Source organism: Collinsella aerofaciens, from assembly GCF_901212495.1.
In the GTDB taxonomy this organism is placed as follows: domain Bacteria; phylum Actinomycetota; class Coriobacteriia; order Coriobacteriales; family Coriobacteriaceae; genus Collinsella; species Collinsella aerofaciens_H.
In genome coordinates this window covers 33,404-91,074 of the sequence record NZ_CAAKNY010000020.1, presented here as the reverse complement: position 1 = coordinate 91,074, position 57,671 = coordinate 33,404, and the positions used below count along the sequence as shown (strand labels likewise).

Genomic DNA, 57,671 nt, shown 5'->3' with positions numbered 1-57,671 from the left:
GGCTGCCGCCAAGATCGCCGAGCTCGCCGGCATCGAGGTTCCCGCCAAGACCAAGATCCTGATCGCCGAGGTCACCTCCACCGACCCCGCCAAGGAGGAGTTCTCCCACGAGAAGCTCTCCCCGGTCCTGGCCATGTACCACGCCAAGGACTTCCAGGAGGCCGTCGACAAGGCCGAGCACCTGGTGCTCGCCGGTGGCCCGGGCCACACCGCCTCTCTGTACGTGCATCCCGCCCAGGCCGAGAAGATCAGCCTGTTCGAGCACGTCATGAAGGCCTGCCGTATCGTCATCAACACCCCGTCCTCGCACGGCGGCATCGGTGACCTGTACAACTTTGGCATGAAGCCGTCTCTGACCCTGGGCTGCGGTTCCTGGGGCGGCAACTCCGTCTCCGAGAACGTTGGGGTGAAGCACTTGATCAACGTTAAGACTGTGGCCGAGCGCCGTGAGAACATGCTGTGGTTCCGCGCTCCCGAGAAGGTCTACTTCAAGAAGGGTTCCACGCCCGTCGCCCTCGACGAGCTCGGTACCGTCATGGGCAAGAAGCGCGCCTTCATCGTCACCGACCAGTTCCTCTTCAAGAATGGCAACACCCGCGCCATCGAGGCCAAGCTCGACGAGATGGGCATCGCCCACGACTGCTTCTACGACGTCGAGCCCGATCCGTCGCTGCAGTGCGCACGTCGCGGCGCCAAGCAGATGGCCCTCTTTGAGCCTGACGTGATCATCGCCGTCGGCGGTGGCTCCGCTATGGACGCCGGCAAGATCATGTGGATGATGTACGAGCACCCCGAGTGCAAGTTTGAGGACATGGCCATGGACTTCATGGACATCCGCAAGCGTATCTTCACCTTCCCCGAGATGGGCAAGAAGGCCTACTTCGTCGCCGTCCCGACCTCTTCGGGTACCGGCTCCGAGTGCACGCCGTTCGCCATCATCACCGACAAGGAAACCGGCATCAAGTGGCCGCTCGCCGACTACGCGCTGCTCCCCAACATGGCTATCGTCGACGCCGACAACTGCATGACCGCCCCGCGCGGCCTGACCGCTGCCTCCGGCATCGACGTCATGACCCACGCCATCGAGTCCTACGTCTCCATCATGGCTTCCGACTACACCAAGGGCCTCTCCGAGCGCGCTGCCAAGCTCGTCTTCGAGAACCTGCCCTCCAGCTTCGAGAACGGCGCCAAGGACCCGCACGCCCGCGAGGAGATGCACAACGCCTCCTGCATGGCCGGTATGGCCTTCGCCAACGCCTTCCTGGGCCTCAACCACTCCATGGCTCACAAGCTCGGTGCCTTCCATCACCTGCCGCACGGCCTCGCCAACGCCGTCATCCTGACTCGCGTCATGCGCTACAACGCCGCCGAGGCTCCCGTCAAGATGGGCACGTTCTCCCAGTATCCTTACCCCAACGCGCTGCACAACTACGCCGAGATGGCCAAGTACTGCGGCATCGAGGGCAAGGACGACAAGGAGGTCTTCGAGAACTTCATCACGAAGCTCGAGGAGCTCAAGGACTTCATCGGTGTCAAGAAGACCATCGCCGACTACGGTGTCGACGAGCAGTACTTCCTCGACACCCTCGACGAGATGACCGAGCAGGCATTCAACGACCAGTGCACCGGCGCTAACCCGCGCTACCCGCTCATGAGCGAGATCAAGGAGCTCTACCTGGACGCCTACTACGGCCGCGAGCCCCAGGATTACGCCGTCTGCTAGTTCTAGCACGGTTTTAACGGCGGGGGTGCACGGGTGTTTCACGCACCCCCGCCGTAGCTTCTATCGCATCGTTGAAAGGATGCAACCATGCTGCTACCCGATTCCAAGACCGAGCTCGTCCGCCGTGGCAACAAGGTCGTTTACGACCTGGGCGATAAGATCGTCAAGGTCTTTAACGAGACCAAGCCCGTCTCCGACGTGTTCAACGAGGCTTTGAATCTTGCCCGCATCAATGAGTGCGGCATCCGCAGCCCCAAGGCGCTCGAGGTTTCTCAGCTCGAGAACGCCAACGGCTGGGCGCTCGTGACCGAGAAGGTCCCGGGTACCACCCTTGCCGAGAAGATGACTGCCGAGCCCCAGCGCTTCGGTGAGTACCTCGAGATGTTCGTCGACCTCCAGATCGAGATCCATGGCTACACCTCCCCGCTGCTCAACCGTCAGCGCGACAAGTTCGCCCGTATGATCGACAGTCTGGATCAACTCAATGCCACCACGCGCTACAACCTTCAGGAGCGCTTGGACGGCATGACCAAGGAGTTCAAGGTCTGCCACGGCGACTTCAACCCCTCCAACGTCATCGTTGGCGATGACGGCCAGCTGTACGTCTGCGACTGGGCTCACGCCACCCAGGGCTCCCCTGCTGCCGACGTTGCCACCACCTACCTGCTCTTTGCCCTCAACAGCAAGGACCAGGCCGAGGCCTACCTGGAGCTCTACTGCGACCGCGCCGACATGCCCATGCAGGTCGTGCGTCAGTGGACGAGCATCGTCGCCGCTTCCGAGCTCGCTCGCAAGCGCAACGTGAACGATGAGTTCCTTAAGAACTGGATCGACGTCGTCGATTATCAGTAGTATCTGAGCGATTTATTTCGCATCGGAGGCACAAAGGAAACCCCGCAGCTCACATGGGCTGTGGGGTTTCCTTTTAGCGATTGAGTACGCCGGTAAGATAAAAGGACGGCCCCGCATCTCCCCGATCTGGAGAAATGCGGGGCCGTCCCGTATATCGAACTGCAAGCGAAATCGCCGATTAACGGCGTGCCGCCTTCACAAGCTCGGAAACCTTGGCGACCACCTCGTCGATCGCCACGTCCTCGCGCTCGCCTGTGGCACGGTCCTTGAGCTCGACGGTGCCGTTCTTAAGCCCACGCTTGCCGAGCACCACCTGATACGGGAAGCCCATAAGGTCGTTGTCGGCAAACTTAAAGCCGGGACGCTCGTCACGGTCGTCGACGACGACCTCGATACCCTCGGCACACAGGCCATCAACGATTTGCTCGCAGACGGAAGCGCACTCTTCCTTCTTGGGGTCGAGCGGAATCACCGCAACCTCGTACGGGGCAACGGAGACCGGCCAGACGATACCGTGCTCGTCGTTGTGCTGCTCCACGACGGCAGCAAGCGAGCGGGACACGCCCACGCCGTAGCAACCCATGATAAGCGGCTTCTCCTTGCCGTCTTCGTCCATAAAGGTGGCACCCATGGCCTCGGAGTACTTGGTGCCCAGCTGGAAGACCTGGGAAACCTCGATACCGCGAGCAGCAGAGAGCGGCTTGCCGCAGTGCGGGCAGGGATCGCCGGCGATAACGGTGACCAGGTCGGCCCACTCGTCGACGGTAAAGTCGCGCTCGGGGCAAGCACCGGTAAAGTGATAATCGACCTCGTTGGCACCACAGGCCCACTGCTTGGACTCGCGCAGGCTCTCGTCGCACACCAGACGGATGCCCTCGGACAAATTGACCGGTCCAATAAAGCCCTTATGCAGCCCGTAGGTCTGGAGCTCCTCGTCGGTCATCATGCGATAGCCCTTGCCAAAGACATGCTCGGCCTTGCAGTCGTTGAGCTCATGATCGCCCGGAACGATGGCCACGACCGGCTTGCCCTCCGCGTCGATGAGAGCCAGCGACTTGCGCGTGCCGTTCTCGGGGAAGCCAAAGGACTTGGCGACAGCCTCGATGGTGCCCATGCCCGGAGTCTCGACCTTGGTGAGCGTGCCGTCGCCGGGGCCCTCGGTCACAGCGACCTTGGTGCTTGCAGCCTCGTCATCGGCAGCGAAGCCGCAATCGTCGCAGTAGACGAGCGAGGCCTCGCCGGCGTCGGCCAGAGCCATGTACTCGACGGAGGTGTCGCCGCCGATCTCGCCGGAGTCGGCGACAACGGGCAAAGCCTTGATGTAGCAGCGCTCGCAGATGTTGGCGTAGGCCTGCTTCATCTTGTCGTACTCCTCCTGCAGGCTCTCCTGCGTGGCAGAGAAGCTGTAGGCGTCCTTCATGATGAACTCGCGGCCGCGCATCAGGCCAAAGCGGGGACGGAACTCATCGCGGAACTTGTCCTGAATGTGATACAGGTTGACGGGCAGCTGCTTATAGGAGCGCAGCTCATTGCGCACCAGAGCCGTGACGGTCTCCTCGTGCGTGGGGCCCAGCACAAACTCGCGACCATGACGGTCGTCAAAGCGCACGAGCTCCTTGCCATAGGCATCGATACGGCCGGACTCACGCCACAGCTCGGCATCGACCATAATGGGCATCATGAGCTCCTGGGCGCCGGCGGCGTCCATCTCGTCGCGCACGATGTTCTCGATCTTACGAATCGAGCGCCAAGCGAGCGGCAGATAGGAATACAGACCGGCGGCCTCCTTGCGAATCATACCGGCACGAAGCAGCAGACGATGGCTTGCAAGCTCGGCGTCGGCCGGATCCTCTTTGAGCGTCGGCGCATAGAGCTTAGACATATACATTGCTCGAGTCATTTATTTCTCCTCAATAAGCTTGTCGACCTCGGTCATAAGCGCATCGACAATTTGATCCTCAGCTACTTTACCAATGATCTGGCCATGCGAAAAGAGCAGGGCCTGACCACGTCCGCAAGCAACGCCCAGGTCGGCATCAGAAGCCTCACCGGGGCCATTAACGGCACATCCCATGACGGCAATCGAAAGCGGCGCGGTATAGTTCTTAAGCCGCTCGGTTACTTCCTCAGCGATAGGAATCAGGTTAACCTGACAGCGGGCGCACGTGGGGCACGAGACAATCTCGGGACCGCGGCGACGCAGGCCCAACGACTGCAAAATTCCCCAGGCGACCGGCGGCTCCTCAACCGGATCGGCCGTGAGCGAGACGCGCATGGTGTCACCGATACCCTCAGACAGCAGGATACCCAGGCCCACCGAGCTCTTGATGGTGCCCTGTAGTTTGGTACCCGCCTCGGTTACGCCCAGGTGAAGCGGAACGTGGGGAATCTCACGAGACAGGGCTCGATAGGTATCGAGCGTCGTTTGCACGCTATGGGCCTTGGCCGAAAGCACAATGTTCGTAAAGCCGCGGTCTTCAAAATGTTTGACGAAACGCTCGCTCGACATCACGAGCTTTTCGGGCTGCGCGAGGTCGTCGCGCTCGGCGATATCCTGCTCAAGCGAACCGGCATTGACGCCGATACGAATCGCACAGCCCGCGGCGCCCGCGGCATCGATCACCGCATCGACCTTGGCCCAATCGCCGATATTGCCGGGATTGATGCGCAGCTTGGCAGCACCGGCCTCAACGGCACCAATGGCGAGCTTATGGTTAAAGTGGATATCGGCGACAATCGGCACCGGGGATTCGGCACAGATGGTGCGGAAACCCTCAAGCGCGGCCTCGGTGGGCACGCTCACGCGCACGATATCGCAGCCAGCCTGCGCCAACGCGCACACTTGCGCAAGCGTTGCCTGGGCATCGGCGGTATCGGTGCAGGTCATGGATTGAACCACCACCGGCGCGCCGCCACCGATCTGCACGCTGCCCACATGCACGGGGCGCGTCAGCTCGCGAGGCAAAGGATGGGATAAAGACAATCCAAACACTCCCCTATAGAATAAATCGAAGGATGTCGGAACGAAGCATATAGACAAACAGCAGCGCAAAGAGCGCGATGCCCACATAGCTCACAATCGTCTGGACCTTGAGCGGAAGCTCGCGACCCGCAACCTTTTGAATGATCTCGATGACCAGCTTACCGCCATCGAGTGGCGGGATGGGCAGCAGGTTCATAAAGCCAAGCGAGAACGAAATGAGGGCGGCAAACGAAAGGAACGTGGCAGGGCCGGCAGCAGCAGCCTGTGAGGACATAACGCTAATACCCACGATCGAAGAGGACTGATCGAGAATCTCCATCGTATGCTGCGGCTGGAGCAAGCGCATCACGCCCTCCGCTGTCTGCACGACATAGGAGAACGACAGGCGAGCCGACGTGATAGGGTCTAAGCGGACCACCTGCGTAGAGGCATACACACCTAGGCGCTCGTCCTTTTTGAGCGCAACTGTGGTCGAATGCTGCTTGCCGTCACGCTCGTACTCAATGGCGATATCGTCCTTACCGGCAGCCTTGCCGATGGCATCGTAAACGTCCATCCAAGTAGAGCACGATACTCCGTCGACCGAAAGGATCGCGTCGCCGCCCTCGATTCCCGCCGCGGCGGCAATCGAGCCTTCGTCAACCTGGCCGATCACATTGGTATCCACCGGCATGGTGACGCCCGCGATGGAATAGATGCTCATAAGGAGCAAAAAGCCCGTCAGGATATTGACGATAATGCCCGCAAGCAGCATAAAGGCACGCTTACCAAAGCCCTGGCCCAAAAAGGTGTGCGAGCGCTCGCGTGCAAGGAATTCGGCCTCGCCGCACGGCAGTTCCCATACATCGCCCTCGGCAGTCGCGTGCTCGCGATCGAACCGACGGCCGTCAAAGGTGGTATAACCCGCCGCGTCACGAGGCAGGGTCTGGTATTTGGTGGGATAGTAACTGGGCGAAGGCTTTTCCCCTTCTTCATACCAGGGAGCGATGGAGCCCCAGCCCAACAGCAAAGCACAGGCCTCGAGCACATCATCCTCGGACAGCTCGAGCTCGACGGCAAGATCGGCCACCGTCACCCTGCCGTGGCGATAGATGAACGCGAGCACGCGGCCGGCACACGAGACGTCGGTCGGGTCCATGCCGCAAATGGCAGCATACCCACCCAGCAACAGCGGGGTCACACCAAACTTGGTGCCGATACGGCGAGACGTGTGGTGGATATCAAAGCGGCACGGCAGGCCCAAAAAGAACTCAGTCACCCGGACGCCACAGGCACGCGCCGCCAAAAAGTGGCCGCCCTCGTGCAAAAACACGAGGACGGAAAGCATCAACAGGCCCCAAAAGACCGATGAGAAAACGCTCAGAACAGTATCCATAAAACGAAAAAGCAATCCTTATGGGTTAAGAACGGGTTGCGGCGAGCACCTGCGCGGCCTTTTCACGCGCCCAGCCATCGATGTCGCGAAGCTGTTCAAACGAATCGACCGTCTGCGCATCGTGAGCATCCATGCAGGATTCCACAATGCGGTCGATATCGGTAAAACTGCAGCCATCATGCAGGAAGGCATCGACGGCGACCTCGTTGGCGGCATTGAGCACGCACGGCATGGTGCCGCCCGTCTTGCCGGCACGTTCGGCCAGCGCAAGGCAGCGGAAGGTATCCATATCGGCCGCGTCAAAGGTAAGCTGCCCCAACTCGCGGAAATCGATACGCGGAGCCGGCGTATCCCAACGCTCAGGATACGAGAAGGCAAACTGGATGGGAATGCGCATGTCGGAGGCACCGAGATGAGCCATCACAGAGCCGTCGGCAAACTCGACCATGGAGTGAATCTTAGACTGGCGCTGCACGACCACGTTAATGAAATCGAGATCGCAGCCAAACAGATGCATGGCCTCGATACGCTCCAGGCCTTTGTTCATGAGGGTGGCGGAGTCAATCGTGATCTTGGCACCCATAGCCCACGTAGGATGCGCCAGGGCATCGGCGCGCGTCACGCGATCGAGCTCGTCACGCGTACGGCCAAAGAACGGACCGCCCGAGCAGGTAAGCCAAATGCAGTGAGCCTCGCGCGGATTCTCGCCCAGATAGCACTGGTAGATGGCAGAATGCTCGGAGTCGACCGGGATGAGCTGACCCGGCTGTGCCAACGGCATCAGCAGGTCGCCACCGACGACGAGCGACTCCTTGTTGGCCAGGGCAAGACGCTTGTTCGAGGTCAGGGCAGCATGGCTCGCCTCGAGACCGGCAGCGCCCACGATGGCCACGAGCACGCAGTCGACATCATCGCGGCATGCGAGCTCGCACACGGCCTGCGCGCCAACGCCGAGCTCCGTGCCCTCGGGCAGTTCCTGCAGTACCGCGTCGACGCCATGGGAGGCGTCCGCCACGGCAACCGCCGAAACCGAGAACTCACGGGCAGCGGCAACGAGCTCGGGGGTGCTGGAGTTAACGGACAGCGCCGTCACCTGCAGGCGATCGGCATGCTGGCGGCACACGTCGAGCGCCTGAGTACCGATAGAACCCGTACAGCCCAGAATGGCAACGCGAAGACGCCCATCGGGACCGTAGGTGGTCTGAAACGCCATTACAGCACGCCTCCGATCATCAGCAGCAGCTGCGCGGTAATGCAGCCAAAGATAAGCGAATCGCTTCGGTCGAGCATGCCGCCGTGGCCCGGGATGAGATTGCCGGAATCTTTGACACCCACACCGCGCTTGATACGCGACTCGATAAGGTCGCCGATAACGCCCAGGATGGAGACAACCACGCCACACAGCAGTGCATAGGGCAGGCTCAGCTTATAGAAGTGCGTTGCCCACAGGATGAGCCAGATCAAGACAGAGCCCAAAATGCCGCCGACAAAGCCTTCCCAGCTCTTTTTGGGAGAGATCTTGGGGACCATCTTATGTTTGCCGATGCGGCTGCCCACGATGTAGGCAAACGAGTCGGAGACCCAAAGGGACGCGCAAACGCCCACCGAAAGCAGGGCGCCGGCAAAACCGGGCACGGCATCGCGCAGCAGCACGATAGCCGACAGCATAAAGCCAGTGTAGATAGGGCCCATGAGCGTCACGGCAACGTCAGAGATGCGAGTACGCGGAGACCAGACATACCAGATACCAACCGCAAGCATCAAAGCGAACAGCAGGGCGTTCAACAGCAGCGAATCGCCCAGTGCCGAGAGCGGAAAGAGTACGGCGGCAGCGATTCCAAGGCGCTCGTTGGCAACCTTGCCGTCGAGCCTCGTCATGCGGAAGAACTCATAGCAGCACAGACCGCTCATGACGGACACGAAGATGGCCGTGGGAACAATACCCAAAACCAAGCACAGGATAAAGACAACGGCATAGACGATACCGGCGGCGGCACGGGTGATGAAGCCCGCCAGCCACGAACCGGAGCCGCTCTTCGCTGCAGGCGCTCCCGCAGTGGCAGCCTTACGCGCGGGTGTCGCGGAAGTAGGCGCCTTGGGACGTTCGGACACGATTAAGCCTCCTCGGTCTTACTCAGTCCACCAAACCTACGGTCGCGACCCTGGAAGGCCAAAATGGCGTCGACAAGACCCCAACGATCAAAGTCGGGCCAATAGGTATCGGTGACATAGAACTCGGAATAGGCAACCTGCCACAGCAGATAGTTCGAAAGACGCAACTCGCCAGAAGTGCGAATCACGAGCTCCGGATCGGGAAGACCGGCGGTGTACAGGTGCGAAGCCATCATGTCGTCATCAATTGCGGCAGGATCGATCTTACCGGCGGCGGCATCGAGCGCGATCTGACGGACAGCGCGGGTGATCTCGGCACGGGCACCGTAGTTAACGGCCAGCGCCAGCGTCATACCGGAATGGTCGGCGCACTCGGCAAGGCCGCGCTCAAAGACGTCGCGGGTCTTCTTGGGCAGCGCGGAAATATCGCCCAAAAAGACAACGCGAACATTCTCGCGCTTAAGCAGCGGCAGCTCATCGATAAACGTCTTGGCAAACAGGTGCATCAGAACGTTGACTTCGTGCTGCGGGCGATTCCAGTTTTCGGTCGAAAACGCATAGGCCGAAAGAACGTCGACGCCCAGGCGCACGCAGGCGGTAATGATCTCGCGCAGCGAGACGATGCCGGCCTTGTGGCCTTCGGTACGGGCAAGACCGCGCGCCGTAGCCCAACGGCCGTTGCCGTCCATGATGCACGAAATATGGTGCGGAATGTTATTGAGGTCAAGGTCGGAAAAACCGACGCCCGCAGGGGCGTCGGCAAAGTACTCGACCAGTTTATGCTCGTCGTATTGCACCTTAGATCTCCATGACCTCGGCTTCTTTTTCCTTCAGAAGCTCCTCGACCTTAGCAACATACTCATCGGTATGCTTCTGAACCTTGGCCTGCTCGCGGCGGACATCGTCCTCGGTGAGCTCCTCGTCGCGCTCGAGCTTGTTGTTAAAGTCGCGGCGGATGTTGCGGATGGAGACCTTGGCCTGCTCGGCGTACTCGCGGCACTCCTTAACGAGCTCGCGACGACGCTCCTCGGTGGGAGCCGGGAACGGCAGACGCACGACGGTACCATCGGAATTGGGGGTAATGCCAAGGTCGGAGGCACCGATGGCCTTGACGATGGCATTGATGAGTGCTTTGTCCCACGGCTCGATAAGCAGCATGTGGGCCTCGGGGGTCTTAACGGCGGCAACCTGCGTGACGGGCGTGGGAACACCGTAGTAGTCGACGGTGATGTCGGACAGGATGTTGGCGTTAGCGCGGCCAGTGCGGACCTTGGAGAAGTTGTGCTTGAGGGACTCGAGTGACTTGTCCATGTGGGCGGTGATATTCTCTGCCATGCTTAATCCTCCTGATAGACGAGCGTGCCGACGGGCTCACCCGCGAGCGCGCGCTTGACGGTGTCCTCGCCATCGATGTTGAGGACCAAAATGGGCATACGGTTGTCCTGGCAAAGAGCCGTAGCCGTGGAATCCATAACCTGCAGGCCGCGAACGAGCACCTCGTGATAGGTGATCTTGTCAAATCGGACGGCGTCGGCGCACTTGACGGGATCCTTGTCGTAGATGCCATCAACCTTGGTGGCTTTAATCAGAATCTCGGCACCGATCTCGCAGGCGCGAAGGGACGCAGCGGTGTCAGTCGTAAAGTACGGATTACCCGATCCGGCGGCGAAGATAACGACGTTGCCCTTGGACAGATGGTTGATGGCACGGCGGCGAATATAGGGCTCGCAGATCTCGTTCATCTGGATAGCGCTCATCACGCGGCAGGGAACATCGTTGTGCTCGAAAGCATCCTGCAGGGCAAGCGCATTCATAACGGTAGCGAGCATGCCCATGTAATCGGCCTGGGCGCGCTCCATACCACCGGCAGCACCGGCCATGCCGCGGAAAATGTTGCCGCCGCCGACAACGACGCCGACCTCATGACCAAAGGCGAGCAGCTCCTTGACCTGCTTGGCAAGATGATCGGTAACCTTGGGGTCGATGCCGTAGTTGCCATCGCCCATCAGCGCTTCGCCGGAGAGCTTCAGAAGCACGCGTTTATATCGGATGTCGGACAAAGCGATCCTCCTTTAATTAGACTCACAACATAATATCAAAGGCTCAACGGGGAGCCATGAAAAAGCAGGCTGTGAGTAAAACCCACAGCCTGCTCATTACCAGCTACAAGAGCTTATTTACTCGCCACGGACCAGACGGTCAAAGGCAACGACGGTAATGGTGTCGCCGAGCTCCTTGGAGACCTGCTCAGCGTACTTCTTGATGGTGAGGGAGCTGTCCTTGATGAACTCCTGCTCGGTGAGCACGGACTGCTTGTAGAACTTCTCCAGACGGCCAACAGCCATCTTCTCCTGGATAGCCTCGGGCTTGCCAGACTCGGCAGCCTGAGCCATGTAGATCTGCTTCTCGTGCTCGACGGTCTCGGCCGGAACCTGATCGCGGGTAGCGCAGATCGGGGCGACGGCGGCAACCTGAAGGGCAACGTCATGAGCAAAGGTCTTGAAGGACTCAGCCTGAGCGGTCTCGGCCTTCTCGAAAGCGAACTCGACGAGAACGCCGATCTTACCACCCATGTGGATGTAAGAAGCGAGAGCGCCGTTCTCGGCCTTGCGGGCGGCGAAACGGGAGATCTTCATATTCTCGCCCATGATATGAATCATCTCGGTGAGCTCGGAGGAAACGGTCTCCTCGCCCATCGGCTTCTCGAGCAGAGCGTCGACGTCAGCGGGCTCGGTGGTAGCGACAACCTCAGCGACCTTGGAAGCAAAGCCGGTGAACTTGGCGTTGGAGCCGACGAAGTCGGTCTCGCAGGAGAGCTCGAGCAGAGCGCCGGTCTTGCCGTCCTCGGAGACGAACGCGGCGACAGCGCCCTCGTTGGTCTCACGGCCAGCCTTCTTGGCAGCCTTGGCGAGGCCGTTCTTGCGCAGGACGTCGACAGCGGCGTCCATGTCGCCGTCAGCCTCGACGAGAGCCTTCTTGCACTCCATCATCGGGGAGTCGGTCATCTCGCGGAGCTGCTTGACCATAGCGGCGGTAATCTGGGCCATTGTGGTTCCTTTCAAAGAGATGAAAAAGAATGAACTAAGACTGATTTACTCGGCCTTGGGCTCAGCGGCCATCTCGGCCTCGGAGACCTGCTCCTTGCCGGAGCCAGCGAGGCAGGCGTCAGCCATGAGCTCGCACATAAGGGTGACAGCGGAGATAGCGTCATCGTTGCAGGGGATGCCGTACTCGACCTCGTCGGGATCGGAGTTGGTGTCGATCAGGGCGACGACGGGGATGTTCAGGCGCTGAGCCTCCTTGATGGCGTTCTCCTCGCGCTTGGTGTCGATGACGAAGAGAGCCTGGGGCAGACCCTTCATGTCGCGGGCGCCACCGAGGTTGGTCTGAAGCTTGGTGAGCTCCTTACCGAGCACGGCCTGCTCCTTCTTGGGGAGCACTGCCATGCGGCCGTCCTCGACCATGGCCTCGAGCTCCTCCATGCGGTTGATGCGGGAGCGGATGGTGACGAAGTTAGTCAGCATGCCGCCGAGCCAACGCTGGTTGATGTAAGGCATGTTGGCGCGCTCAGCGGCGTTCTTAACGGCCTCCTGAGCCTGCTTCTTGGTGCCGACGAACAGCACGTTGCCACCCTTGGCGACGTTCTTGACGAAGGTGTAGGCCTGGTCGGCGTCGAGGATGGTCTGCTTGAGGTCGAGGATGTAGATGCCGTTGCGCTCACCGAAGATGAACGGCTTCATCTTGGGGTTCCAGCGACGGGTCTGGTGACCGAAGTGGCAGCCGGCCTCGAGCAGGGTGCGGATATTAATCTTGGTAGCCATGTTAAACCTCCTGTGGTTTGCCTCCGCGCGGGGTCATCCTCCAAAACCAACCCGGACATGTGCTACCAAAGCCCGGGCACCACGGTATGAAGTAGCCGCGCGTGCGTGATAAAAACATGTTGCCGTGAAGCAACCCGATGAATGATAGCAGGATTACCTCTTCCTGCCAACCCGCAATCAAAACCACACACCTAAGCGCAATGCGAGCCGCCCAGCTTACTCGCCCCGGGGATGGGCCTGGGCCACGGCGCGCTTAAGCCGGTCGGGCGTGAGATGCGTGTAGATCTGCGTCGTGGACAGGCTCGCATGTCCCAGCAGCTCTTGAACCGAACGCAGGTCCGCGCCGCCCTCAAGCAGATCGGTCGCAAACGTATGACGCATCGCATGCGGCGCGATGTCGGCCGGAATGCCGGCGAGCGTCGCCAACATATGGAACCGTCGCCTGAGCATGGCGGCACTCATGCGGTTGCCGCGCACAGATATCAACAGCGGATGGGGACCGTTTACGGCATCGCGACGCTTTGCCTGCGCAAGCAGCGCCGGTCTCCCCTCCTCGACATAGGTGCGCGTCGCCTCGAGTGCGCGACGATACAGAGGAACGATACGCTCCTTGCTCCCCTTGCCCCATAGCCGCAGCGTGCGCTCGGACCATGAGATGGATTCAACATTGAGCGCCGCAAGCTCTGAGATGCGCGCGCCGGATGCATAAAGAAGCTCGAGCATCGTCGCATCGCGCAATCCAGCGGGCGTTGCGGTGTCGGGGGCTTGGAGCAGTGCCTCGACCTGCTGGGTCGTCAGCACACCAGGCAGGTCGCGCGGCAGCTTGGGCGAGGAAATCGCCGAGACCGCATCACCCTCCACGATTCCCTCGGCAGCCATCCAACGATAGAGCGACCGAATAGCCGACAAATGTGCCGCAAGGGTGCGAGGCGCCACCTGCTCGCGCGAAAGCTCGGCCAAATACGCGCGGACGGTACGCACGTCGGCTATACGCGCATCGACACCCGTACGCTCGCACCAGGCAGCAAAGCGCTCCAACCGCGATCCATAGGCAGTCACCGTATTGGAAGAGAGCCCCTCGACACGGGCGATGTAGGCGATAAACGAGTCGACGGTATCGTACAGGTCAAAGGCTATGACCGGTCGCCTCCAAACAAGTCGGAACGCGTGGCCAAGTAGGCATCGAGAGCCTCGAGGGCGCGATCCGCATAAGCCTGGTAGCGGTCGCGTTTACTGCGACGCTTGCCGTCCTCGAGCGGCGGCACCAGGCCAAAATTGACATGCATGGGCTGGTAGCCCACGGTTGCCGGATCGGTCGCATAGCCCACGAGCGCACCCAAGGCGCCCACGCGAGGCAGTTCGACGGGAGCGACCTCGATAGCCTCGGCATAGGTATTGAGCGCGGCGAGCAGACCCGTCGCCACGGCCTCCATGTACCCCTCGGTGCCGGTGATCTGACCGGCGAGGCGCACGCCCGTGCCAGGCACGGCAAAGGAGCCGTCAAGAACGTGCGGCGCATCGACAAAGGTATTGCGGTGCATGACGCCATAACGGAAGAACTCGGCATTCTCCAAACCGGGAACCATATGGAAGACACGCTTTTGCTCGCCAAAGGTCAGATTAGTCTGGAAGCCCACCAGGTTATAGGCGGTTTTCTCCTTGTTCTCGGCTCGAAGCTGAATCGCCGCCCAAGGGCGACGTCCGGTTCGCGGGTCGGTGAGGCCGACGGGCTTCATGGCGCCAAAGCGAATAGCGTCCTTGCCGGTGCGGGCGACCTCCTCGGCGGGCTGACAGGCCTGGAAGAGGTCGCCGCCCTCAAAATCCTTGAGCACCACGCGGTCGGCGGTCGTGAGTGCCCCGATAAAGGCCTCGTACTCCTCCTTGTTGAGCGGAGCGTTGAGATAGTCGCCGCTCCCCTGCTCCTCGTAGCGCGACTGCGAGAACAGCACGTCCATATCGAGTGTGGAGGCATCGACGATTGGCGCGGCAGCGTCAAAGAACGCCAAGGCGTCGCCACCGACGAGCTTCATGACCTCTTCGCTCAATGCCGGTGAACACAGCGGGCCCGCGGCAATGACCACGTGGCCCTCGGGAATCTGCGTGACCTCGCCGTGCACGACCTCGATATTGGGTCGGGCGGCAACCTCGGCCTCGACAAGCTCGGAAAACGTAACGCGGTCGACCGCCAGGGCACCGCCAGCGGGAACGGCCGCACGATGGGCGCAATCGAGCAGCACCGAACCCATGCGCTCGAGCTCGGCCTTTAGCAGGCCAGCAGCGGAATCCGGACGGGTTGACTTAAACGAATTTGAGCAGACGAGCTCGGCCAAGTGATCGGTATGGTGGGCCGGAGAGCTCACCTGGGGGCGCATCTCGCACAGCTTTACGGCAAACCCGCGATCTGCCAGCTGGATCGCACATTCCGAACCCGCCAGACCGCCGCCGATAACCGTCACCTGATCGAACTGCATCTGCAAACACCTTTCTAATTGACACGCTTTCCATTGTGACCGAAGGGCGTCTGGGCGTGAAGCGCAAACTTTGAGGGCGCATACCTTCCATCCATCATGCGCTCGATAAGGCCCTCGAGCTCGAGCGAGCCCAAGAGCTTGAGCACGCCGACAGCATCAAGCGAGATGAGCGCGGCAATGTCGTCAACCTTGAGCGGCGAGGCGATAAGCGCGTGCATCACGGTCTGCTGCGTGGGGTCCAGATCGGCAATGCCGGGTGCATCGGGACGCGAGTAGCGCAGCGTGCCGTAGATGCGCGAGATGGCCATCTCGATTGATTCCTCGTCGATGATGCAGCAGGCACCATTCGCAATGAGGTAATTCGTGCCACGCGACTCGGGCGATAGGATGGAGCCCGGCACTGCAAGGAGCTCTCGACCCAAGTCCATAGCGGCTTCCGCCGTGGAGAACGTACCCGAGGGCATGCCCGCCTCGGAAACAAAGAGTGCCTGCGACAAGGCGGCAATAACGCGATTGCGCCGCGGAAAGGCGAACTTACGCGGTCCCATACCCCACGGCGAAATCGAAACGACCGCGCCGCCCGTATAGAGTGTGCGCGTGATGAGGCCGGCGCTCGAGCGCGGATAGACAACATCGGCGCCGGTCCCCAGTACCACGACGTGTTTGCCCCCGGCGTTGACCGCAGCCCAACCCGACGCCTGGTCGCAGCCGACCGCACCGCCCGAGACCACCGTCACTCCCGCCTCAACCGCCACCTTGGCCGCAAGTTCTGCCACGGCGAGACCATACGGCGATGCCTTGCGTGCACCGATGATGGAGAGCGCAGGCGTCGATAACACGGCGGGGTCGCCACGCACATAGAGGGTCCGGGGCACATCCGGGAGCTCCAAGACGGTCTTGGGATACAGCGCATCACCGGGATGCAACTGATAAGTCTCCTCGCCCATTATTGGTCCCTCCTTCCCTGGTACATCGCCGCCTCGAGCACGTGATCCTGCATCACCCGTTCGCTTTCGGCAACATCGGCGATCGTGCGCGCGATGCGTACCAAGCGCACGATGCCGCGACCCGTGAGATGCGTGCGCTTCGACAGGCCGAGCACGCATTTCTCGGCGGCCTCATCAAGCCCAAAGGTCGAGACGACGCCGTCAATGGACCGCGACTCGTCTTCCTCGGCCTCGGTGTCCGCATCGTCCATACGGGATTCACGCCAGGCGCGAAAGGCGCGCCCCCGCACGACGTAATCGCGCAGTTCAGCCGATGACATACCCTCCGCGCCCTCAATGATCACCTGAGGATCGGGGCGGGTCACGTCGATCATCATGTCGATACGATCAGCCAAAGGACCGCGCAACTTGCCCCGGTAGCGCTCGACCATCGACGCGGAACAGCGACACGGCACTTCGCGGTCGCCCAAAAACCCGCAGGGGCAGGGATTGCTCGCGGCTAGCAGCTGAAAGCGCGACGGGAACGTAAAGGCCCCGTCAACGCGAACGATCCTCACGTACCCACGCTCGATGGGCTGACGCAGCGTCTGCAGCACGCCGGTGGGAAACTCGGCGAGCTCGTCCAAAAAGAGCACGCCGCCATGAGCCAGGCTAATTTCGCCCGGATGCACCGGACGTCCGCCGCCGATGAGTCCCGCGGTCGAAATGCTGTGATGCGGACTGCGGAAGGGCCGATGCCCTGCAAGCAGGCCATCGATGTTCTCGCCCAAGACCGAATGGATGCACAGCGCCTCTTGCTGATCCTCGAGAGAAAGCTCGGGCAGAATGCCCGTCATGCGCCGCGCGAGCATGGTCTTGCCCGAACCGGGCGAGCCGATCATGAGCAGGCCGAGCTCGCCGGCGGCCGCAAGCGCCATGCCGCGCTTGGCGACCTCCTGCCCCAGCACGTCGGCATAATCGAGCGCGGGCTCAAAGGTCACCTCGAGCACTTCAGAATCCAGGTAATGTCGCGCGGCATCCCCCATGCCATGGGCAAGCTGAGATAGATGGTCGATAAACCCGCAGTCAACGCCCGCAAGCGGGACATGCTGATCGGACCTGCCGGCGATAAAGGAAAGCCCCATATCGCGCGCCAACAGCTGGAACGCCACCTCGCCCTTGACGGGCAGCACGGTGCCGTCCAGACCAAGCTCACCTGCGATAAGGCAGCGATCGAGGTTGTCACGGGGAATCTGCTCATCGGCCGCCAGAACCGCGATGGCAATCGGCAGGTCAAAACCGCTGCCAGTTTTACGGATATCGCCGGGTGCCAGGTTGACGGTAATGCCAGACCGAGGGATCTCGAAGCCGGCCGAGCGCATGGCGCATCGGATACGCCCGCGCGACTCCATCACCTCCATACTCGGAATGCCGAGCATCTGGATACCCGGAACGCCACCGGCAAGCGAGACCTCGACGGTGACGGGAATTGCCTCGACGCCGCGGATGCAGGCCGCGTGTACGGCAAACGTCTCGAACGCCATCACGACACCTGCCAATCGAACGCATTGTACTGGTGCTCGATCTCGGCGATATGCCCGCCGCGGATGGTGACGCCCACGGCGTCGAAGCGAATCGACCTGAGCGGATAGTGATCCATGAGATAGCAGCTTGCGATACGCCGATACCGACGCTGCTTTTGGGCGTCCACGGCCTCCTCGGGAAAGACCCGCGTGGTGCAATCCAGGGCGACGCGCCTCGTCTTGACCTCGGCCATCACCACGACATCATCGAGCTCATCGAGCAGCACAAGATCGGCTTCGCCCTCAATGCAACGATAGCCCTGCTCCAACAAGGTGTATCCACGCTCGTTAAAGTAATCGATGGTGATCAGCTCGCCCAGCATGCCGAGCTCGCGGGGACTGAGCCCCTTGATAAACTCGGGCGTCATCGCCCCGCAGTCGAGCTCGCCGTCTTCCCAGCGCTCCTTGAGTTGCTGCGTCTTGCTCTTTTTGCTTGCGGCACACATGGGGTCTCCTTTCCCGCACGCTGCATTGGCCCGATGATGAGGGCACCTTTCATGCGGGTAAGTACCGGAAACAAACCAAAAGCTGACCAAATGCCGACAAAAAACGGGCCGCACGCAACAATCACGTTGCACACGGCCCGCTACCAGCAGGTTTAAAAAACGCCAGAGATCCCTGTCTCCACAATTGACCTAGAAAAGGCGCTCAGTCTGCAGAAAGTTTCCGCAAAAGCTCACACGATGCAGCGGACAAAGTCCATGTTTGCGAATCGCCTCGATGTGCTCGGGGCTTGCGTAGCCCTTCGATTCGGCCAAATGATACTCGGGGTACTCGGCGTCGTACTCGACCATCATCTCGTCACGCGTGACCTTGGCCATGATGGACGCCGCGGCGATGCAGGCGATTTTGGCATCGCCCTTCACCACGTCGCGCTCGTTGGGAACGGCGCCCAAGGGGTTACCGTCCATAAGCACGCAATCGGGCTCGAGCCCCGTATCGGCCACGGCACCCGCGACGGCAGCGCGGATGGCACGGGCCATGCCCATATCATCGATATCCGCAGGCGCGATATGGCAAAAACCAATCGCCGTCGCGACCTCGGCAATCTTCACCGAGAGCAGCTCGCGGCGCGCCGGCGTGAGCTTTTTGGAATCGTTGATGCCCCAGACGCGCGGCTCCATGGGAAGGCACACGGCGCACACCGTCAAAGGACCGGCCACCGAACCGCGGCCCACCTCGTCGACACCCACGACCACGCCATCCCCGCCGAGCTCGTGCATCAGCTCGTACATACCGTTGACGCGCTCGCGCTCGGCAAGTTCTTTGGCATGGCGCTTAAGAGCACGCTCGCAAGCCTTGATCACTTGCTGGCGCGGATCCTCACGATAATGCTCCACGAGGGCGGGGATCTCCTCAAACGTGGCGCTCGCCAGCTCGCCGGCAACCTGCGATGCCGAAACCGAGCTCGTCATGTTGGCCATATCGGGGCCTCCTTGCATGCAAATCAGATAAAAAGAAGGGCCACCCGAAGGTGACCCTTTTGTCCAAGCGAGTGGACAGACGCTGCGATCTTCCTAGCGCTTCTCGGGGATGCGAGCAGCCTTGCCCACCTTGTCGCGGAGGTAGTACAGCTTGGCGCGACGGACGCGACCATGACGGACGACCTCGAGCTTGGCGATCTTGGGGCTGTGAAGCGGGAAGGTACGCTCAACACCGACACCGAAGGAAATCTTGCGGACGGTGAAGGTCTCACGGGCACCGGCGCCGGCCATGCGGATGACGTCACCCTGGAAAACCTGGATGCGCTCGCGGTCGCCTTCCTTAATGCGGTAGTGAACCTTGACGTTGTCGGCAACGCGGACCTGCGGGATGTCCTCGCGGATCTGCTGACGCTCGATTGCGCGGATGTAATCCATGTGCAATTCCTTACTCTTCTAGAGGTGCCGTACCACCTTGGCCGGCACGTAGTTGAACAAACGTATTCGAGTATACACGCGCTGGTTTCTGCCGCAAGAACAATTTTGAACGCAGAAAAAAAGACAAAACCCGCGCATGATAACCGCCCGCCTCACGAACGAGACGAGTGGCATGAGGGGGCCTACGCTAGGCGCCTAAACTCAAAACGTTAGGCGTTACGCTTGGCCTCGAGCTTGGCCTGAGCGGCAGCCAGACGCGCCAGGGGCACGCGGTAAGGCGAGCAGGACACATAGTCCACATCGGCCACGTTAAACAGGGCCTTGATGGACTTGGGGTCGCCGCCGTGCTCGCCGCACACGCCAAAGTGCATGCCAGGGTTGGTGGCGCGACCCTTCTCGACGGCCATGCGCACGAGCTCCAGCACCGCCGTGTCAATGGTCTCGAAGGGGTTGTCCTTCAAGATCTTCTTATGCATGTACAGCGGGATGAACTTGGCCTCGGCGTCGTCACGCGAGAAACCGAAAGTCGTCTGGGTGAGGTCGTTGGTGCCAAAGCAGAAGAAGTCGGCGTGCTGCGCGATCTCGTCGGCGACCATGCAGGCGCGCGGCAGCTCGAGCATCGTGCCCACGGGAATGTTGAGCTCGACACCTTCCTCGGAGGAAACCTCGGCAATCACGCGCTCGATGACCTCGCGGGTCTGAACGTGCTCGGCCGTAATGGAAACGAGCGGAACCATAATCTCGGGACGCGGGTCGACGCCTTCCTTGATAAGGCGAGCGGCAGCCGTTGCCACGGCACGAACCTGCATGAGCGGCAGGTCACCGAAGACGACGGACAGGCGCACGCCGCGCAGGCCGAGCATCGGGTTGGACTCGACCATGCCGTCGATACGACGCAGGCGGGCACGCAGGCCGGCGAGCTCTTCCTCGCTGGCGCCGGCGGCTTCCTTCTTGGTGATGGCGACCTCAAGCTCGCGAGGATCATCAAGGAACTCGTGCAGCGGCGGATCGAGCAGGCGAACGACCACATCGCGACCGGACATGGTCTTGAACATCGCCAAGAAGTCCTCGGTCTGAACCTTGAGCAGATCGGCCAGGGCCTGCTGTTTCACGGTCTCATCGTCAGAAAGGATAAAGCTCTGGATGATGTTCTTACGATCGCCCAGGAACATGTGCTCGGTGCGGCACAGGCCGATGGCCTCGGCGCCAAACTCGAGCGCAAGCTCGGCATCCTCGGGGTTGTCGGCGTTGACGCGCACATGGTTGGCGTGACCGGCGGTCTCGTCCAAGCGAATCTCGTCGGCCCAAGACAGGATGGTGTCCAGGTCGCCGGTGAGCTCAGCGGAGACCAAATCGACAGCGCCATCAACGACGATGCCTTGGGTTCCGTCGATGGAGATGATGTCGCCCTCGTGCAGCACGTGATCGCTGCCCTCGATACGCACGACCTTCTCGGCCACGTCGATATGGAAACGCTCGACACCGCAGACGCAGGGGGTGCCCATGCCACGGGCGATAACGGCGGCATGGCTCGTCTTACCACCGTGGCTCGTCAAGATACCCTCGGCGGCGACCATACCCTTCAGGTCGTCGGGGTTGGTCTCCCAGCGGACCAGAATGACCTTATGGCCCTCGGCAGAACGCGCGACGGCGTCGTCACTCGAGAACACGACCTCGCCCACGGCGGCACCGGGGCTGGCATTAAGGCCGCGTGCGAGCGCCTCGTACTTCTTGGAGGAGTCGAACTGCGGGTGCAGGAGCTGGTCGAGCTGCGCGGGGTCAATGCGGCTCACGGCCTCCTCGCGGGTGATCAGACCCTCTTCGACCATTTCGATGGCGATGCGCAGGGCGGCGGTTGCGGTACGCTTGCCCACGCGGGTCTGGAGCATCCAGAGCTTGCCCTGCTCGATAGTGAACTCGATATCGCACATATCGCGGTAATGATCCTCGAGCGTCAGGAACACACGCTCGAGCTCCTCACCTGAGGACTCGAGGCCCGGGGTGGTCTTGAGGTCGGCGATGGGCTCGGTGTTGCGGATGCCGGCGACAACATCCTCGCCCTGGGCGTTGACCAGAAAGTCACCGTAGAACTCCTTAGTCCCGTCGGCCGGATTACGCGTAAAGGCGACGCCGGTCGCCGAGGTCTCGCCCTTATTGCCAAAGGCCATAGCCTGGACGTTGACGGCGGTGCCAAGGTCATCGGAAATGCCGTGCTGTCTGCGGTAGATGCAGGCGCGCTCATTCATCCAACTGCCAAAGACGGCCTGGATAGCGAGGCGCAGCTGGAGCTCCGGATCGTGTGGGAAGACGGGCTTGCCGTCCGCGACCTCGAGCTCGGGGTACAGGGCGGCCTCGACGTTGTCGGAGAAAATGCCCTTGAACGTCTCGACGAGCTCCTGCAGGTCCTCGGCCGATAGCTCGGAGTCGACGCGAACGCCGGCGACCAGGCGGGCCTGGGTCAGGGCATTCTCAAACAGGTCGGCGTCAACACCCATGACGACGTTGGAGAACATCTGGATAAAGCGACGATAGCTGTCCCAGGCAAAGCGCGGGTTCTGCGTCTGGGCGATAAGGCCCTGGACGGAATCGTCGTTGAGGCCCAGGTTGAGGACCGTGTCCATCATGCCGGGCATGGAAAACGGAGCACCCGAGCGCACCGAGACGAGCAGCGGGTCACGGGCGTCGCCAAGCTTCTTGCCGCAGCGGGCCTCGAGGTCGACCTCGGCGGCAACGATTTCGTCGAGCGCGCCCTCCGGCCACACGTTGCCGGCGCCAGAGTACTCAACGCAGGTCTGGCAGGTAATGGTAAAACCACCGGGAACCGGCAGGCCGATACGGCTCATCTCGGCAAGGTTCGCGCCTTTGCCGCCAAGCACGAAGTTCATGGACTTGTCGCCCTCGGTGACACAAGTGCCCTGGTCATCGGTTCCAAAACGGTAAACCCTCTTGCAATCGCTCACGATACTTCCCCTTCCATGCGCTCTCGCGCACGACCGTGGTAACGAATCGACCCGCCGGATGCGGGCCGTGAGGGAACTATACGGCGGGACTAAGGCAAGCTTGAGCAGAGGATGGGCGGTTTGGTAAACGTGCTAAAACTGGCGGTAAACGGTAGGTAAAGGTGGTTACCTTATGAAGATACCACTATATTATAATTGCAGGTCAAACCGATAAAAACTGCTAAATCGCTTTACCATTATCATGTATTATTATCAAGCAGTCTCTTTGGGTAGCTAATTTGGGACGGGGCTATTTTAGCTACCCCAGATGATTTTTCTGGGACGGGGATTAAAAAATCATCATGTACCGGATGATTTTTTAATCCCCGTCCCAGAAAAATCATCCCAGAAAGGACTACTGCTGTTGAGCGCGGCAGGCGGCACGGCGGGCCCTTGCTTCTTGGATCTCTTCGAGGTGGGCGATGATCTCGGCAGCGCTCTCCTCAATTGCCTTACCGTCGGTGCGCACCACAAAGCAGCCCAAGCGCTTCATGAGGGTACGCGCCTCAGCAAGCTCGTTGCGTACGCTCTCGGGCTCGGCATACGAGCCGGCAACGGCACGGGCGTAATCATCGCCTAGGCGGCTATCACGAATCTCGGAGATTACGTCGACCGTCGAAATCAGGCCGAACAGGCGCATCGGGTCGACCTCATAGATCGATTTGGGAGGCTCCATACCGTGGGCCAGCGGAACGTTGGCGACCTTATAGCCCTGATAGGCCAGATACATCGACAGCGGTGTCTTGGAAGTGCGAGAAACACCCAGCAGCACGATATCGGCACCAGACAGGTCATCGCAGCCGCGCCCGTCATCGTGCTCCACAAAGTACTCCATGGCCTCGATGCGGTGGAAATACCTGTCATCAGTCTTATGGATCACACCCGCCACTCCTTTTGGCGGCACGCCAATAAGCGACGACAGCACCGCGAGCGACGGGCCGATCAGGTCGACCGAGCGAATGTGCAGCATGCCCAAGTAGTCGAGCACGCGAGCACGAAGTGCCGGGTCGACGATGGTATGGAACACGGCGATATCGCGATGGTCGGCATCGATTCGCGGGCCCACAAACGACTTGACCTGCTCCATCGAGCTCACCTTAGGCAGACGTAAAACGTGAAAAGCCCCTTCATCAAATTGCCCGGACGCCGCAAGCACCACCTCACAAGCGGTATCACCGAGCGAGTCGGAGATAACGATAACGGTGGGACAAGCGGTGACCGGGCAATCCATGCGGGGCTCCTTTTGCGCTTATGCGCAGGCTAGCTTACTTTTTGCGGGCAAGCTCACCGATGTTGGCGATGCCGGAGAAAACGGCCTCGAAGCGGTTGAGCAGCTTAAGGCGATTATCGCGGAGCTGCTCGTCCTTGTCCATGACCATAACCTCGTCGAAGAAGCGGTCGATGGGCGCGCGAAGGGCGGCCAGAGCGGCAAATGCAGCCGGGTAATCCTCGGCGGCGAGAGCGACATCGACGGCGGTCTGAGCAGCCTCGGAGGCGTCGGCAAGCGCAAGCTCGACCTCGCCCATCAGGGCGCGGTCGTACTCCGCGCCCAGCTCGGGCTTGGAAATATGCGCGGCACGGGCGTAGGCGGTCGCCAGGTTGTCGAAGGTCTCGGCGTCATTCTTGCGGGCCTCGTCGAGGGCGGCGCAGCGGGCGAAGAAGACCGACGGGGCAATAATGTGCACCGCGGAGACGGCAGCGACGGTATCGGCCGGGATCTTCTCGTCGCGGGCCATGCTCACCAGGCGGCCATGGAAGAAGTCACGGACCTGTTGGGCGACCTCGGCGGCGTCGAACTCAATGCCCTGCTCACTGTAGAGCTCGAGCGCAAAGTCGATGAGCGACGTGGGGTCGATCGGCAGACGGTCGCGCAGGATGTTGATGATGCCGATGGCGGCACGACGCAGCGCGTACGGGTCGGAAGAGCCGGTCGGGGGCTCGCCGATGGCAAAGATGCCGGCAATGGTATCGAGCTTGTCGGCGCAGGCCACGATGCAGCCAGCGGTGCCCTCGGGCAGCTCGTCGCCGGCAAAGCGGGGACGATAGTGATCGCGGATAGCGTGGGCGACCTCGTCGTTCTCCCCCATCGCGCAGGCGTAGTAACCGCCCATCACGCCCTGCTGGCTCGTGAACTCGACGACGGCGTTGGACACCAGGTCGGCCTTGCACAGGTGAGCGGCGCGAGCAGCGTCGGCGGCAAGATGGGCACCCAGGTGAGCCTCGCGGGCAATAGCGAGCGCGAGCTGCTCAATACGCTCGGACTTGGCGAGCACGCTACCGAGCTTCTCCTGAAAGGCGACCTTGGCCAGGCGCTCACGGAACTCGTCAAGGGAGATCTTCAGATCCTCCTCGTAGAAGAACTTGGCGTCGTCCAGGCGGGCGCGCACGACGCGCTCGTTGCCGTCGATCACGCGCTCGGCATTCTCGGGCTTGCTGTTGGAAACGACCACGAACTCACGCGTCAGCTTGCCCTCGCCGTCATAAATCGGGAAGTAGCGCTGGTTGGTGAGCATAGACTCGCAGATGATCTCGTGCGGGACCTTGAGGAACTCCTCGTCGAAGGTACCGATGAGCACCGTCGGCCACTCGCAGAGGTTGATGACCTCCTCAAAGACCTTCTTGGGCGTATCGACGTGGCAGCCAGGACGGGCAGCCTCGACCTCGGCGATGCCGGCAAGGATGGCCTCGCGACGGCGCTCGGCGGAGAGCACGCCGGCATCCTCGAGCACCTGCTCGTAGACGTCGGGGCTGGCGACCACATGGTCACCGGGGCCCAGGACGCGATGACCACGCGTGGTGTTGCCGCTCGTCACGTCGGCAAACGACACGGGTACAACGTCCTCGCCCAAAAGGCAGCAGATCCAGCGGACCGGACGCACGAACGTGGCGTGCTCGTGGCCCCAGCGCTGGCTGCGGTAGTTGGGCCACTGCAGGCCGGCGATGGTCTTCTCGCACAGGGCCGTCAGGATCGGGGTGGCCGGAGCGGAAGGAATGTTCTTCTCGGTGAACACATACTCGCGACCGTCGGTGTCCTCGCGACGAACCAGGTCCTCGGCAGCCACACCGCACTTGCGGGCGAAGCCCTGGGCGGCCTTGGTGGCATTACCGTCAGCGTCAAAGGCGATGTTGGCCGCGGGGCCGCGCTTGACCTCGTGAACCTCATCGGTCGCGGTGGCGACGTCGGCAACGAGCGCAGCCAGGCGACGCGGGCTCGAGATCACGCGGACCTCGCCGTGGGCCAGACCGGCCTCGTCGAGACCCTTGGCGATCATGGTGCCAAGCTGCTTGACGGCATTGTTCAGCGGTGCAGAGGGCATTTCCTCCGTACCGATCTCAAACAGGAAATCCTTAGCGTCTGCCATGGCTTACGCCACCTCGCCTTCCTGATCGGCATTCTCGTTGATTCCGGCGACCTCGGCCATATAGGCCTCGCAGCACGCCTTGGCGACGGCGCGGACGCGCAGGATGTAGTTGGCGCGCTCGACTGCGGACAGCGCCCCGCGGGCATCGAGCAGGTTGAAGGCATGGCTGCACTTCATGACGCAGTCATATGCCGGCAGCGGCAGCTTGCGCTCCAGGCAGGAGTGGCACTCGGCCTCGTAGTCGTCAAACTTCTGACGCATCATCTCGACGTTGGCGACCTCAAAGTTGTAAGCGCTGAACTCGCGCTCATTCTCCAGGAACACGTCGCCATAGGTCATGGGCGTGCCGTCAGGCAGGTAGCTCCACACCAGATCGTAGACGGAGTTGACGCCCTGCGCATACATGGCGATGCGCTCCAGGCCATAGGTGATCTCGACGGGCACGGGGTCGACCTCGATACCGCCCACCTGCTGGAAGTACGTAAACTGCGTGACCTCCATGCCGTTGAGCCAGACCTCCCAGCCAAGACCCCAGGCGCCGAGCGTCGGGCTCTCCCAGTCGTCCTCGACAAAGCGGACGTCATGGTCGTTGGGGTCCAGACCGATAGCGGCAAGAGACCCCAGGTAGAGCTCCTGGGCGTTGATCGGCGAGGGCTTGATGAGCACCTGGAACTGATAATAGTGCTGCATGCGGTTGGGGTTCTCGCCGTAACGTCCGTCGGCGGGACGGCGACAGGGCTGTGCATAGCAGGTGCGCCACTCGGCGGGACCGAGCGAGCGCAGCGTGGTCGCGGTATGGAAGGTACCGGCACCGACCTCGGAGTCATAGGGCTGCATAATGACGCAGCCCCGCTCGCCCCAGTACTGCTGGAGGCGCAGGATGATGTCTTGGAAGGAAAGCGATGAAGCGTTCATGCCTCTAATATCCCCTCGTCGAAACGATTACACGGTTAGGTACTGTACTATAGCGGTTTTTAGTCGATCGCGCCGATACGGTTGAGCGGCCAGTAGCGCACAAGCGCCACGGCGATCAAATCAGAGCGATCAACGGGACCAAAGTAGCGCGAGTCAGCAGAGTTTTCGCGGTTGTCGCCCATCACCCACACGCACCCGTCGGGAACGGTGTAGGGATAGCTTACCTGAGCGCCGGGAGCCTGGACCGAAAGCGGCCAGCTCATACCGGTCGTATAGTCCTCATCGAGCGCCCGGCCATCGACGACGACCTTGCCATCCCGCAGGTCGACCGTCTGGCCGGCCGTAGCGATGACGCGCTTTACCAGCACGTCATGCTCGGATGTGGCATCGGGGTTGTGGAACACCACGATATCGCCCTGCTTGACGGGCTGCCCGAGCTCGAGGCTGACCTTTTGCGCCAGGATCTGGTCGCCGATTTCGATCGTGGACTCCATGGAACCGGTAGGCACCACAAAGGGCTCGATCACAAACGAGCGAATCAAGAAGGTGGCAACCAGTGCAATCGCGACGACCACGATCCACTCAAAGGCGCCCCTCAGGGCAGAATGCTGCGATGGAACCATTCTCACTCCTCGCTCTGCGAATAGGAAGCGTCCAGAATCTCCTGCGCGTACGCACGCTCCTGGGGCGTAAGGCGCGCCGTCTCGATCAGATCGGGACGCCAGCGACAGGTGCGCTCGATGGCATTCTTGCGACGCCAGGCATCGACCTTGGCGTGGTCGCCGCTTACGAGCACGGGCGGCACGCCCTCGCCATTGAACTCGGCGGGGCGGGTATACTGCGCGTACTCGAGCAGGCCACCGTCCTCGGCAGTCGAGAAGGACTCGTCCACGTTGCTCATCTCGTCGCCCAAGGCTCCGGGAATCAGACGTACGACGGCGTCGGCCACGACCATGGCGGGAAGCTCGCCGCCCGTAAGCACGTAGTCGCCGATCGACAGACGCTCATCGGCATACGCATATGCGCGCTCGTCGACGCCCTCGTAACGGCTGCACACAAACAGCAGGCGCTCGCTTTTGAGCAGGCGCTCGGCCACATGCTGCGTAAAGGGCTCCCCGCAGGGGGTGAAGAACACCACGGTGGGCTTGGGACCCTCGGAGCTGATGGCCTCGATGGCCTCGGCAATGGGCTCGACCTTCATGAGCATGCCCTGCCCGCCGCCATACGGCTCGTCATCGACGGTGCGATGGCGGTCGTGCGTCCAGTCGCGCAGGTTATACGCCTTAAAATCAAAAAGGCCGGCCTTGCGGGCGCGGCCCAAAATCGACGTGGACATGACGGGCTCAAACATCTCGGGAAAGACCGAAAGGGTCTCAATCAGCATGCTTTCCTCCCTACTTGTCCATATCGATCAAGCCGTCCATCACGTGGACGGAAATTGCTCCTGTGTCGGGAAGATCGAGCACAACCTGCTCGATCACGGGAATCAGCACCTCGCCGTACCGATCACCCTCGACAACCCAAACATCGTTGGCGGGCGTCGACATGATCTCAACGATCGTGCCGAGCGAACCAAAGCGCTCGTCGACCACCTCGCGACCCATGAGGTCGGCATAGACGGCGTCGAGCGAATCGAGCTCGAAGTCGTCACGATTGGCCAGCACATAGCATCCGGTGATGCCCTCAGCGGCCGTCAAGTCATCTATGCCCTCAAACGAGACCAGATCGCCATCGCCCGTATCGGTAACGGACACGACCGTGCAAAAACGGTCGCGCTTGAGCGCCGGCGGCGTCAAGGCGACACGCATACCCGGCTCCAATACAGAAGGAAGCCCCCGCAGCGGCTGCGCGAGGACCTCCCCCTTCCTTCCGTGCGGCTTGACCACACGGGCGATGTTTTTGTACTGGGACCTCAAGGTCCTAGCCTAGAACCTCTACCTCGACAGCGGTGTCGAGGCGAGCGGCCAGCGCACGGGCGAGCGTGCGAATGGCCTTGATGGTACGGCCACGACGGCCGATGACCTTAGCGACGTCATCCTCGGCAACCGAAACCTCAATCGTGGAGGCGTCGTCACCATCGATGACCTCAAGGCTCACGGAATCCGGGTCGTCGACGATCTGAACAACGAGATATTCGACGAGATCGGCGATGCGATCTGAGAGCATTGCCTCACCCTCGAGCTGTGCAGCGTCAACCTCAGGCACGATTTACTCCTCGGCGCCCTCAGCGGCCTCAGCGGCAGCCTTAGCGGCCTCGGCCTCTTTGGCGAGCTGCTTCTTGGACTTCTTGACGACGGTCTCGGTCTTCTCGCCCTCGTTGGCGGCCTTGACCAGAGCGGCGACGGCGTCGGTGAGCTGAGCGCCCTTGGACTGCCAGTCAGTAATCTTCTCCAGGTCGAGGTTGATGGTCTTGGGGGCGGTCATCGGGTTGTAGCGGCCAACCTCCTCGATGATACGACCGTCACGCGGGGCGCGGGAATCGGCGACGACGACACGGTAGTACGGACGCTTCTTAGCGCCGTGACGAGCAAGGCGAATCTTGACTGCCAAAGGAAACTCCTCCAACCAAGCAGCTTTAGGCTGCAACTACAAACAAACAGTTGAACATAATACGCCATCGACGCGGGCAGGTGAAGTCCGTGAGACCAACTTCTTCGGTGGAGTCGAGGGCAAATCCATATCTTAGACAAGAATTCGCCATTTGCAAGCACATCCACGCACCCCACATGAGCTGCGCGGTATACTCATGACATGGAAAGACGCGAACATACATACGGTTATGAGGATGCTGCGGGCGTCACGCCGCCGCCCTGGACGGGTCCGGCGGTGGGCCTGATGGACCTCGATGCATTTTTTGCGAGCGTGGAGATGCTCGATCATCCCGAATGGCGCGGCAAGCCGCTCATCGTGGGTGGCGATGCCGATTCCCGCGGCGTTGTGTCCACGTGTTCGTACGAGGCACGTCGCTTTGGCGTGCATTCTGCCATGGCCTCGGCCGAGGCGCGGCGCCTGTGCCCGCAGGCCATTTGGACGCACGGACACTTTGATCGCTACCGTGAGGTGAGCGCGCAGGTCATGGCGATTCTTGCCGATGAGACACCACGCGTAGAGCGTGTGTCGATTGATGAGGCCTTTATCGATATTACGCCGGGCCGCTTTGCGCCCGAGGATCCGCTGCTGGTAGCGCGGCGTATCAGTGATCGCGTGGCGGCGCTGGGGGTGACGTGCTCCATCGGCATTGGGTGCAACAAGACCGTGGCCAAGATCGCAAGCGAACGCGACAAGCCGTTTGGCCTGACCATTGTGCGCCCCGGTACGGAACAGCGGTTTTTGGCTGCGCTGCCCGTGTCCGCCATGAGCGGAATCGGGCGTTCGGCCGAGGAGCGGCTGCGTCGCATGCGCATCTACACCCTCGGCGAGCTATCACGTGCGCCAGAGTCCACCCTGGCTGCAATCTTTGGCGTGAATGGCGAGTACATGCGTCAACGTGCTTTGGGACTCGAAGTATCCGAGGTCACCAGCCTGGATGAGGAGCGTGAAGTTAAATCGGTGAGCAATGAGCGCACCTTTGCGAAGGATTTAACCGACCGTGGTGACATTGAGGCGGCGATCGCGCTGCTCGGCGAGTCGGTTGGGCGCCGCCTGCGCCGTCAGGGGCTGGCAGGCGGAACCGTAACGCTCAAGCTCAAGTATTCGTATGGCAGCGGACGCACGGCACAGCGCCGCTTGCCCCACCCCACCGACGACGAGAATATCTTTGTGGCCGTAGCGCTCGAGCTGCTCGACCATATCTGGCAAGAAGGCATGCACGTGCGTCTGGCGGGTATCGGCATGAGCGACTTCAACCACCAAGGCGGTATCCAAACCGACCTGTTCTGCGAAATCGACGACCGCGGAGCCCAATCCAGCGACCGCCGCGACCTCTCCGTCGCCATCGACGCCGTCCGAGACAAATTCGGCGACACCGCCCTATCCTTCGGCCGCCAATCCCGCTTCTCCTCCCAATGATTTTTCTGGGACGGGGATGAAAAAATCATTCTGGCGCTATCGGTGCTTTTGATTATTTTGGGACGGGGATGAAATAATCATTTCAAGCCTCATTTCGCCCTCTGAATAATATTTGTCCCGATTCCCGTAATACGCGAAATCTGGGCAATCGTAAAGCCTCGATGTTTCAGCATTGCCAACAGACGATTCCGTTCTTGCTTCGGCAACGTCTTGAGCTGGTAGGGCTCAAGTGGAGCCAATAGAGCCTGTGCGACTTCCAAAGCATCCATATCGGAAACGTGTTTGCCTTCAGGCAAGTAATACGAATTGGGCTTACCGTCTGTACTTGTAAGGTAAAACGCCTCCGAACCACCAAATAGTTCGACAATATCACTGCAATCGCAGATTTCAGGCGTACCGAAATACTCGTGGAAGCTACTCCACCTATACATAGGTGCAGAAGATATGCCTGCCTTCGCAGGATTGTCGTGAATGTAACGAACGCAACGGAGCAGCTGCTCATCATCGGAAATAACAACGCTCTTAAAACGCTCTTGAAAAACTGGCCCACGCCTGCCTGTCTTCACATTGAATCGCATAGCATACACTGTATCTATGGCGTGCATCGCAATACTCATTTGGTTATCGGGGTCATCAAATAGCAGATGCACATGATTGTCCATCAAACACCAAGCAAGCAACCGTATGTGGTCGGATGTAAAACGCTGACTCATCAGATTGAGGAAATAGTAGCGGTCATCATCGTCCTCAAAGATCAGCTGGTCAGCACACCCTTTGACCATAACATGATAATGACCGAGTTCGGATAACACACGGGCAACGCGAGTCATCGAAGCTCTCCCTTCCGAGTTTGCAATAGCTACAGCATACAAAAGGAGGGAAAAGAAAAAACCGAACCGCCCAACAAAGATGAGCGGTTCGGTGAACGGTAGGAATGATTTTTTTATCCCCGTCCCAGAAAAATCATTTAGAGGAGGTTGAGGGGGAGCTGGGGGGCATCGCCCCAGAGCTTCTCGAGACGGTAGAAGTCGCGGGCCTCGGGGGTGAAGACGTGGACGACGACCGAGCCGTAGTCCATGAGCATCCAAGTCTTCTGCTCGCGGCCCTCGATGGAGAACGGGTGCTCACCACAAGCCTCGGCGACCTTCTCCTCGATCTCGTCGACGATAGAATCGACCTGACGGTTATTGGTACCGGTGGCGAGCACAAAGTAGTCGCACACGTCGGAGAGCTCGGTCAGATCGAGCACTTGCACGTCCTCGCCCTTCTTGTCGTAGGCGGCCTGCGCGGCGGCGCGGGCGACATCCTCGGCGGCGACACCGCTCGCGGACAGCGAGGCGGCGGTGCGGTCGGACGTGGCAACGAAGCTCTTGTGCTCCACACCTTCAAGAATCTGCTCGTCGGTCATGGTCTCGTCGGCCATGGAATACCTCTTTCTAGACACACCCGAGCTAGCGCAGCTGGGCGTAATGGTTGTAAATCGTAATAGCCGTGGGATAAAGATAGCGTCCGGACTGGATCACATAGACCAGACCCTGCGCAAAACAGGAGAAGAACAACTCGTCGAGCGTCGACTCCCCCACCATCTTGCGCAGCGCATGGGCATAATCACCATGGCGGTTGGGCTCGATGGCATCGGCCACAAAGACCACCATATCGAGCGGCGTCATGTCGCAGGCGCCCACGGTGTGACGGTCGACAGCCTGGAAAACGGCCGGCGATAGCTCGGGAAATAGCTGCGGAAGCTCATAGGCGGCAACCGGGCCATGCAAAAGTGGCGTCGCGGCGGAAGGAGAGCCGGCAACCTTGATGCCGTAGTGCAACGCGCGAGCCACGAGCTCGTCATCGGAGAGTACCTTATCCCAGTCGTGAATCAGACCGGCGGCAGCGGCATTAAAGCGGTCAACGCCGTAGACCTCGGCCAGATGAAGTGCGGTCTCGGCAACACCCAGCGAATGCACATAACGCTTGCGCTTATCCTTCATACGCACATCGAGCAGCTCTTGAATGCGCTTGAGCAGCGCGCGCTCATCGCCCTCAAACTGATCCTCTACCGACAACGTAGACCCCCATCACTCAAAATCTTCTTGGCACAAATCAGCATATAGCCTGCGTTTGCGAATATAGCCGAGCACGGACTCGCTCGTAAGATAGCGCACGCTCATGCCGCGGGCAACTCGCTTACGAATGTTGGTCGAGCTAATCGCCAGCGCCGGAATCTGGATATACCGCACGTCGAACGGCAGGCCCGACTCTTTGATGCGCGCGCGAGCAGTATCGATATCAAAGCCCGGTCGCGTCGCCGCAATAAACGTGGCAAGCTCGGCGATTCGGTCGGCTTCATGCCAGGTCACAATATCGATAATCGCGTCGGCGCCCGTAATAAAATAGAGCTTTACCTGAGGCGGGTAAAAGTCGCGAAGGGCATGAAGCGTATCGGCCGTATAGGTCACGCCCGGACGGTCGATCTCGAAGCGGCTCGCCAAAAAAGCCGGATTCGCAGCGGTGGCGAGGACCGTCATGGCATAACGGTCCTCGGCAGGTGTCACCGGTTTGTCGAGCTTAAAGGCGGGAGAGCCAGCCGGCATAAAGAGCACGGCGTCCAAGTCGAGCGACTCGCGCGCCTGCTCGGCGGTAACCAAATGCCCGTAATGAATCGGGTCGAAGGTGCCGCCCATAATGCCAAGCCGAAACTCCTGACCATCCTTGATAGGCAGCTCAGGCAGACCAATTCCACCGCGCAGCGACATGACTTACTCGCCCTCCGAGGTCTCGACATCGTCCGCGACTTCTGCCGCGTCGACGACCTCGACACCCTCGTCAGCAGCATCGGTTACGTCAAAAACCTCAACGGCAACGTCCTCGCCTGCGTCCTCAAGCTCCTCCTCGAACTCCGAGAAGTCCTCGGCGCCCTCAAAGTCAAAGGCGCGCTGGCAAATGCGGACCTCGTCGCCCGCACGGCAGCCGGCCTTTTCGAGCGCATCGTCAACACCCATGCGCGCAAACTTATGCTGCAGGTAGATGACGGCTTCCTCGTTTTCCCAGTCGGTCTGGATAACCATGCGCTCGATGGCGCGACCGACCACGCGGAAGGCATGGGGCTCTTCCTGAACAATGCGGAAACGCTTCTCACGCTGCAGGCGACGGCGCTCCCACTCATCGTCGCGCAGATCGACCGGCTCATCACAGACGGCCAACTCGGCGCGGAGCTTGGCCACCTGCTCGCCCACGGCAAGCATCAGCGTGTTGAGGCCGGCGCCCGTCACAGCAGACACGGCAAAGAACATATGCCCATCGTCGAGCGCAGCGCGTTTGAGGTCGGCAATCTTATCAGCCGTGCCCGGCGCGTCGCATTTGTTGGCAACGACGATCTGCGGACGCTCCGAAAGCTCGGCGCCATACTGCTCGAGCTCACGGTTGATAATGCGATAATCCTCGACCGGATCGCGATCCTCAAAACCGCCCGTCATATCGACGACATGCATGATGAGTGCCGTGCGCTCGATGTGTCGCAGGAACTGATGGCCCAGGCCACGGCCCTCGCTCGCACCCTCGATAAGGCCGGGGACGTCGGCAACGACATAGGAGTATTCGCCGGCACGCACCATACCCAGGTTGGGCACGAGCGTGGTAAACGGATAGTCGGCGATCTTGGGTCGGGCGGCACTCATGCGCGCGATAAGCGAGGACTTACCCACCGAGGGGAAACCCACGAGCGCGGCATCGGCCATGAGCTTCATCTCGAGCTCAATCCAGTGCTCCTCGGCCGGCTCGCCCAGCTGGGCGAACGCGGGCGCGCGGCGCACCGACGTCACAAAGTGCGTATTGCCCAGACCGCCGGCGCCGCCGGGTGCTACGACGACGCGCTCGCCGTCGTGAACCAAGTCGGCAATCTCGAACATCGGGGTCTGCGTCTCGGGATCGAGCTCGCGCACCACGGTACCCATGGGAACCTTCAGGATCAGGTCCTCGCCGCTCTTGCCGTTGCGGCGGGCGCCCTGACCGTGCGTTCCGCGCTCGGCACGAAAGTGATGCTTAAAGCGGTAATCGATCAGCGAAGACAGCTGGGCATCGGCCTGGATGACGACATTGCCGCCACGACCGCCATCGCCGCCATCGGGGCCACCCTTGGGGACAAACGCCTCGCGCCTAAACGACATGCATCCGGCACCGCCGTCGCCGCCGCACACGTTAATGCGGCTGATATCGGTGAACTGTGACAACAGAATCGCCTCCTACAAAAAAGAGGGAGACCCTTGAATCCTAAAACTCAAGTGCCTCCCACATATGTGCTCTATGAAGGGTGAATTACGCGTTCGCGAGCGGGCGTACGCTGACCCTGTGCTTGATACCCTTGTGGAACTCAACGGTACCGTCGACCAGCGCGAACAGCGTGTCGTCCTTGCCACGGCCAACGTTCTCACCCGGGTGGATGTGCGTGCCGTGCTGACGGACGAGAATCGTGCCCGTGGTTACCGTCTGGCCGGCGAAGCGCTTCGTGCCAAGGCGCTGACCGCGGGAGTCACGGCCATTACGGGAGGAACCGAGTCCTTTTTTGTGTGCCATTGTGTATACCTACTCTTTCGTTACGAGTGTAATCTACTCGGCGACGGGAGCCTCGGCAACAGCCTCAGCCTCTGCCTTGACAGCCTTCTTGGCGCGGGAGGTAGCCTGAACCTTCACGATCTTCAGCTTGGTGAGCTGCTGACGGTGACCCTTCAGACGACGATAGCGCTTACGCTTGTGGAACTTGAAGACCAGCTGCTTCTCGCCCTTGAACTGCTCAACGATCTGAGCGGTAACCTTGGCCTTGGCCAGCTTGTCGGGATCGGTGACGATCTTCTTACCATCGTTGAGGAAGATGACCGGCAGGGTGACCTTGTCGCCCTCATTGCCCTCGATCTTCTCGACGGTGATGACATCGTCGGTGGCGACCTTGTACTGCTTGCCGCCCGTGTTAACGATTGCGTACATGTTTACTTGCCCTTCATGCATCAGTTAGTGCAACAGCCGAATATAGTAGCAGGCGATAATACCCCCGTCAACGAGTATGTGGAGCAAATCCACAAGTTCGCACAGGTATGGGGCTGACGAGTCGGCCCTCGTCGTCCTCGCATGCTTGATTCTGACGCTCGACATCGTAGGAGCAGATGGTCACGAGGTCTTGCATACCGGTGGAAACAATAGGTGCATCGACGCCCGGGGTCAAGCCATGCAACAAAACATCAGCAGCAGAAAGCAAAATCTCCGGACGCATGGAGCCCTCGTTGTCGGCATGGGTGTCGAGCATGAGCACCAGATGGTCCTCACACTCCCCCGTCGCGAGCTCATAGCCCACCAGTGTGTGGTCAAGGTCTAAGCGCTTACTCTTTTTGCCACGCGCATAGTCAATGCCATGGCCCGCGCGCAGTGTGTCGATCGCAACGCGCACCTCGTCGGCGCTCACGGGGGCTTCGGGGTCAAGGTGCAAGTCGATGCGGTACGACAGACGCGTAAGCTGAGCCGTCAGCGCCGGCGTGCGCACGTCGATGTAGGCAGCCTCGATGGGCGCCAAATCGGCCGGGGACGCCGCGGCCAGGCGCTCAAAGGCCTCATCAAGCGCGACGAACTCGGTCATAAACAGGTCATACCACTCACAGGTCGACGACGTGCCCACGGGCAGCGCCGACGAAAAGCCCACGCGCATATGCGGCGAGAAACCCTGCGTCACGGCATAGGGCAGGCCCGCACGGCGCACGATGCGCTCAATGGTGTGGATCAGTTCCAGATGGCCCAGGTACTTAAGGCGATCACGCTTGCCGTAGCGAACGCGCAACCTAAAGAGCGTGGAATTGTCGGTCAGGCGCTCACTCATGCGCGATCACCCATCAATACGTTCTTGGCGTGGAGCGTGGGACAGATTCCGCAGCCGGTGCACGACGTGCGGGTGCAATCGGGCGTCGTGACGCCCTCGAGCGAACGGCGGTATTCGCGCTCGAGGAAGCCGCGCGAACAGCCGGGGCTCACGTGCTCCCAGGGCAGGCGCCAGTCCAGCTCGTAGGGCAGGTGCACCAGCTCGTTAAGATCGATGCCGTTTTTGACAGCGGCCTCCTTCCAGTTGTCGAGCGAGAAGTGCTCCACCCAGGCGTCGAAGCGCGATCCCGCACGCCAGGCATCGATGATGACCGGCGTCATATCGCGGCCGGCACGGGAGAGCGCTGCCTCGATAAGCGAGGTCTCCGCATCGTGGCAGTGTACGCGAACGGCGCGGTTGCGCACACTCGTGATGAGCAGCTTCTGGCGGCGCTTGACGTCGTCGTAGTCGAGCTGCGGGCACCACTGGAAGGGTGTTGCCGCCTTGGGGATGAACACCGAAACCGAGATAGACACCGAGATAGACCCGCGGCGCGCCTTGGGCACCACGGAACGGCCGAGCTCCAGCACGTGATCGGCAAGATTGGCGATGGCCACGATGTCCTCGTCGCGCTCGCCGGGAAGGCCCATCATAAAGTAGAGCTTCATACGGTTCCAGCCGGCCTCGAAAGCTGCCTTGGCCGCGCGATCCAAGTCCTCCTCGGTCACATTCTTGTTGATGATGTCGCGCATACGCTGGCTGCCCGCCTCGGGCGCGAACGTCAGGCCGCCCTTCTTTTCGCCGGCGACCGACTCGGCCATATCAACGCCAAACGAATCCAAGCGCTGCGACGGAATGGACACGCGAATGCCCGTGTCCTCCAGACGGCGGTTGAGCCTACCGAGCACGTCGCGGATGCAGGAGTGGTCGGTCGTCGAAAGCGAGGTCAGCGACACCTCGTCATAGCCAGTCTTTTCCAAGCCCTGGATCACCGAGGACACGATCTGGTCGGCCGAGCGCTCGCGTACCGGACGATACGTCATGCCGGCCTGGCAAAAACGACAGCCGCGGGCGCAGCCACGCAGGATCTCGATAGACAGGCGATCGTGGACGAGCTGCGCATACGGCACGCACGACTGAGAAAGCGGATTGGTGGCACCAAAGTCCTCGACGACACGCTTGTAGACTACCGGCGGGACGTCCTTGCCCTCGCGCGACACGGTGTAGCCATGCGGCGAGCAGGGCTCGTCATAACGCACCTCATACAGGGACGGCACATAGGTACCGGCAACTGTCGCGAGCCGCTCGACAATCTGAGCGCGGGAGACGCCCTCGTCGCGCAAGCGGCGATGCAGCTGACAGATCTCGAGCAGCGACTCCTCGCCCTCGCCAATCAGGATGGCATCGAAGAATGCCGCGTACGGCTCGGGGTTATACACCGAGGGACCACCGGCGACGATGATGGGATCGTCCTCGGTTCGGTCGGCAGCCAACAGCGGAATGCCGGCGAGATCGAGCGCTTCGAGGAAGTTCGTCACAGCCATCTCGTGCGGCACGTGCATGCCGACGATATCGAACGATGCCACGGGCGCTGCGCCCTCGAGCGACAGCAGCGGAATCCCCGCCTCGCGCATGGCATCGCCCATATCGGGCCACGGCACGTAGCCGCGCTCGCAGGAAATGCCCTCGGCCTGATTAAGGATATTGTAGAGAATGGCGATGCCCTGGTTGGGCAGACCGACCTCATACACGTCCGGATAGATCATACAGCAGCGATAGTCGGCATCGGCCTTTGAGAGCGTGCCCCACTCGTGATCGATATAGCGACTCGGCTTCTCGACCTTGGCGAGCAACGGCTCGATCAGATGAAAACAGTCTTGGTATGGAACGCGCAACAGAAAACCCCTAAGCAGCGAGATCGGATGCATCCTCGAAAGGATTCATGGGACGGGTGGCACCGGCGACCGTGGTCACCAGATCGCGAACGCGGGAGAACGTGGCAGCGACTACCTCGTTGGCGCGGCTGTAGTCGACATCGCGCTCGTAGAGCGAAACGAGCGCACGGCCCATGCCATAGGTGCCCGCGGCAGCAGTGAGCGCCTTGACAGCAAAGCCAATGTGCGGCGTCTGCTTCACCAATGCGCGGGTGACGGCGCGAATCACCAGACCGCCGGCGAGCACGCCCGCGACCTCGTAGCCGCGCTCGGGCTTTATGCGGCGCCCAAAGATGGCCGCCAGCTCAAAGAGCATGCCCACCTGCGCCAGCGCCATCACGGGATAGTCGGCACCCGGCAAAAACACTAAGGCGCCCGTCGCCATGTTGGTGAGCGCGCACGAGGTAATGATGCGATTTGCCGCCGCGATGCGCATAAAGGCAAAGTTGGCGGCAAAAGCCGTCTCCTTGTCCGTACGATCGAGGATCCAGCGGGCAAGCGTCTCGAGCAGATAGGTCTTATCGATCGCCGCCACCACGCCGAGCATGGGCGTAGATTCCTCAACGAACGGCACCTCGACAGCGGACTCGGCAAGCACGCACACGGGCGCGCCGGCAATCACGAGCTCCTGCACAGCGCTCTCCAGGCGGTCGGATCCGCACGAGAGGACCAACACCACGTCGGTATCGGCCTTGGGAACGATACGGTCCTCCCCCAGGCGATCAACACGCACAATGCCCGAGGTCATCTGCGGCACAAAGGCATCGCGCACCGTCTCGACCAGAAAGCGGGACGCAGTCGAATCAAGGTAAACCGAGACACGCACCGGCGTATCGGTATCCTTCTTAACAGACGCGCCCATCTTAAAAGCGCTGGTCAACTTATCTACGGGAATCTTCATGGCAAACCCCTCCAGCGGTTACGCGGCGCCCGAACGATGCCGCCATATGGATTGTACGATACCCACCGTCAGCAACTGAATCATCATCGACGACGAACCAAAACTAATAAACGGTAGCGGAATACCGGTAATCGGCATCATGCCAATGCACATGCCGATGTTCTCGAAGGTCTGGAAAGCCCACATGCCGACGATACCAACGCACGATAAGCGCAAGAACAGCGACTCGCACTTAAAGGCAACGCGAATTGTCGAGAAGATCAACAGCACATAGAGGCACAGGAGCAAAAAGGAGCCGCAAAAGCCAAAGGTCTCGGACAGGAAGGCGAAGACGAAGTCGGTGTGAAACTCGGGTAGAAAGCCACCGACCGACTGCGTCGCGTGGCCCAGGCCCTTACCAAAGAAGCCACCCGACCCGACGGCAATGAGCGACTGCTGCAGGTTGTAGGCATTATCCGAATCGGCTTTGTCGGGATCGATGAAGACTGTCAGACGGTTCATCTGATACTGCTTGATAAGCACGTCGTGGCCAAGGAGCGAATCAAAGACCGAATCAAGCGCCAGGATGAGTGCAATCAAACCAACCAGCAGGGCCAAGGTCGACAGCACCCATTCACGGCGTGCGCCGCTCATGCAGATGACGATGGCACCCGAGACCAGCACAACCAGGCCCGAGCCCAGGTCGCCCATGGCGACGACGGCCAAAAACGGGATGGACAGCATGCCGCAGAGCTTGACGTAGTCGCGAACGGTATCGATGCGGCCGTTGTATTGCGAGCCTAGCGTGGCGATAAAGAAGATGGTGATGAGCTTGGCAAGCTCAACCGGCTGGAAGGTCAGGCCGATACCGGGGATCTTGATCCAGCCCGTCATGCCCAGACCGCCCGTATAGGACAGACCCGGAATCTTGGGCGAAAAGATCACGATCAGGTCGATGACGAGCAACGCCGTCGAGAAATTGGAAATACCGCGCAGGTCAGTGCGCCAGACCAGCACTGCCAGCACCGCCCCGATACCGATTCCCAGCAGATGGCGTGAGAACGAGGCATCGGCCTTAAACTGCGAGGCCGACCAAATGATGATGGCGCCATAGGCAACGAGCGCGACGGTAGCCAGCAGCACACCGATGTGTACCTTCTGGCGAAACGTGCCGCGCGAGGCCGAGAGCTGCTTGTTAACGCGGTCCAGGCTGCTGCGGGAGCCGGTCTTGGTTGAGCGGAACAGGTCCGCCGGCGAAAAATCCATCGCAACCTCCTATCGAACCGAAGAATCGCCCGTAGCCGATGAGGTATCGGGCTCGTCATAAATCACGCCGAGCACGTCGCGCACGACATGCATCGCGGTATCTGAGCCGCCGCCGCCCTGCTCCAGGACAGTAGCGATGACATACTTGGGATCATCGGCCGGTGCGTAGGCGCAAAACCATGCGTATTCGTCCTCGCCGCTTTTCTCGCCCGTGCCCGACTTGCCGTACACCTGCGGCGTCAGGCTGCTAAAGTGGGCGGCCAGCGACGTCGAGGCCGTGTAGATCACGTCGTGCATACCGTTGCGGACGAGCGCCAAGTCGGCATCGCTGTTGATCTTGGCCTCCAGGCGTTTCTTCTTGCCCTTGCCGTTGTACTTATAGGCATCGCCGTCGCCATCGCGCGACACAGCAGACAAAAACACGTGAGGCACGTACTGTTTGCCGCCGTTGGCAAGACCCATATAGGCACACGCCATCTGCAGGGGCGTCACCAAGATGTCACCCTGGCCGATGGCGATGTTCGTCATATCGCCGGCATTCCATTTGCGGTCCTCGGCAGAGGCATCGGTAAAGTACGACTCTTTCCATTCGGCATCGGGAATGCGGCCGGCACCCTCGCTTGGCAGGTCAATGCCGCAGGTCTTGCCCAGCCCCCAACGGCGAAAGACCTCCTGCAGACCCTCGGGGTGCTGGTCGTTGTAGAAAAATGCCTTGCCCATGTCGTAGAAGACGGGGTCGCACGAGTTGGCGATACCCGACTGCAGCGTCATGATGCCGTGGCCGGAGTGCAGCCAGCAATACTTGCCCCAAGCCTTGCCCAGGCCCGTCCAATAGCCCGTGCAGTTGGTCGTCTGCGTTGAAGTGTAGGTTCCAAACTCAAGACCGGCCAGTGCCGAGAGTGGCTTAATGGTCGAGGCCGACATGTACTGGCCGCTAATAGCGCGGTTGAGCAGCGGATGCGAGCCCTTATCGTCGTTGAGCTCGGTCCACACGTCGTTGGAGACGCCACCGATAAACACGGACGGATCAAACTTGGGCTCACTTGCCATGCCCAAAATCTCGCCATTGTTGGGATCGAGGCACACCACGGCGCCGTTGCCGGCATTGCTGTGGCCCGTGTTCTTGGCGAGTTCGATAGCACCCGCAAGCGCCGTCTCGCAGGCTTGCTGAATCTTGAGGTCGAGCGTGAGCTTAATGTCGGAGCCGGCCTTGGCGGGCACGGCGCCGGCCTGCCCGGTCACGTTGCCCGAGGCATCGACCTTCACCGTCTGCTCGCCGCGAATACCCTGCAGCAAGTTCTCGTAGTAGCTCTCGACGCCCGCCTGGCCCACGATATCGCCCGACTGGTACGTAATCTGACCGGCTGCGCTATCGTTATCGCCCGAAGCCTTCTTATTCTGCGCCTCGAGCTGTTCGGAGGTGATGGTACCGGTGTAGCCCAAAATGTGACAGGCCGTCTCGCCGTACGGGTACTGGCGCTCGGTGCGCTCGGCAATCTTCACGCCCGGGAACTCACCGGCATGCTCCTTGATATAGGCAACCGTGGAGCGGCGCACGTCCGTCGCGATGGTATGCAGGCTCTGAGCGCCCTCGGAATTGTCCTGGATATTGCGCAGGACCGCAACATAGGGCATACCGAGCACATTGGCAAGATGGCGCACCAGCACGGTGTCATCGGCCAGGTCGCGATAGGCGACGACGGCAAGCGAGGGACGGTTTTGCACAAGTGCCACGCCATTGCGATCAAGGATTCGCCCGCGCACAGCCGGCGTGGTGACGGTACGGGTCTGGTTGTTCTTGGCCTGCTTGTCGTAGTAGCCCGACGAGACCATCTGCATACCCCACAGCTTGACGGCGAGCGCTGCAAACATCGCGCCCACGCCAGTGGTGAGGATGGAGAAGCGACCCTTGAAGGCGGTAGCGGCGGTATTGCCCTCGCCCTCGGTAGCGCGCGGGGCCGTTCCATGCTGCGTATCGTAGGTAAAACGGGAATCGCCGCGGCGCATGATGACCAGCGCAACCACAATGGCCACGACCAGCACGATACCGGCGATGATGACCGTCATCTGGGAAGACATCTATGGGCCTCCCCTATTTGAGTTTGCGGGTCTTGGGCTTGAAGCGCATGCCCGCCTGACGACCACCGCGTGCGGAGAATCCGTAACCGGACTGCGGCACGACGCCGGACAGCAAAAACGGAATGGCAACCAGGCCCGTCAGGATCGAAGACGGCAGGGCGTGTCCAAAAACAGCCACCACAAAGCTCGTCTCCAGACCCATAAACAGCAAGATGATGCTGTAAACCACGTTGATGGCAAGTGCGAAGGCGCCCACGGTAATACCGCGCGCGCTCGGGGAGCCGCCCGTCTGACCGGCCGCGCTGTGTACCAGGGCAAAACTGCCCACCGTCAGCAGCAGCGACATAACGCCCACCGGAACGGCGGCGGAAAGATCATAGAACAGGCCACTGCAAAAACCGCAGACGACAGCCCGCGTGGGGTCGCCCGAGAACACACTCAGGCACACCAGGATAATCATGAAGTTGACGCGACCGCCCGCAATGGAGATCTGCGGTGCCAGGCCTGCCTGCAGAAGCACGCACACGATGGCGGCGATCACAAACGTGCGGGAGCTCGCCCCCTGCTCGTGTAGATCCATGGACACACCCTCCCTATTCGCTCGAGCCGGAATCGGTCGTCTCGGACGAGTCGGAGCTCTCGTCCGAACCCCCGTCCTTCGTCTTGGTCGCAGCGCCGCGCGAGGTGCCCTGCGGCGTGCTGTTAGCCGTGCTCACGTCCTCATCCGAAGCCGACTGCTCGTCGGTCAGCGAGGTGATGACGAGCACCTCCTCATTATTCTCTGCCGTGGTCTGGGCGCGTACGACGATGGTGTAATACACATCGTTGGCCGACTTCTCCACCGAGGAAACGGTGCCGAGCGGCAGGCCCTTGGGGAACACGCCGCCAATGCCAGAGGTCACGATGATGTCGCCCACTTTGACATCGGAGTCGACGCTCACGTACTCAAGGCGCAGGGTGCCATCGGGCTGGCCCTGCAGCATACCCTGGGCGCGCGTATCCTGCACCATAGCCGACACGCCCGAGTTCTCGTCACCGATCAGGCGCACAGTAGAGGTCTTGGCCGATACCTCGATAATCTGGCCGATAACACCGGCAGAACTCGTCACGGGCATGTTGATGGTAAGGCCGTCTGCAGAGCCCTTGTCGATGGTAACGGTCGAGGTCCAGGCATCGCCCGACGCACCGACAATACGAGCAGCGGTCGACTTAAGGTTGTAGGTCGATTGCAGCCCGACCAGGCCCTCCAGGCGCTCGGCAGTCTTTTGAGCCTCGGAAAGCTCGGCGACCTTAGAGGTCAGCACCTCGTTTTGCTTCTTGAGGTCGTCGAGCGACTCCTGCGAAGCCGTGAGGTTGGAGAACACGTTGCCGATCGCGTTGAAGGGAGCCGCCACGGCCGAGCCCACAAAGCGCACCGGCGAGGTAATCGTCGTCACACCCGAGCGCACGGCATGAATCGGCCCGGCCTCGCCCTCACGGATATAAAACGTGAGCAGCAACACCGAAATCAGGCTGAAAACAATCAACGGGCGCATACCCGTTGATTGTCGCTTGGTATTCAGATTTGGAGAGAAACCCGAAGATCGTGCCAAATGGAATCCACCTTTTGGAAATTAAGCATTGGTCTGGACGAAGCCACCGTCAAAGGCGTTGGCCTCGAGCACGCGGGCACAGCCGTTGACAACGTTATCGAGCGCCGTGGGGCTGACATTGACCGAAACGCCCGTCTCGTCGCGCAGGCGCACGTCGAGGCCGCGCAGCAGCGCGCCACCGCCGGTCAGCAGAATGCCGTAGTACATAAGGTCCGAGGCAAGATCGGGCGGCGTGGCGTCCAGAGCGTCCTTGACGGCCTTGGCCATCTCGTCGAGCGGCTTGTTAAGCGCGCGACGTATCTCCTCGCTCTCGATACGCACGGTCTTGGGCAGGCCCGTGATAACGTCGCGTCCGTTGACCTCGACATCGAGCTCATCCTTGAGCGGCACGGCGGAGCCGACCTTGATCTTGATGTCCTCGGCCGTGCGCTCGCCGATAGCCAGGTTGTAGGCATCGCGAACATGGGTGAGAATAGCCTGGTCGAACTCGTCGCCGGCAATGCGGATGGACTGCGACACGACAATCCCGCCCATAGCGATAACGGCGACCTCGGTGGTGCCGCCGCCGATATCGATGACCATGGAGCCCGTGGGCTCCTCGACGGGTAGGTCGGCGCCGATGGCAGCCGCCATGGGCTCCTCGATCAGGTAGGCCTGACGAGCGCCGGCCTGGATCGTGGCCTCAAAGACGGCTCGCTTCTCGACCGACGTCACTCCGGAGGGAACGCAGACGACGACGCGCGGACGCGGAGTCCACGGATAGCGCTTCTCGGAAGCCTTGTCGATAAAGTACCGAAGCATGGCCTCGGTGACATCGAAGTCGGCGATGACGCCGTCCTTAAGGGGGCGAACGGCCACGATGTTGCCGGGCGTGCGGCCGAGCATACGCTTGGCCTCGATGCCGACTGCCAGGATGCGCTCGTCGTTCTTGTCGATAGCGACAACGGAGGGCTCGCGGATGACGATGCCCTTGCCGCGCACGGAGACGAGCGTATTGGCGGTACCGAGGTCGATAGCGAGATCGCCCGCATAGCTACCGAAGAACATATCCATCAAAGAAAACAACGCAACTCCTGATGTGTTGGATGATTGCTGGAAGACTACTAGCCCATCATACTAGCGCAAGCCCGGCACCTCACTTGCGGTGAAGCGCCGGGCAGAGCCAAATCTCATAAGGTCACTACTGCTTGTCAGCGGCCGGGAAATCGATATCGAAGGAGGAAACGGCCCAACCGATATGGTTGTCGGAGCGCACGAATTTAACGGTGTACTCCTGCTCGCCGCCCTTGGACAGCGAAGCCTTCACCTTGGCGGTGGTCTCGGTCATGGACTGATCCATACCCTCGATCGAGACGGTGGCGCCCTGCGGGATCGAGGAGATAATCATCGACTTGGCGTCCTCGGACAGGCTCGAGGCCAGGCAGGACTCGGCCTTGGCGGTATCGCCGTCACCGGCAGCCTGGAACAGGTCGGTGATGACGGACTCCTGCGAAGGGTAGCCCATACCGCGCGTATAGGCATAGCCAAGACCACCGGCAGCGATCACGATGAGCAGAAGTAGCACCAGGAAGATCTTAAGACCCGTGTGGCGGTGGCGACGACGAACCTTGGCCTGTTTGCGGTCCTGCTGGACCATCTCGGACTCGGACAGCGTAAAGAAGCCGGTGTCAGAGGGGTCGGGCATAAACTGACCGGTCGCACCCGTGGGATCGAGCGGGTCGACAGTGGGAGCATCCATCGCGGGAGCCGGAGCCGTGGCCATGGCCGTCTGGGCCGAAAGCGCGTCAAGCGAGTCGTGCACGCGGGCAAGCTCGTCGGCCTGCTCGGGCGTGAGCTGGTAGATGCCGTCGGCGGTAGCGGCGTTAAAGGCATCGAGCGCATCGGAGGGACGGCCGGCGGCGGAAAGTGCTTGGCCCATGCCGGCGTTGAGGGCGCGCGTATCGTCGCGCGGGCCGGCAAAGTCGATAGCCGTGCGGTAAGTCTCAACGGCGTCCGCGGGGCGGCCGAGCTTGATGAAGCAGCGGCCCAGATCGCCGAGGGCGGCGGCAGGAGCCGGGTTGGCGCCGTCGATGGCAGCCTGACGGAAGGCGGTACCGGCGTTGGCATAGTCGCCCGACTGGAACAGCGCATTGCCCAGACCCAGGTAGGCCTTAAACGGTGTGGCGTAGGAGGCGTCCTGGGTAGCTGCAGAGAAGGCCTGGGCGGCCGTGGTGTAGTCGCCCGCCGCGGCGAGTGCCTTGCCGCGGTTGGTGAGCAGGGCGCCGCGCTTGCCATAGGCGCCGTCGTTGAGGGCGGCGGCGTAGGCCTCGGCGGCCTCGGCGTACATGCCCAGATGCATCAGGGCGTTGCCGCGCAGATGGTCGGCCTCACCCATGATCTCGTCGGGAGTCTTTGCCGCGCCAAGCATCTGGGCGGCAGCGGAAAAATCACCCGCGCGATAAGCGGCGCGGCCCTGTTGGATCAGCTGGCTATTCAAGGAAGTCCCCTTTACTCGTGAACGATCTCGACGTGAACGATCTCGTCGCCGGCGCGCAGCTGCGAGATGACGTCGAGGCCCTCGACCGTGGTGCCAAAGACGGTATAGCCGGAGTCGAGGTTGTGCTGGGCACCCAGGCAGAAGTAGAACTGAGAGCCCGCGGAATCGGGATCCATGGAGCGGGCCATGGCAAGCGCACCGTCAACATGGCTGTTGCGCGGATTGGTGGCAAACTCGCCCTTGATGCAGTAGCCGGGGCCGCCGGTACCGGGCATGCCGTCGGGACCCTCAAGGCCGGCAGCGACGTCGGCGCCGGACATATCGCGGGTATTGGGGTCGCCGCCCTGGATCACAAAGCCGGGCACATAGCGATGGAACTTAAGGCCGTCATAGAAGCCCATCGTGGAAAGCTCGCAGAAGTTCGCCACATGGATGGGGGCGCCCTCACCGTCAAACCTGACCTTGATGGTGCCCTTCGACGTCTCGATCACCGCGCGCTCGTCACCGACGAGCTGGTACTCGGGCGTATAGAGCTCTTTCTTAAAACCAAACATGTGGTTCCTTCCTCGTGCGTTTAAAGCATATTTGTACGAATTGTAGCAATAAGCACGGGCTTCCATCAATTGCGCACGCAGGTTATGCCGCCGGAGGGCAACAAATTACGAGCGCTGCTGCGGCTTCCATGCGCTCACGTTGGCGTCGTACTGGTTCAGCGCGCTGTTGGCGCCTTGCGCGATGGGCGCCAGGATCTCGCTCTGACGGGCGCTCAGCGACTCGCCGTCGGGAATGGACAGCGAGATATCCCAGCTCTGGCAGATCACGTCGACACGCTCGTACATCCACTGGGCAAGCTGCTTTAGATGATCGATGTCCTCCGCATAGGCCGTGTCGTCTTGAACCTTGAGGTTGTTGAGCTCATCCTGGGTCTTTTTAATCTGATCGCGTAGGGCATAGGCGCTCTGCGACAGCTCCTGGCGGGTGGAGAGCGGTGTACGCAGATAGCCGTTATTAAACGAATCGATGACCTCACCGATCTGATCCTCGTCGCTGTACGACACGATGGTCTGGTACAGGCCGTCGAGTCTGGTGTAGAGCTGGTCGTCGGTTAAGACGGTCTCCTTTTGAACGGCCTCGGACGCATCCTCTTGCTTGGACTCTTTCTCGGCGGCCTCGCCCTTTTGGCGCGACGGGAAGGTGGTCTTGGCAGCCTGGCCAAACTGGTCGTAGAAGCCGGGCATGACGCCCATGGGATCGGCAGTCACAAACCAATACGCACCACCGCACACGGCGGCGAGCACCGCGATGACGATGAGCGGTTTGGGGATATGGCGCTTGTGCTTGTGATAGGCATCCTCGTCGGGGTGAGCCTTGCGCTTGGGCTTTTGTTTTTTGGGCTGGGCATCATCGCGCAGGGACACCGGCGCGGGGATATCGACCTTGGGGATGCCAAAGTCCTTATCGAAGGCAGGCAGCACGCAGGTCTCGTTGGGGTCGGCTGCATCGGAGAGCACCGCGGCGGCAGATGCCGGTGCGTGGGGCACCTCGGTATCGATCTGTTCCTGCGTCAGGCGCGGAAAGCCGGCCGTGCGCCCTGCGGCCAGGTCGGATGCGGCCGTGTTCTCGGAAAGGATGCCTGGCGCGGGGCGACCGCACTTGGGACAGGTACGGTCATGCGGGGACAGACGGGCGCCGCAGCCGTCGCAGAACACGAACTCGGTATGCTCGGGGCCATCGCCCGGACCAACGTATGCGTTGCAATAGGGGCAGAACGAGGCGCCGTCCTCGATGGTCTTTAGGCAATGCGGGCAGATCACGGCATCCTCTTTCCGAAGCAATTCAAACAATTGAGGTTAGAGCATAACATCGCCACGGCCCCACAAGCGCAAGGCACCAATTCAACATCGCTAAGGTAGCTAATTTGGGACGGGGCTTTTTTAGCTGCCCTGCCGCCAATTGGCCAAATCGATCGCGTCATCAACTAGGGCAGCCAAAAAAGACCCGTCCCAAATTAGCTACCCTGTGAGGTGTGGTTACTTTTTCTTTTTGCTTGGCATCGAGACTTTGATGCCCTGGGCCGATTTGGTCACGCGGGAACGCTTGGCAACGGCGCTCTTCTTATTCTTGGGCTGGGTCTGGGCCACGCCCTCGAGTGCACGGGCCTCGGCCTCGCGGACAGTGCGCGCCTCACGGCGCTGCGCCATATCGGCGGCAACGCGCTTGGCAAAACGCTCGGCGGTCGATCCCGTCGAGCTCACCTTGCCGCCGCCGCGACCCAGGCGAACGCGCACGCCACGGCCAAAACCGGTAGCCGCATGACGGCGACGGGGCTTGAGCGAGTCCATCATCGTGGCAAGCTTAAAGAACACCGCACAGGTAAAGACGACGATAACCGCCAAGATGACAATCTGACCCATCGACAGGTTGGCGATGGACAGCAGCCCCGGGAACCCGATAACGCCCGTCAAAATACCAGCGATGACAAACACGAAAAGCACCACGCGCAAGGGCGTGAGCGGCTGCGAGATGCGCCAGATCAGGCTGACGCTCGCCGCGCACGACGTGAGCAGGCACATGGTCGAAAGCGTAAGCTGGCTAAAGCCAAATACGCGCGCCACAAAGATATCGAGCGCCGCGGCCAAAATGACCGCAATCGACGCCGGCAGCGCACGCTTAAGCACGTTGGTCAAGAACGACCCCTTCACGCGGGCGTTGTTGGGCTCCAGGCCCAGCACAAAGCCCGGCGCGCCGATGCAGAAGAAGTTGATGAGCGTCATCTGAATGGGCTCGAAGGGATACGGCGGCAGCGCGATGCACAGCGCCGCCAGGCCCATCGAGAAGAGCGTCTTGGTCAGAAAGAGCGCGGCAGAGCGCTGCAGGTTATTGATAGAACGACGGCCCTCTGCCACCACAGCGGGCATCGAGGCAAAGTCGTTATCGACGAGCACGATCTCGGCCACATTGCGCGCGGCATCGGAGCCGGCGGCCATCGCCACGGAGCAGTCGGCCTCCTTGAGCGCCAGCACGTCGTTGACGCCGTCGCCCGTCATGGCCACGGTGTGCCCGCGGCGTTTGAGCGCCTGTACGAGCTCGCGCTTCTGCTGCGGCGTCACACGCCCAAAGACGTGATAGCGGTCCACCGCCGCATCGAGCTTGGCAGGCGTATCGAGGGTCGTGGCGTCCACGTAAGCGTCGGCGCCCGGCACGCCCACCACGCGCGCGATCGACGACACCGTACGCGGGTCGTCGCCGCTGATCACGTTGAGGGTCACGCCCTGCTCGTTAAAGTAGCCGATGGTCTCGGCCGCCGAGGTACGGATCTCGTCACGGATGGTCACAAAGCCCACGGGCTCGGCCTCGCCCACCATATCGCCGTCGGGCGTAAAGCCGTCCACGCGCGCCACCACGAGCACACGGCAGGTATCGGCGAGCTCGGCCACACGATTCTCGACCTGCGCAAATGCGCGATCAGAGAGCACAAACTGCGCGGCGCCCATCACATAGGAGCCCTGCGCAAACGACGCGCCGCTCCACTTTTTGGACGACGAGAACGGAATGACCGACAGCGGCTCGGACACCTCGACCGGACGATCGGCGTAATAGTTAAGCAGCGCCTGGCAGGTCTCGTTGGCATCTGCCGAGGTCGCACGCGCCACGTTGGAGAGCGCGAAGTCGAGCACCGTGGTCTCGACGGGAACAGCTGCCTCGTCCGCGTCCGCGCCAAAGCCAACACCCTCAACAGGCAGCGGGTAGGTGCCCTCGACCTCCATACGGCCCGAGGTAATGGTGCCCGTCTTGTCCAGGCACAGCACGTCGACGCGCGCGAGCGTCTCGATGCAGTAGAGCTGCTGTGCCAGCACCTTGCGACGCGCCAGGCGCACCGTGGCAATCGCGAGCACCGACGAAGTCAGCAGCACCAGGCCCTGCGGAATCATGCCCAGCAGGGCACCCACCGTGGACAGCAGCGCCGAAGAAGGCACACGACCCGCCAGCAGCTCGGAGAAGCTCCAGGAAAGCGCGCTATCGCCCGGGGATCCCGCGGCATCCCACAGCTCGGTCACACTCGAGGAAAAGAGCGCCAGACCAAGCGGAATCATGATAATGCTCGCGAACCGCACGATGGCGTTCAGCGCGTTCATGATCTCGGAATTGACCTTTTTGACGTACTTGGCCTCGTTGTTGATCTTTGCCACGTAGTTATCGGCGCCGACATGGATCACGCGGGCGCGCAGCAGGCCCGAATCGATAAAGCTACCGCTCATGAGCTCGGAGCCCGGTTGTTTCTTAATGAGGTCGCTCTCGCCCGTCAGCAGGCTCTCGTTGACGAGCGCCTCGCCCGACACCACCACGGCGTCGGCGGGAATCTGGTCGCCGCGCCCCAGGCGAATGATGTCGTCGAGCACGATCTGGTCCAGGTCGAGCTCCACCTCGGCGCCGTCGCGCACCGCGATGGCCTTCTTAGAGGTGAGCAGCGTAAGCTTGTCGACCATCCGCTTGGAACGCATGGACTGGATGACACCAATTGCCGTGTTCAAGAACACCACGAACAGGAACGTCAGGTTCTTAAACGAACCGGTCAGCAACACTAAAATCGCCAAGACCACGTTGATCAAGTTAAACAGCGTGCAGAGGTTCTCGATGATGAGCTCGCGGACCGACTTGGTCTTGAGCTCCATGTTGCGGTTGATCTTACCGGCGGCGATGCGCTCCTCGACCTCGGCGGTCGAGAGTCCGCGCTCGATATCCGTTGCTGCCATACCACGTCCCATCACGTCGCGTCGGTATAAGAAAACCGCCCGGACCATGCGAGGTTCGGACGGTCTTACGTTCGATGGTGCCCCATGTTGGATTCGAACCAACGGCCTTCTGCTCCGGAGGCAGACGCTCTAATCCCCTGAGCTAATAGGGCGAACGGTAGGCATTATACCCAAGTGCGCCGCGGGCTAACAAAATAATAGAAAAAGCTTTGCAATTACGCGGGAGACGCGCCGCGAGGGCGCGCTTTAGACGGCAAAAGCGAGTCAGATAGTATAAACTCACATGCACCATATAATACGGCTCGCGATGCGGGCCGTTTTTGCAAGGGCCATCCATCGAGGTGAGAGGCACACCATGATTGCAATTTTAAAGCAGAGCGCCAGCGACGAGGCCGTAAGCCACATTGTTAGCTGGATCGAGAAAAAGGGACTCAAGACTGACGTCTCGCGCGGCGAGAACGAGACCATCATCGGCCTGGTGGGCGATACGACCAAGATCGACCCGTTCCTGCTCGAGTCCATGGACGTCGTCGAGCGCGTGCAGCGCGTCTCCGAGCCGTTCAAGCGCGCCAACCGCAAGTTCCACCCCGAGGACTCCGTCATCGACTGCGGCCACGGCGTCAAGATCGGCGGCGACCAGTTCCAGGTCATCGCCGGCCCGTGCTCCGTCGAGGGCGAGAACCTCATCCGCATCGCCCGCCGCGTGAAAGCCGCCGGCGCCACGATGCTGCGCGGCGGCGCCTACAAGCCCCGCACCTCCCCGTACGCCTACCAGGGCATGGGCCCCGCCGGCCTGGACCTGCTGTGCGAGGCATCCGCCGAGCTCCACATGCCGATCGTCACCGAGATCATGGACCCGCGCGACGTGCAGGTCTTCCTCGACAAGAAGATCGACGTCATGCAGATTGGCGCTCGGAACGCCCAGAACTTCCCGCTGCTCAAGGAGGTCGGCAAGACGCAGACCCCGATCCTGCTCAAGCGCGGCATGTCCGGCACCGTCGACGAACTGCTTATGGCGGCCGAGTACATCATGAGCGAGGGCAACGACAACGTCATCCTGTGCGAGCGCGGCATCCGCACCTTCGAGACCCGCACCCGCAACACCTTCGACCTCAACGCCGTGCCGGTGCTGCACCACCTGTCGCACCTGCCTGTCGTCGCCGACCCCAGCCACGCCACCGGTTACACGCGCTATGTTGAGCCCATGGCGCTCGCCGCGACCGCCTGCGGAGCCAACGGTCTGGAGATCGAGGTCCACGACGACCCGAGCCACGCTTGGTCCGACGGTGCTCAGGCCCTCACCCCCGACCAGTTCGACGACACCATGCGCCGCATCCGCGCCATCCGCGAGGTCGTCTGCCAAGAGACCGTTCAGGAGTAGCCCATGGGTACGGTGAGAAACGCACGCGTTAACCAAGGTGGCCCCAAGTGCGCCGGCATCGTGGGCCTGGGCCTCATCGGCGGCAGCTTTGCCCGCGGCTATGCGCAGGCGGGCGTCCGCGTGCTGGCCTGGGACCCCGATGACGACGTCATGACGGCCGCCAGCATGGGCACCGTTGCCGGCGAGCTCAACGACGAGACGCTCGGCGAATGCGACATCATCGTGCTGGCATGCTACCCAGAGGCCTGCATCGAATGGCTCGAGGCGCACGCCCAGGCACTCGCCGACGCCACCGATACCGAGGCCATCATGGGCCCCGTGGTGATCGACACCGTGGGCGTCAAGGCTATCGTGTGCGAGCGCGCCTTTGAGCTTGCCCGCGAGCACGGTTTTTACTTTGTGGGCGCGCACCCCATGGCGGGCACGCAGTTCTCGGGCTACGCACATTCCCGCGCCGACCTGTTCCAGGGCGCACCGCTCGTGCTTGTACCGCCCGCGGTGGACGACGCACTTAAGCTGGAGCTTTTGGGCCAGGTGCGCGAGATGGTACGTCCCCTGGGCTTTGGCAAGTTCAGCGTAACGAGTGCCGCCGAGCACGACTGCGTCATCGCCTTTACGAGCCAGCTCGCGCACGTCGTCTCCAACGCCTACGTTAAGAGCCCGACCGCTCAGGTCCACCACGGCTTTTCGGCCGGCAGCTACCGAGACCTCACCCGCGTGGCGCACCTCAATCCGCAGATGTGGTCTGAGCTCATGATCGACGACGCCGATGCGCTCGCCTTCGAGATCGACCATCTGATCGACTCGCTCGCCGCCTACAGCCGTGCCCTTAAGGACCGCGACCAGCGCTATCTGGAGAATCTCCTTGCCGAGGGCGACCGCATCAAGCGCGCGCTCGACGACGAGGCCTCCCACTAGACCACCCATCACGCCAGGTCGAAAGGACCGAAGCTTATGGCGATTACCATCGATATCGACACCGCACGCCCCTACCAGGTGCATGTGGGCACGTTTTTGCTGGAGCAGGCAGGTCCACTCGTACGCGCCACCGCCGGCGGCGCCCGCGCCGTCATCGTAACGGACACCAACGTAGGCCCCCTCTATCAGATGCCCGTTAAGCAGAGCCTCGAATCCGCAGGCTACGAGGTGAGCATCTGCACCTTCGAGGCCGGCGAGGCCCATAAGCGTGCCGAGACCTACGTTGCCATCTTGGAGTTTGTGGCCGAGCACGAGCTTTCGCGCTCCGACGTGATCGTGGCGCTCGGCGGCGGCGTCGTGGGCGACGTGGCGGGCTTTGTTGCCGCCACCTACATGCGCGGCTGCAAGTTTGTGCAGATTCCCACAAGCCTGCTCGCCATGGTGGATTCGTCGGTCGGCGGCAAGACGGCCATCGACCTGGCAGCCGGCAAGAACCTGGCCGGCGCCTTTTGGCAACCAAGTGTTGTCATCGCCGACGTGGGATGCCTGGCCACCCTCACGCCCGAGCAGTTCGCCGACGGCTGCGGCGAGGTCGTCAAGCACGCCGTGATCGCCGACCCCGAGCTCTTCGCCGAGCTGGAGAAGACCCCGCTCACGCTTGAGCTGCTCAACCGCGACGTGGCCCGTGTGGCGCTCATCATCGCCCGCAATATCGACATCAAGCGCGCCGTGGTCGTTGCCGACGAGCGCGAAACCAATCAGCGCAAGCTCCTCAACTTTGGCCACAGCGCCGGGCACGCCGTCGAGGCCTGCGAGCACTATGAGCTCGGCCACGGCAACTGCGTGTCGATTGGCATGCGCATCATCACGCGTGCCGCAGCCCTGCATGGCATCTGCGATGCTGCACTGCCCGGTCGTATTGAGGAGCTTTGCGCCCGCCATGGCCTCAAGACCCGCTGTGACCTAGATGCCGATGCCGTCTTTGCCGAGGCACTCCACGACAAAAAGCGCGCGGGCGACACCATCGACCTGGTAATTCCGCACGGCATTGGCCGCTGCAGCATCGACCGCACGCCGCTTTCCACCTTCCACGATTTAATTGCCGAGGGCCTCGGCCAGAAGAGAGACGCATCCGCATGTTAGCCCGCATCACCCCCTCCCCGCTCAAGGGCACTGTTCCCGCCATCGCGTCCAAATCGATGGCGCATCGCCTCATCATCTGCGCCGCGCTTGCCAACGGCGAGACGCACGTCGCCTGCAATACCACCTGCGCCGATATCGAGGCCACGGTGCGCTGCCTCACGGCGCTCGGCGCCCGCATCGAGATCGTCGAGGACGGCTTCCAGGTCCACCCCACCATGAAGAGCGTTGAATTTGGCCTGCTCAAGGCCCTTGCCGGCGGCACGCTCGACTGCGGTGAGAGCGGCTCCACGCTGCGCTTTATGCTGCCTGTCGCCTGCGCGCTGGGCGCGGAGGCCACCTTCGTGGGCCAGGGCCGCCTGGGCGCCCGCCCGCTCTCCCCACTCTCGGACGAGATCATTGCCGCCGGTTGCGACCTGCAGGGGCTGGGCGGTTTTCCGCTCAAGACGAGCGGCCGCATGCGCCCGGGCACCTTTGTGCTCCCGGGCAACGTGAGCTCGCAGTATATCTCCGGCCTGCTGCTGGCAGCCCCGCTGCTGGCCCAGCCCTCCTGCGTGCAGGTAACCGGCCTCATCGAGAGCCGCCCCTACATCAACCTGACGATCCAGGCCATGAAGGCCTTCGGCATCGAGGTCAACGTCGAGCGTATTCCGGCCAAGGACGGCCAGCCCGAGGTCACGAACTTCCGCGTGAACAGCGGCTCGTACCGCACGCCCGGCAGCGCAATCGTCGAGGGCGACTGGTCCAACGCCGCCTTTTGGCTGTGCGCCGGCGCCATCGGCACCGACCCCATCACCGTGGAGGGCGTGTCGCTGAGCTCCGCGCAGGGCGACCGCAACGTGCTCGCCGCGCTTTCGCGCTTTGGCGCCCGCATCGTGCGCTCCACCAACGCCGCCACCGTGCAGTCCGACAAGCTCGCTGGCTTTGAGATGAGCGCCCACGATATCCCCGACCTGGTGCCCGTTATCTCGGCCGTTGCCTCGCTGGCACAAGGCCGCACGTTCATCCGTGACTGCGCGCGCCTGCGCATCAAGGAATCCGACCGCCTGGTCACCACCACCCGCGAGCTTAGCGCCCTGGGCGCGCAGGTGCGCATTGCCGGCGACGACCTCATCATCAAGGGTGTCGATGCCTTTACCGGCGGCGAGGTCGATTCGCACAACGACCACCGCATCGCCATGATGGCCGCCATCGCCGCAAGCCGCGCCACCGGCGAGGTCGTGATCCACGGCGCCGAGGCCGTCAACAAGTCCTATCCCGATTTCTTCGACCACTACCGCCTGTTGGGCGGCAAGGTCACGCTCGAGGAGGAATAGCATGTCCTCGACCTTTGGCAACGTCTTGCACGTAAGCATCTTCGGCCAGTCGCACTCCCCCGCCATCGGCTGCTCGCTCGATGGCATTCCGGCAGGTATCGCCGTTGACCAGGAGCAGCTGCAGGCCTTCCTCGACCGTCGTGCCCCCGGCCGTGACGAGACCGCGACCAAGCGCCGCGAGGCCGACGCCGCCCACATTATCGCCGGCATAGTTGATGGACACACCACGGGTGCGCCTATCGCCGCGATCATCGAGAACACCAACACGCGCTCCAAGGACTACTCCGAGCTGCGCCGCAAACCCCGCCCGGGCCATGCGGATTTCCCGGCACGAGTGAAGTACCACAACATGCACGACGTCGCCGGCGGCGGACACTTCTCCGGCCGCCTGACGGCGCCCCTGTGCATCGCCGGCGGCATCGCGCTGCAGGCGCTTGAGGCCCGTGGCATTCAAGTCATGGCGCACGTGGCGCAGATCGGCGGCATCTCCGACTTGCCCATGGACGACATGGTCTATCGCGAGGCCGACCGCAAGGCGATTCTCGAGAACGACCTGCCGTGTATTGACGCCGCTGCAGCCGGTCGCATGCGCGAGGAGATTCTGGCCGCGCGCGACGAGCTCGACAGCATCGGCGGCATCGTGGAGTGCGGTATCTACGGCCTGCCCGTGGGCATCGGCGACCCCATGTTCGACGGCATCGAGAGCCGCATCGCGCAGATCGCGTTTGGGATTCCCGCCGTGAAGGGCGTGGAGTTTGGCATGGGCTTTGCCGTCGCCGCCATGCGCGGCAGCGAGAACAACGATCCGTATCGCATCGACACCGATACCGGCAAGATCGAGGTCGAGTCCAATAATGCCGGTGGCATCCTGGGCGGCATTTCGACCGGGGCACCCGTCATGTGGCGCATGGCTGTAAAGCCCACGCCCTCCATCGGCCGAGAGCAGCAGACGGTGGACATGGACGCCATGGAAAATGCCGAGCTCTCGGTCCACGGCCGCCACGATCCCTGCATCGTCCCGCGCGCCGTCCCCGTAGCCGAAGCAGCCGCAGCGCTGGCCATCTGGGACGCCCTCCTAGAAGACGCTGCACAGCGTTAGTCCACCAACCCCAA

General features: G+C 61.6%; 53 protein-coding genes and 1 tRNA gene (1 of these 54 cut by a window edge). 8 read left to right on the top strand and 46 right to left on the bottom strand.

The genetic code is table 11. From position 1 onward, the window contains the following. Window positions 1-1,723, top strand: partial view of a bifunctional acetaldehyde-CoA/alcohol dehydrogenase gene (gene adhE, locus SFLMC1_RS02145; RefSeq protein WP_152073849.1) — the 3' portion only. Its footprint begins 926 nt before the window's first position; the window shows 1,723 of its 2,649 coding nt (coding positions 927-2,649); the start codon falls outside the window, past its left edge; its stop codon occupies window positions 1,721-1,723. Window positions 1,724-1,810: 87 nt separating this feature from the next. Beyond that, complete coding sequence (locus SFLMC1_RS02140; protein WP_006236119.1) at window positions 1,811-2,575, top strand: aminoglycoside phosphotransferase family protein; 765 nt, start codon at window positions 1,811-1,813, stop codon at window positions 2,573-2,575. A 178-nt stretch (window positions 2,576-2,753) separates the two neighbouring features. On the opposite strand, the gene SFLMC1_RS02135 is transcribed toward SFLMC1_RS02140, so the two are convergent. From SFLMC1_RS02135 to rpsP, 26 genes are all read right to left on the bottom strand, one after another. After that, entirely contained in the window at window positions 2,754-4,475 is a 1,722-nt protein-coding gene (locus SFLMC1_RS02135; RefSeq protein WP_226814234.1) for a proline--tRNA ligase, read from the bottom strand. Next, window positions 4,476-5,558 (bottom strand): flavodoxin-dependent (E)-4-hydroxy-3-methylbut-2-enyl-diphosphate synthase, encoded by a 1,083-nt coding sequence (gene ispG / locus SFLMC1_RS02130; protein ID WP_152073850.1) that lies wholly within the window; start codon window positions 5,556-5,558, stop codon window positions 4,476-4,478. It abuts the gene before it with no gap. A 13-nt stretch (window positions 5,559-5,571) separates the two neighbouring features. Then, window positions 5,572-6,933: a M50 family metallopeptidase gene (locus SFLMC1_RS02125; RefSeq protein WP_152073851.1), complete on the bottom strand. Its 1,362-nt coding sequence runs from the start codon at window positions 6,931-6,933 to the stop codon at window positions 5,572-5,574. Window positions 6,934-6,958: 25 nt separating this feature from the next. Next, window positions 6,959-8,146: a 1-deoxy-D-xylulose-5-phosphate reductoisomerase gene (gene dxr, locus SFLMC1_RS02120; RefSeq protein ID WP_152073852.1), complete on the bottom strand. Its 1,188-nt coding sequence runs from the start codon at window positions 8,144-8,146 to the stop codon at window positions 6,959-6,961. Then, entirely contained in the window at window positions 8,146-9,045 is a 900-nt protein-coding gene (locus tag SFLMC1_RS02115) for a phosphatidate cytidylyltransferase (protein ID WP_226814235.1), read from the bottom strand. The genes dxr and SFLMC1_RS02115 overlap by 1 nt, the downstream gene beginning before the upstream one ends. Before the next feature lie 2 nt (window positions 9,046-9,047). Continuing rightward, on the bottom strand, window positions 9,048-9,842 hold the full coding sequence (locus SFLMC1_RS02110; RefSeq protein ID WP_152073853.1) for an isoprenyl transferase: 795 nt from the start codon (window positions 9,840-9,842) through the stop codon (window positions 9,048-9,050). Window position 9,843: 1 nt separating this feature from the next. Next, a complete protein-coding gene (gene frr / locus SFLMC1_RS02105; RefSeq protein WP_006236112.1) occupies window positions 9,844-10,380 on the bottom strand; it encodes a ribosome recycling factor in 537 nt (178 codons plus the stop codon). A gap of 2 nt (window positions 10,381-10,382) precedes the next feature. Further along, window positions 10,383-11,105: a UMP kinase gene (gene pyrH / locus SFLMC1_RS02100; RefSeq protein WP_152073854.1), complete on the bottom strand. Its 723-nt coding sequence runs from the start codon at window positions 11,103-11,105 to the stop codon at window positions 10,383-10,385. Window positions 11,106-11,222: 117 nt separating this feature from the next. Continuing rightward, a complete protein-coding gene (gene tsf / locus SFLMC1_RS02095) occupies window positions 11,223-12,092 on the bottom strand; it encodes a translation elongation factor Ts (protein WP_022094736.1) in 870 nt (289 codons plus the stop codon). A 45-nt stretch (window positions 12,093-12,137) separates the two neighbouring features. After that, window positions 12,138-12,866: a 30S ribosomal protein S2 gene (gene rpsB / locus SFLMC1_RS02090; protein WP_006236109.1), complete on the bottom strand. Its 729-nt coding sequence runs from the start codon at window positions 12,864-12,866 to the stop codon at window positions 12,138-12,140. A gap of 216 nt (window positions 12,867-13,082) precedes the next feature. After that, entirely contained in the window at window positions 13,083-13,991 is a 909-nt protein-coding gene (locus SFLMC1_RS02085) for a tyrosine recombinase (protein ID WP_315984661.1), read from the bottom strand. An 8-nt stretch (window positions 13,992-13,999) separates the two neighbouring features. After that, complete coding sequence (trmFO, locus tag SFLMC1_RS02080; protein WP_152073856.1) at window positions 14,000-15,337, bottom strand: methylenetetrahydrofolate--tRNA-(uracil(54)-C(5))-methyltransferase (FADH(2)-oxidizing) TrmFO; 1,338 nt, start codon at window positions 15,335-15,337, stop codon at window positions 14,000-14,002. Window positions 15,338-15,351: 14 nt separating this feature from the next. Beyond that, on the bottom strand, window positions 15,352-16,284 hold the full coding sequence (locus tag SFLMC1_RS02075; RefSeq protein ID WP_152073857.1) for a DNA-processing protein DprA: 933 nt from the start codon (window positions 16,282-16,284) through the stop codon (window positions 15,352-15,354). Continuing rightward, window positions 16,284-17,807 (bottom strand): YifB family Mg chelatase-like AAA ATPase, encoded by a 1,524-nt coding sequence (locus SFLMC1_RS02070; RefSeq protein WP_152073858.1) that lies wholly within the window; start codon window positions 17,805-17,807, stop codon window positions 16,284-16,286. Before SFLMC1_RS02070 ends, SFLMC1_RS02075 begins: the two co-directional genes overlap by 1 nt. Next, window positions 17,807-18,292 carry a YraN family protein gene (locus tag SFLMC1_RS02065; protein ID WP_152073859.1) on the bottom strand — a complete coding sequence of 162 codons (486 nt, stop codon included), beginning with the start codon at window positions 18,290-18,292 and terminating at the stop codon, window positions 17,807-17,809. The genes SFLMC1_RS02070 and SFLMC1_RS02065 overlap by 1 nt, the downstream gene beginning before the upstream one ends. 189 nt (window positions 18,293-18,481) lie before the next feature. Next, entirely contained in the window at window positions 18,482-19,270 is a 789-nt protein-coding gene (locus SFLMC1_RS02060; RefSeq protein ID WP_117583230.1) for a ribonuclease HII, read from the bottom strand. A 93-nt stretch (window positions 19,271-19,363) separates the two neighbouring features. Then, entirely contained in the window at window positions 19,364-19,705 is a 342-nt protein-coding gene (gene rplS, locus SFLMC1_RS02055; protein WP_117583231.1) for a 50S ribosomal protein L19, read from the bottom strand. A gap of 209 nt (window positions 19,706-19,914) precedes the next feature. Continuing rightward, window positions 19,915-22,665: a pyruvate, phosphate dikinase gene (gene ppdK / locus SFLMC1_RS02050; protein ID WP_152073860.1), complete on the bottom strand. Its 2,751-nt coding sequence runs from the start codon at window positions 22,663-22,665 to the stop codon at window positions 19,915-19,917. A 394-nt stretch (window positions 22,666-23,059) separates the two neighbouring features. Beyond that, on the bottom strand, window positions 23,060-23,935 hold the full coding sequence (locus SFLMC1_RS02045; protein ID WP_152073861.1) for a pyruvate, water dikinase regulatory protein: 876 nt from the start codon (window positions 23,933-23,935) through the stop codon (window positions 23,060-23,062). A 34-nt stretch (window positions 23,936-23,969) separates the two neighbouring features. Continuing rightward, entirely contained in the window at window positions 23,970-26,066 is a 2,097-nt protein-coding gene (glyS, locus tag SFLMC1_RS02040; protein ID WP_152073862.1) for a glycine--tRNA ligase subunit beta, read from the bottom strand. A 3-nt stretch (window positions 26,067-26,069) separates the two neighbouring features. Beyond that, entirely contained in the window at window positions 26,070-26,981 is a 912-nt protein-coding gene (locus SFLMC1_RS02035) for a glycine--tRNA ligase subunit alpha (RefSeq protein WP_152073863.1), read from the bottom strand. A 59-nt stretch (window positions 26,982-27,040) separates the two neighbouring features. Further along, window positions 27,041-27,604, bottom strand: coding sequence for a signal peptidase I (lepB, locus tag SFLMC1_RS02030; protein WP_152073864.1), 564 nt, complete (start codon window positions 27,602-27,604; stop codon window positions 27,041-27,043). A gap of 2 nt (window positions 27,605-27,606) precedes the next feature. Beyond that, window positions 27,607-28,365: a tRNA (guanosine(37)-N1)-methyltransferase TrmD gene (gene trmD, locus SFLMC1_RS02025; RefSeq protein WP_055250008.1), complete on the bottom strand. Its 759-nt coding sequence runs from the start codon at window positions 28,363-28,365 to the stop codon at window positions 27,607-27,609. 10 nt (window positions 28,366-28,375) lie between these two features. Next, the gene (gene rimM / locus SFLMC1_RS02020; RefSeq protein ID WP_226814247.1) at window positions 28,376-28,867 is read right to left on the bottom strand and encodes a ribosome maturation factor RimM; all 492 of its coding nucleotides are present in this window, start codon (window positions 28,865-28,867) and stop codon (window positions 28,376-28,378) included. A gap of 34 nt (window positions 28,868-28,901) precedes the next feature. After that, window positions 28,902-29,147, bottom strand: coding sequence for a KH domain-containing protein (locus SFLMC1_RS02015; RefSeq protein ID WP_171021534.1), 246 nt, complete (start codon window positions 29,145-29,147; stop codon window positions 28,902-28,904). Window positions 29,148-29,189: 42 nt separating this feature from the next. Continuing rightward, window positions 29,190-29,531 carry a 30S ribosomal protein S16 gene (gene rpsP / locus SFLMC1_RS02010; RefSeq protein ID WP_152073866.1) on the bottom strand — a complete coding sequence of 114 codons (342 nt, stop codon included), beginning with the start codon at window positions 29,529-29,531 and terminating at the stop codon, window positions 29,190-29,192. Window positions 29,532-29,732: 201 nt separating this feature from the next. On the opposite strand from rpsP, the gene dinB reads away from it, so the two are divergent. After that, window positions 29,733-30,989, top strand: coding sequence for a DNA polymerase IV (gene dinB / locus SFLMC1_RS02005; protein ID WP_152073867.1), 1,257 nt, complete (start codon window positions 29,733-29,735; stop codon window positions 30,987-30,989). 89 nt (window positions 30,990-31,078) lie between these two features. Here the strand turns inward: dinB and SFLMC1_RS02000 are convergent, their stop codons facing one another. The 20 genes from SFLMC1_RS02000 to SFLMC1_RS01905 all read right to left on the bottom strand — a co-directional run bounded on the left by SFLMC1_RS02000 (window position 31,079) and on the right by SFLMC1_RS01905 (window position 51,955). Next, window positions 31,079-31,819 (bottom strand): transposase, encoded by a 741-nt coding sequence (locus tag SFLMC1_RS02000; protein WP_152073868.1) that lies wholly within the window; start codon window positions 31,817-31,819, stop codon window positions 31,079-31,081. 137 nt (window positions 31,820-31,956) lie between these two features. Further along, window positions 31,957-32,412 (bottom strand): ribosome silencing factor, encoded by a 456-nt coding sequence (gene rsfS / locus SFLMC1_RS01995; RefSeq protein ID WP_035138582.1) that lies wholly within the window; start codon window positions 32,410-32,412, stop codon window positions 31,957-31,959. A 28-nt stretch (window positions 32,413-32,440) separates the two neighbouring features. Next, window positions 32,441-32,974: a bis(5'-nucleosyl)-tetraphosphatase (symmetrical) YqeK gene (yqeK, locus tag SFLMC1_RS01990; RefSeq protein ID WP_187323825.1), complete on the bottom strand. Its 534-nt coding sequence runs from the start codon at window positions 32,972-32,974 to the stop codon at window positions 32,441-32,443. An 87-nt stretch (window positions 32,975-33,061) separates the two neighbouring features. Then, on the bottom strand, window positions 33,062-33,739 hold the full coding sequence (gene nadD, locus SFLMC1_RS01985) for a nicotinate-nucleotide adenylyltransferase (RefSeq protein ID WP_152073870.1): 678 nt from the start codon (window positions 33,737-33,739) through the stop codon (window positions 33,062-33,064). Between the two features lie 3 nt (window positions 33,740-33,742). Beyond that, window positions 33,743-35,212, bottom strand: coding sequence for a GTPase ObgE (gene obgE / locus SFLMC1_RS01980; protein ID WP_187323817.1), 1,470 nt, complete (start codon window positions 35,210-35,212; stop codon window positions 33,743-33,745). Window positions 35,213-35,297: 85 nt separating this feature from the next. Next, window positions 35,298-35,555: a 50S ribosomal protein L27 gene (gene rpmA / locus SFLMC1_RS01975; RefSeq protein ID WP_089573443.1), complete on the bottom strand. Its 258-nt coding sequence runs from the start codon at window positions 35,553-35,555 to the stop codon at window positions 35,298-35,300. 33 nt (window positions 35,556-35,588) lie between these two features. Next, complete coding sequence (gene rplU, locus SFLMC1_RS01970) at window positions 35,589-35,963, bottom strand: 50S ribosomal protein L21 (protein WP_035138585.1); 375 nt, start codon at window positions 35,961-35,963, stop codon at window positions 35,589-35,591. Between the two features lie 67 nt (window positions 35,964-36,030). Beyond that, on the bottom strand, window positions 36,031-36,843 hold the full coding sequence (locus tag SFLMC1_RS01965; RefSeq protein ID WP_152073872.1) for a TIGR03936 family radical SAM-associated protein: 813 nt from the start codon (window positions 36,841-36,843) through the stop codon (window positions 36,031-36,033). Next, on the bottom strand, window positions 36,840-38,717 hold the full coding sequence (locus tag SFLMC1_RS01960; protein WP_152073873.1) for a TIGR03960 family B12-binding radical SAM protein: 1,878 nt from the start codon (window positions 38,715-38,717) through the stop codon (window positions 36,840-36,842). Before SFLMC1_RS01960 ends, SFLMC1_RS01965 begins: the two co-directional genes overlap by 4 nt. Before the next feature lie 10 nt (window positions 38,718-38,727). Next, window positions 38,728-39,657: a YcjF family protein gene (locus SFLMC1_RS01955; RefSeq protein WP_152073874.1), complete on the bottom strand. Its 930-nt coding sequence runs from the start codon at window positions 39,655-39,657 to the stop codon at window positions 38,728-38,730. A gap of 18 nt (window positions 39,658-39,675) precedes the next feature. Beyond that, complete coding sequence (locus SFLMC1_RS01950) at window positions 39,676-40,902, bottom strand: FtsW/RodA/SpoVE family cell cycle protein (protein WP_152073875.1); 1,227 nt, start codon at window positions 40,900-40,902, stop codon at window positions 39,676-39,678. Between the two features lie 9 nt (window positions 40,903-40,911). After that, window positions 40,912-42,981 (bottom strand): penicillin-binding protein 2, encoded by a 2,070-nt coding sequence (gene mrdA, locus SFLMC1_RS01945; RefSeq protein ID WP_152073876.1) that lies wholly within the window; start codon window positions 42,979-42,981, stop codon window positions 40,912-40,914. A 13-nt stretch (window positions 42,982-42,994) separates the two neighbouring features. Then, window positions 42,995-43,561: a hypothetical protein gene (locus tag SFLMC1_RS01940; protein ID WP_152073877.1), complete on the bottom strand. Its 567-nt coding sequence runs from the start codon at window positions 43,559-43,561 to the stop codon at window positions 42,995-42,997. Window positions 43,562-43,574: 13 nt separating this feature from the next. Beyond that, window positions 43,575-44,516, bottom strand: a complete 942-nt coding sequence (gene mreC / locus SFLMC1_RS01935; RefSeq protein ID WP_152073878.1) for a rod shape-determining protein MreC — start codon at window positions 44,514-44,516, stop codon at window positions 43,575-43,577. Between the two features lie 78 nt (window positions 44,517-44,594). Continuing rightward, window positions 44,595-45,626 (bottom strand): rod shape-determining protein, encoded by a 1,032-nt coding sequence (locus SFLMC1_RS01930; protein WP_006236061.1) that lies wholly within the window; start codon window positions 45,624-45,626, stop codon window positions 44,595-44,597. Window positions 45,627-45,753: 127 nt separating this feature from the next. Further along, window positions 45,754-47,049, bottom strand: a complete 1,296-nt coding sequence (locus tag SFLMC1_RS01925; protein ID WP_226814236.1) for a tetratricopeptide repeat protein — start codon at window positions 47,047-47,049, stop codon at window positions 45,754-45,756. Between the two features lie 11 nt (window positions 47,050-47,060). Continuing rightward, window positions 47,061-47,603 carry a peptidylprolyl isomerase gene (locus SFLMC1_RS01920; protein WP_152073879.1) on the bottom strand — a complete coding sequence of 181 codons (543 nt, stop codon included), beginning with the start codon at window positions 47,601-47,603 and terminating at the stop codon, window positions 47,061-47,063. A gap of 105 nt (window positions 47,604-47,708) precedes the next feature. Next, window positions 47,709-48,863: a zinc ribbon domain-containing protein gene (locus SFLMC1_RS01915; RefSeq protein ID WP_187323816.1), complete on the bottom strand. Its 1,155-nt coding sequence runs from the start codon at window positions 48,861-48,863 to the stop codon at window positions 47,709-47,711. 216 nt (window positions 48,864-49,079) lie between these two features. Then, entirely contained in the window at window positions 49,080-51,803 is a 2,724-nt protein-coding gene (locus SFLMC1_RS01910; protein ID WP_152073881.1) for an HAD-IC family P-type ATPase, read from the bottom strand. A 75-nt stretch (window positions 51,804-51,878) separates the two neighbouring features. Beyond that, window positions 51,879-51,955 (bottom strand) — tRNA-Arg (locus tag SFLMC1_RS01905). Between the two features lie 203 nt (window positions 51,956-52,158). Between SFLMC1_RS01905 and aroF the strand changes: the two genes are divergently transcribed. Genes aroF through aroC form a run of 5 tightly spaced genes read left to right on the top strand, consistent with a single transcriptional unit; the run spans window position 52,159 to window position 57,657 of the window. Then, window positions 52,159-53,184 (top strand): 3-deoxy-7-phosphoheptulonate synthase, encoded by a 1,026-nt coding sequence (aroF, locus tag SFLMC1_RS01900; RefSeq protein ID WP_148331487.1) that lies wholly within the window; start codon window positions 52,159-52,161, stop codon window positions 53,182-53,184. A 3-nt stretch (window positions 53,185-53,187) separates the two neighbouring features. Further along, window positions 53,188-54,102, top strand: coding sequence for a prephenate dehydrogenase (locus SFLMC1_RS01895; protein ID WP_152073882.1), 915 nt, complete (start codon window positions 53,188-53,190; stop codon window positions 54,100-54,102). Window positions 54,103-54,138: 36 nt separating this feature from the next. Continuing rightward, on the top strand, window positions 54,139-55,245 hold the full coding sequence (aroB, locus tag SFLMC1_RS01890; RefSeq protein ID WP_152073883.1) for a 3-dehydroquinate synthase: 1,107 nt from the start codon (window positions 54,139-54,141) through the stop codon (window positions 55,243-55,245). Beyond that, window positions 55,239-56,558, top strand: a complete 1,320-nt coding sequence (gene aroA, locus SFLMC1_RS01885; protein ID WP_152073884.1) for a 3-phosphoshikimate 1-carboxyvinyltransferase — start codon at window positions 55,239-55,241, stop codon at window positions 56,556-56,558. Before aroB ends, aroA begins: the two co-directional genes overlap by 7 nt. A gap of 1 nt (window position 56,559) precedes the next feature. After that, window positions 56,560-57,657, top strand: a complete 1,098-nt coding sequence (gene aroC / locus SFLMC1_RS01880; RefSeq protein WP_152073885.1) for a chorismate synthase — start codon at window positions 56,560-56,562, stop codon at window positions 57,655-57,657. The last annotated feature ends 14 nt before the right edge of the window (window positions 57,658-57,671 follow it).

Coding starts and splice junctions, on each gene's coding strand:
- trmFO (WP_152073856.1), bottom strand. CDS start 15,337: ATGCAGTTCGATCAGGTGACGGTTATCGGCGGCGGTCTGGCGGGTTCG.
- SFLMC1_RS02140 (WP_006236119.1), top strand. CDS start 1,811: ATGCTGCTACCCGATTCCAAGACCGAGCTCGTCCGCCGTGGCAACAAG.
- SFLMC1_RS02065 (WP_152073859.1), bottom strand. CDS start 18,292: ATGTGTGCCGCAAGCAAAAAGAGCAAGACGCAGCAACTCAAGGAGCGC.
- lepB (WP_152073864.1), bottom strand. CDS start 27,604: ATGGTTCCATCGCAGCATTCTGCCCTGAGGGGCGCCTTTGAGTGGATC.
- rpmA (WP_089573443.1), bottom strand. CDS start 35,555: ATGGCACACAAAAAAGGACTCGGTTCCTCCCGTAATGGCCGTGACTCC.
- mreC (WP_152073878.1), bottom strand. CDS start 44,516: ATGCGCCCGTTGATTGTTTTCAGCCTGATTTCGGTGTTGCTGCTCACG.
- SFLMC1_RS01950 (WP_152073875.1), bottom strand. CDS start 40,902: ATGGATTTTTCGCCGGCGGACCTGTTCCGCTCAACCAAGACCGGCTCC.
- rplS (WP_117583231.1), bottom strand. CDS start 19,705: ATGGATTACATCCGCGCAATCGAGCGTCAGCAGATCCGCGAGGACATC.
- SFLMC1_RS01930 (WP_006236061.1), bottom strand. CDS start 45,626: ATGGATATGTTCTTCGGTAGCTATGCGGGCGATCTCGCTATCGACCTC.
- SFLMC1_RS02060 (WP_117583230.1), bottom strand. CDS start 19,270: ATGGCCAACATGACGAGCTCGGTTTCGGCATCGCAGGTTGCCGGCGAG.
- aroA (WP_152073884.1), top strand. CDS start 55,239: ATGTTAGCCCGCATCACCCCCTCCCCGCTCAAGGGCACTGTTCCCGCC.
- SFLMC1_RS01940 (WP_152073877.1), bottom strand. CDS start 43,561: ATGGATCTACACGAGCAGGGGGCGAGCTCCCGCACGTTTGTGATCGCC.
- glyS (WP_152073862.1), bottom strand. CDS start 26,066: ATGGCAGACGCTAAGGATTTCCTGTTTGAGATCGGTACGGAGGAAATG.
- trmD (WP_055250008.1), bottom strand. CDS start 28,365: ATGCTGATTGAGACCCTTTCGGTCTTTCCCGAGATGTTTGAGCCCGTC.
- dxr (WP_152073852.1), bottom strand. CDS start 8,146: ATGGCGTTTCAGACCACCTACGGTCCCGATGGGCGTCTTCGCGTTGCC.
- SFLMC1_RS02070 (WP_152073858.1), bottom strand. CDS start 17,807: ATGGCGTTCGAGACGTTTGCCGTACACGCGGCCTGCATCCGCGGCGTC.
- SFLMC1_RS02035 (WP_152073863.1), bottom strand. CDS start 26,981: ATGAACGCTTCATCGCTTTCCTTCCAAGACATCATCCTGCGCCTCCAG.
- frr (WP_006236112.1), bottom strand. CDS start 10,380: ATGGCAGAGAATATCACCGCCCACATGGACAAGTCACTCGAGTCCCTC.
- SFLMC1_RS02135 (WP_226814234.1), bottom strand. CDS start 4,475: ATGACTCGAGCAATGTATATGTCTAAGCTCTATGCGCCGACGCTCAAA.
- aroC (WP_152073885.1), top strand. CDS start 56,560: ATGTCCTCGACCTTTGGCAACGTCTTGCACGTAAGCATCTTCGGCCAG.
- SFLMC1_RS02125 (WP_152073851.1), bottom strand. CDS start 6,933: ATGGATACTGTTCTGAGCGTTTTCTCATCGGTCTTTTGGGGCCTGTTG.
- SFLMC1_RS01955 (WP_152073874.1), bottom strand. CDS start 39,657: ATGAAGATTCCCGTAGATAAGTTGACCAGCGCTTTTAAGATGGGCGCG.
- yqeK (WP_187323825.1), bottom strand. CDS start 32,974: ATGAAGGATAAGCGCAAGCGTTATGTGCATTCGCTGGGTGTTGCCGAG.
- rsfS (WP_035138582.1), bottom strand. CDS start 32,412: ATGGCCGACGAGACCATGACCGACGAGCAGATTCTTGAAGGTGTGGAG.
- SFLMC1_RS01920 (WP_152073879.1), bottom strand. CDS start 47,603: ATGTTTGGTTTTAAGAAAGAGCTCTATACGCCCGAGTACCAGCTCGTC.
- SFLMC1_RS02045 (WP_152073861.1), bottom strand. CDS start 23,935: ATGGATTGCCCGGTCACCGCTTGTCCCACCGTTATCGTTATCTCCGAC.
- SFLMC1_RS02000 (WP_152073868.1), bottom strand. CDS start 31,819: ATGACTCGCGTTGCCCGTGTGTTATCCGAACTCGGTCATTATCATGTT.
- aroB (WP_152073883.1), top strand. CDS start 54,139: ATGGCGATTACCATCGATATCGACACCGCACGCCCCTACCAGGTGCAT.
- mrdA (WP_152073876.1), bottom strand. CDS start 42,981: ATGTCTTCCCAGATGACGGTCATCATCGCCGGTATCGTGCTGGTCGTG.
- nadD (WP_152073870.1), bottom strand. CDS start 33,739: ATGTCGCTGCGCGGTGGAATTGGTCTGCCTGAGCTGCCTATCAAGGAT.
- rplU (WP_035138585.1), bottom strand. CDS start 35,963: ATGTACGCAATCGTTAACACGGGCGGCAAGCAGTACAAGGTCGCCACC.
- SFLMC1_RS02015 (WP_171021534.1), bottom strand. CDS start 29,147: ATGCTCTCAGATCGCATCGCCGATCTCGTCGAATATCTCGTTGTTCAG.
- tsf (WP_022094736.1), bottom strand. CDS start 12,092: ATGGCCCAGATTACCGCCGCTATGGTCAAGCAGCTCCGCGAGATGACC.
- dinB (WP_152073867.1), top strand. CDS start 29,733: ATGGAAAGACGCGAACATACATACGGTTATGAGGATGCTGCGGGCGTC.
- SFLMC1_RS01910 (WP_152073881.1), bottom strand. CDS start 51,803: ATGGCAGCAACGGATATCGAGCGCGGACTCTCGACCGCCGAGGTCGAG.
- aroF (WP_148331487.1), top strand. CDS start 52,159: ATGATTGCAATTTTAAAGCAGAGCGCCAGCGACGAGGCCGTAAGCCAC.
- SFLMC1_RS01965 (WP_152073872.1), bottom strand. CDS start 36,843: ATGAGTGAGCGCCTGACCGACAATTCCACGCTCTTTAGGTTGCGCGTT.
- SFLMC1_RS02075 (WP_152073857.1), bottom strand. CDS start 16,284: ATGGGCGAGGAGACTTATCAGTTGCATCCCGGTGATGCGCTGTATCCC.
- SFLMC1_RS01895 (WP_152073882.1), top strand. CDS start 53,188: ATGGGTACGGTGAGAAACGCACGCGTTAACCAAGGTGGCCCCAAGTGC.
- rpsB (WP_006236109.1), bottom strand. CDS start 12,866: ATGGCTACCAAGATTAATATCCGCACCCTGCTCGAGGCCGGCTGCCAC.